The organism is bacterium, assembly GCA_026708055.1.
Classification (GTDB): Bacteria; Actinomycetota; Acidimicrobiia; order Acidimicrobiales; family CATQHL01; genus VXNF01.
In genome coordinates, this window is sequence record JAPOVS010000023.1 from 1 (window position 1) to 57,671 (window position 57,671).

The 57,671-nt window shown below is 70.1% G+C and carries 47 protein-coding genes and 1 pseudogene (1 of these 48 running past the window's edge); 17 read left to right on the forward strand and 31 right to left on the reverse strand.

Features of this window, described 5'->3' with window-relative positions:
* Positions 1 to 436 precede the first annotated feature (436 nt).
* The 3 genes from OXG55_03805 to OXG55_03815 all read right to left on the reverse strand — a co-directional run bounded on the left by OXG55_03805 (position 437) and on the right by OXG55_03815 (position 2,285).
* Positions 437 to 1,231: a fumarylacetoacetate hydrolase family protein gene (locus OXG55_03805; GenBank protein MCY4102379.1), complete on the reverse strand. Its 795-nt coding sequence runs from the start codon at positions 1,229 to 1,231 to the stop codon at positions 437 to 439.
* Positions 1,232 to 1,426: 195 nt separating this feature from the next.
* Positions 1,427 to 1,783: a clan AA aspartic protease gene (locus tag OXG55_03810; GenBank protein ID MCY4102380.1), complete on the reverse strand. Its 357-nt coding sequence runs from the start codon at positions 1,781 to 1,783 to the stop codon at positions 1,427 to 1,429.
* A 142-nt stretch (positions 1,784 to 1,925) separates the two neighbouring features.
* The gene (locus OXG55_03815; GenBank protein MCY4102381.1) at positions 1,926 to 2,285 is read right to left on the reverse strand and encodes a clan AA aspartic protease; all 360 of its coding nucleotides are present in this window, start codon (positions 2,283 to 2,285) and stop codon (positions 1,926 to 1,928) included.
* A gap of 222 nt (positions 2,286 to 2,507) precedes the next feature.
* Here OXG55_03815 and OXG55_03820 point away from each other — a divergent pair, with 222 nt between their 5' ends.
* The 7 genes from OXG55_03820 (at position 2,508) to OXG55_03850 (ending at position 14,366) form a co-directional block, all read left to right on the forward strand.
* Positions 2,508 to 8,114: a RecQ family ATP-dependent DNA helicase gene (locus OXG55_03820; GenBank protein ID MCY4102382.1), complete on the forward strand. Its 5,607-nt coding sequence runs from the start codon at positions 2,508 to 2,510 to the stop codon at positions 8,112 to 8,114.
* A gap of 132 nt (positions 8,115 to 8,246) precedes the next feature.
* Positions 8,247 to 9,965, forward strand: a complete 1,719-nt coding sequence (locus tag OXG55_03825) for an AAA family ATPase (GenBank protein ID MCY4102383.1) — start codon at positions 8,247 to 8,249, stop codon at positions 9,963 to 9,965.
* A gap of 276 nt (positions 9,966 to 10,241) precedes the next feature.
* Positions 10,242 to 10,454, forward strand: coding sequence for a hypothetical protein (locus tag OXG55_03830; protein ID MCY4102384.1), 213 nt, complete (start codon positions 10,242 to 10,244; stop codon positions 10,452 to 10,454).
* Complete coding sequence (locus OXG55_03835; protein ID MCY4102385.1) at positions 10,451 to 11,095, forward strand: thermonuclease family protein; 645 nt, start codon at positions 10,451 to 10,453, stop codon at positions 11,093 to 11,095. Before OXG55_03830 ends, OXG55_03835 begins: the two co-directional genes overlap by 4 nt.
* 183 nt (positions 11,096 to 11,278) lie before the next feature.
* Entirely contained in the window at positions 11,279 to 12,109 is an 831-nt protein-coding gene (locus OXG55_03840) for a ChbG/HpnK family deacetylase (protein ID MCY4102386.1), read from the forward strand.
* Positions 12,110 to 12,194: 85 nt separating this feature from the next.
* Entirely contained in the window at positions 12,195 to 12,956 is a 762-nt protein-coding gene (locus tag OXG55_03845; protein MCY4102387.1) for an aldolase/citrate lyase family protein, read from the forward strand.
* 201 nt (positions 12,957 to 13,157) lie between these two features.
* Positions 13,158 to 14,366: an acetyl-CoA C-acetyltransferase gene (locus tag OXG55_03850; GenBank protein ID MCY4102388.1), complete on the forward strand. Its 1,209-nt coding sequence runs from the start codon at positions 13,158 to 13,160 to the stop codon at positions 14,364 to 14,366.
* Between the two features lie 38 nt (positions 14,367 to 14,404).
* Here OXG55_03850 and OXG55_03855 read toward each other — a convergent pair whose 3' ends face one another.
* The 5 genes from OXG55_03855 to ilvD form a co-directional block, all read right to left on the reverse strand.
* On the reverse strand, positions 14,405 to 16,030 hold the full coding sequence (locus OXG55_03855; protein MCY4102389.1) for an ABC transporter substrate-binding protein: 1,626 nt from the start codon (positions 16,028 to 16,030) through the stop codon (positions 14,405 to 14,407).
* Between the two features lie 98 nt (positions 16,031 to 16,128).
* The gene (gene ilvC / locus OXG55_03860; GenBank protein MCY4102390.1) at positions 16,129 to 17,160 is read right to left on the reverse strand and encodes a ketol-acid reductoisomerase; all 1,032 of its coding nucleotides are present in this window, start codon (positions 17,158 to 17,160) and stop codon (positions 16,129 to 16,131) included.
* Between the two features lie 96 nt (positions 17,161 to 17,256).
* Complete coding sequence (gene ilvN / locus OXG55_03865; protein MCY4102391.1) at positions 17,257 to 17,775, reverse strand: acetolactate synthase small subunit; 519 nt, start codon at positions 17,773 to 17,775, stop codon at positions 17,257 to 17,259.
* Between the two features lie 27 nt (positions 17,776 to 17,802).
* On the reverse strand, positions 17,803 to 19,542 hold the full coding sequence (gene ilvB / locus OXG55_03870; protein ID MCY4102392.1) for a biosynthetic-type acetolactate synthase large subunit: 1,740 nt from the start codon (positions 19,540 to 19,542) through the stop codon (positions 17,803 to 17,805).
* 225 nt (positions 19,543 to 19,767) lie between these two features.
* Entirely contained in the window at positions 19,768 to 21,447 is a 1,680-nt protein-coding gene (gene ilvD / locus OXG55_03875; protein MCY4102393.1) for a dihydroxy-acid dehydratase, read from the reverse strand.
* A gap of 118 nt (positions 21,448 to 21,565) precedes the next feature.
* Here ilvD and OXG55_03880 point away from each other — a divergent pair.
* A pseudogene (locus OXG55_03880) lies at positions 21,566 to 21,781 on the forward strand (Rdx family protein).
* Between the two features lie 75 nt (positions 21,782 to 21,856).
* Here the strand turns inward: OXG55_03880 and OXG55_03885 are convergent.
* The 7 genes from OXG55_03885 to OXG55_03915 all read right to left on the reverse strand — a co-directional run bounded on the left by OXG55_03885 (position 21,857) and on the right by OXG55_03915 (position 31,707).
* Entirely contained in the window at positions 21,857 to 24,067 is a 2,211-nt protein-coding gene (locus OXG55_03885; GenBank protein ID MCY4102394.1) for a helix-turn-helix domain-containing protein, read from the reverse strand.
* A 67-nt stretch (positions 24,068 to 24,134) separates the two neighbouring features.
* Complete coding sequence (locus OXG55_03890; GenBank protein ID MCY4102395.1) at positions 24,135 to 26,714, reverse strand: pyruvate, phosphate dikinase; 2,580 nt, start codon at positions 26,712 to 26,714, stop codon at positions 24,135 to 24,137.
* Positions 26,715 to 26,735: 21 nt separating this feature from the next.
* A complete protein-coding gene (locus OXG55_03895; GenBank protein ID MCY4102396.1) occupies positions 26,736 to 27,323 on the reverse strand; it encodes a hypothetical protein in 588 nt (195 codons plus the stop codon).
* Between the two features lie 81 nt (positions 27,324 to 27,404).
* The gene (locus OXG55_03900) at positions 27,405 to 28,829 is read right to left on the reverse strand and encodes a hypothetical protein (protein ID MCY4102397.1); all 1,425 of its coding nucleotides are present in this window, start codon (positions 28,827 to 28,829) and stop codon (positions 27,405 to 27,407) included.
* Positions 28,830 to 28,956: 127 nt separating this feature from the next.
* Positions 28,957 to 29,376 carry a PEP-utilizing enzyme gene (locus tag OXG55_03905; protein MCY4102398.1) on the reverse strand — a complete coding sequence of 140 codons (420 nt, stop codon included), beginning with the start codon at positions 29,374 to 29,376 and terminating at the stop codon, positions 28,957 to 28,959.
* 291 nt (positions 29,377 to 29,667) lie between these two features.
* Positions 29,668 to 30,729 carry an HAD family hydrolase gene (locus OXG55_03910; protein MCY4102399.1) on the reverse strand — a complete coding sequence of 354 codons (1,062 nt, stop codon included), beginning with the start codon at positions 30,727 to 30,729 and terminating at the stop codon, positions 29,668 to 29,670.
* Between the two features lie 3 nt (positions 30,730 to 30,732).
* The gene (locus OXG55_03915; GenBank protein MCY4102400.1) at positions 30,733 to 31,707 is read right to left on the reverse strand and encodes a hypothetical protein; all 975 of its coding nucleotides are present in this window, start codon (positions 31,705 to 31,707) and stop codon (positions 30,733 to 30,735) included.
* 252 nt (positions 31,708 to 31,959) lie between these two features.
* On the opposite strand from OXG55_03915, the gene OXG55_03920 reads away from it, so the two are divergent.
* The 7 genes from OXG55_03920 (at position 31,960) to OXG55_03950 (ending at position 37,820) form a co-directional block, all read left to right on the forward strand.
* On the forward strand, positions 31,960 to 32,256 hold the full coding sequence (locus OXG55_03920) for a EutN/CcmL family microcompartment protein (protein MCY4102401.1): 297 nt from the start codon (positions 31,960 to 31,962) through the stop codon (positions 32,254 to 32,256).
* 98 nt (positions 32,257 to 32,354) lie between these two features.
* Positions 32,355 to 32,651 carry a BMC domain-containing protein gene (locus OXG55_03925; protein ID MCY4102402.1) on the forward strand — a complete coding sequence of 99 codons (297 nt, stop codon included), beginning with the start codon at positions 32,355 to 32,357 and terminating at the stop codon, positions 32,649 to 32,651.
* Between the two features lie 44 nt (positions 32,652 to 32,695).
* A complete protein-coding gene (locus OXG55_03930) occupies positions 32,696 to 34,090 on the forward strand; it encodes an aldehyde dehydrogenase family protein (GenBank protein MCY4102403.1) in 1,395 nt (464 codons plus the stop codon).
* The gene (gene eutJ, locus OXG55_03935; protein MCY4102404.1) at positions 34,087 to 34,911 is read left to right on the forward strand and encodes an ethanolamine utilization protein EutJ; all 825 of its coding nucleotides are present in this window, start codon (positions 34,087 to 34,089) and stop codon (positions 34,909 to 34,911) included. The genes OXG55_03930 and eutJ overlap by 4 nt, the downstream gene beginning before the upstream one ends.
* Positions 34,911 to 35,531: a hypothetical protein gene (locus OXG55_03940; protein MCY4102405.1), complete on the forward strand. Its 621-nt coding sequence runs from the start codon at positions 34,911 to 34,913 to the stop codon at positions 35,529 to 35,531. The genes eutJ and OXG55_03940 overlap by 1 nt, the downstream gene beginning before the upstream one ends.
* Positions 35,532 to 35,544: 13 nt before the next feature.
* Positions 35,545 to 36,786: a malate dehydrogenase gene (locus OXG55_03945; GenBank protein MCY4102406.1), complete on the forward strand. Its 1,242-nt coding sequence runs from the start codon at positions 35,545 to 35,547 to the stop codon at positions 36,784 to 36,786.
* A complete protein-coding gene (locus OXG55_03950; GenBank protein MCY4102407.1) occupies positions 36,786 to 37,820 on the forward strand; it encodes an alcohol dehydrogenase catalytic domain-containing protein in 1,035 nt (344 codons plus the stop codon). Before OXG55_03945 ends, OXG55_03950 begins: the two co-directional genes overlap by 1 nt.
* 140 nt (positions 37,821 to 37,960) lie before the next feature.
* Here the strand turns inward: OXG55_03950 and OXG55_03955 are convergent, their stop codons facing one another.
* The 15 genes from OXG55_03955 to OXG55_04025 form a co-directional block, all read right to left on the reverse strand.
* Positions 37,961 to 39,172, reverse strand: a complete 1,212-nt coding sequence (locus tag OXG55_03955; GenBank protein MCY4102408.1) for a hypothetical protein — start codon at positions 39,170 to 39,172, stop codon at positions 37,961 to 37,963.
* On the reverse strand, positions 39,169 to 39,789 hold the full coding sequence (locus OXG55_03960) for a hypothetical protein (protein ID MCY4102409.1): 621 nt from the start codon (positions 39,787 to 39,789) through the stop codon (positions 39,169 to 39,171). The genes OXG55_03955 and OXG55_03960 overlap by 4 nt, the downstream gene beginning before the upstream one ends.
* A gap of 119 nt (positions 39,790 to 39,908) precedes the next feature.
* Positions 39,909 to 40,928 (reverse strand): peptidyl-prolyl cis-trans isomerase, encoded by a 1,020-nt coding sequence (locus OXG55_03965; protein ID MCY4102410.1) that lies wholly within the window; start codon positions 40,926 to 40,928, stop codon positions 39,909 to 39,911.
* Positions 40,925 to 41,578 (reverse strand): hypothetical protein, encoded by a 654-nt coding sequence (locus OXG55_03970; GenBank protein ID MCY4102411.1) that lies wholly within the window; start codon positions 41,576 to 41,578, stop codon positions 40,925 to 40,927. Before OXG55_03970 ends, OXG55_03965 begins: the two co-directional genes overlap by 4 nt.
* Positions 41,575 to 43,614: a Gldg family protein gene (locus tag OXG55_03975; protein ID MCY4102412.1), complete on the reverse strand. Its 2,040-nt coding sequence runs from the start codon at positions 43,612 to 43,614 to the stop codon at positions 41,575 to 41,577. The genes OXG55_03970 and OXG55_03975 overlap by 4 nt, the downstream gene beginning before the upstream one ends.
* Positions 43,611 to 44,594 carry an ABC transporter ATP-binding protein gene (locus tag OXG55_03980; GenBank protein MCY4102413.1) on the reverse strand — a complete coding sequence of 328 codons (984 nt, stop codon included), beginning with the start codon at positions 44,592 to 44,594 and terminating at the stop codon, positions 43,611 to 43,613. Before OXG55_03980 ends, OXG55_03975 begins: the two co-directional genes overlap by 4 nt.
* A gap of 58 nt (positions 44,595 to 44,652) precedes the next feature.
* The gene (locus OXG55_03985) at positions 44,653 to 45,321 is read right to left on the reverse strand and encodes an ABC transporter ATP-binding protein (GenBank protein ID MCY4102414.1); all 669 of its coding nucleotides are present in this window, start codon (positions 45,319 to 45,321) and stop codon (positions 44,653 to 44,655) included.
* Positions 45,322 to 45,334: 13 nt separating this feature from the next.
* Positions 45,335 to 46,198: an ABC transporter ATP-binding protein gene (locus tag OXG55_03990; GenBank protein MCY4102415.1), complete on the reverse strand. Its 864-nt coding sequence runs from the start codon at positions 46,196 to 46,198 to the stop codon at positions 45,335 to 45,337.
* Positions 46,195 to 47,286 carry a branched-chain amino acid ABC transporter permease gene (locus OXG55_03995; protein ID MCY4102416.1) on the reverse strand — a complete coding sequence of 364 codons (1,092 nt, stop codon included), beginning with the start codon at positions 47,284 to 47,286 and terminating at the stop codon, positions 46,195 to 46,197. Before OXG55_03995 ends, OXG55_03990 begins: the two co-directional genes overlap by 4 nt.
* A gap of 4 nt (positions 47,287 to 47,290) precedes the next feature.
* Positions 47,291 to 48,232 carry a branched-chain amino acid ABC transporter permease gene (locus tag OXG55_04000; protein MCY4102417.1) on the reverse strand — a complete coding sequence of 314 codons (942 nt, stop codon included), beginning with the start codon at positions 48,230 to 48,232 and terminating at the stop codon, positions 47,291 to 47,293.
* A gap of 139 nt (positions 48,233 to 48,371) precedes the next feature.
* A complete protein-coding gene (locus OXG55_04005; GenBank protein ID MCY4102418.1) occupies positions 48,372 to 49,862 on the reverse strand; it encodes an ABC transporter substrate-binding protein in 1,491 nt (496 codons plus the stop codon).
* Between the two features lie 457 nt (positions 49,863 to 50,319).
* Positions 50,320 to 50,712: an SCP2 sterol-binding domain-containing protein gene (locus OXG55_04010; GenBank protein ID MCY4102419.1), complete on the reverse strand. Its 393-nt coding sequence runs from the start codon at positions 50,710 to 50,712 to the stop codon at positions 50,320 to 50,322.
* A 12-nt stretch (positions 50,713 to 50,724) separates the two neighbouring features.
* Positions 50,725 to 51,606 (reverse strand): mycothiol conjugate amidase Mca, encoded by an 882-nt coding sequence (gene mca, locus OXG55_04015; protein ID MCY4102420.1) that lies wholly within the window; start codon positions 51,604 to 51,606, stop codon positions 50,725 to 50,727.
* A gap of 182 nt (positions 51,607 to 51,788) precedes the next feature.
* Positions 51,789 to 53,033, reverse strand: a complete 1,245-nt coding sequence (locus tag OXG55_04020) for a potassium channel protein (protein ID MCY4102421.1) — start codon at positions 53,031 to 53,033, stop codon at positions 51,789 to 51,791.
* A 68-nt stretch (positions 53,034 to 53,101) separates the two neighbouring features.
* Complete coding sequence (locus OXG55_04025) at positions 53,102 to 54,361, reverse strand: magnesium transporter (GenBank protein MCY4102422.1); 1,260 nt, start codon at positions 54,359 to 54,361, stop codon at positions 53,102 to 53,104.
* Positions 54,362 to 54,474: 113 nt separating this feature from the next.
* Here OXG55_04025 and OXG55_04030 point away from each other — a divergent pair, with 113 nt between their 5' ends.
* Together OXG55_04030 and OXG55_04035 are read left to right on the forward strand one after the other, a co-directional pair.
* Positions 54,475 to 55,122: a hypothetical protein gene (locus tag OXG55_04030; GenBank protein ID MCY4102423.1), complete on the forward strand. Its 648-nt coding sequence runs from the start codon at positions 54,475 to 54,477 to the stop codon at positions 55,120 to 55,122.
* Positions 55,119 to 56,096 carry a hypothetical protein gene (locus OXG55_04035; protein MCY4102424.1) on the forward strand — a complete coding sequence of 326 codons (978 nt, stop codon included), beginning with the start codon at positions 55,119 to 55,121 and terminating at the stop codon, positions 56,094 to 56,096. Before OXG55_04030 ends, OXG55_04035 begins: the two co-directional genes overlap by 4 nt.
* A 15-nt stretch (positions 56,097 to 56,111) precedes the next feature.
* On the opposite strand, the gene OXG55_04040 is transcribed toward OXG55_04035, so the two are convergent.
* Positions 56,112 to 57,671, reverse strand: partial view of an acyl--CoA ligase family protein gene (locus OXG55_04040; GenBank protein ID MCY4102425.1) — the 3' portion only. It continues 33 nt past the right edge of the window; 1,560 of the gene's 1,593 nt are visible here — the last part of the coding sequence; its start codon lies beyond the right edge, outside the window; it ends in the stop codon at positions 56,112 to 56,114.

The window sequence follows — 57,671 nt, forward strand, 5'->3', positions numbered from 1 at the left end:
AGCACCCATCGCCCCCAAACTACCGGCCCCGGCCCCGACCACGCCACGGAACCGCTTGATGTGGCTGCGGGGCTCCATGAGGGGATGGTTCGTTGCCAGCGTCGTGGTCATAGCGGACGGGATACTTTCGAACTCGACGACCGGATCGTCGCCACCCCCACCTCGGCGCTCTGGGCCGCAAGGGTCGGGCCGACTCCCAGAACCCGAGCGACAGACCCCTCCTGGTCGGCCGTGCGCGACCACGGTCCGAGGAGGGCAGCAGGCACGACATGGAGTTAGAGCATTAGCGGATAGGCTCTGACCAGGCACTTTGCAGTCGACTACAGAGGCGCGAACCGTGTCGCCGGAGCCTAGATTCCGGCCTTCGCCGGAATGACGGGAGAAGTGCTCAGTCGGCGGTGGCCGCCTATCCGCTAATGCTCTCAGCCTTGCCCCCTCAGCCGTCCGTCGCCAGCCTCGTCGCAACCGCACCGACCTCTATCTCGTCGCCGGGCGAGAGCGGGACCATGGGACCGAGCGAACCGGTCATGACACACTCCCCCGCCGCCAGCGGCGTGCCGCGCTCGCACATCGAGTCGGCCAGCCAAACAAGGGCGTGCAACGGGTTGCCGCCGAGCGCCGCCAGCTCAGGCCCCTCAACGGGCCAAGCCGACTTCCCGTTCAGGCGCAAACCCATGTGCACCTCGCCCCTTTGGATCCTGAGGTCCGAGAGCGACATCGGCCGGCTGCCGACCACGTAGAACCAGGTGCAGGCGTTGTCGGCGACCATGTCCACGACGGTCAGGTCCCAGTCGACGATCCGGCTGTCGACGATCTCGATCGCCGGCAGAACATAGGAAATCGCACTCATGACGTCGACGACGGTGTGGGTGCCCTTGTCGAGGTCGTCGCCGAGCACGACGGCGAGTTCGGCCTCGGCCCGCGGCTGCATGAGGGTGCCCGCCGGGATGGCGATCCCGTCCGCGACGCACCGGTCGGCGAACAGGGTGCCGCTCACGGGCTGGGCGAAGCCGAGCTGCCGCTGCACCGCCTCGGAAGTGAGTCCGATCTTGTGGCCGGCGATCCGGCGACCCTCGGACACGGCCAAGTCCGTGTTCACCTGCTGGACGGCGTACGCGGCGCCCACATCGGAGTCGCTGCCGAGCAGGTGGCGCACAGGCTCGCACTGCCGACCCGACTCGGCGGCCTCGCGAAGCCGCTGGGCGGCTACGGCGATCGACGATTGCAGCATCCCGCGCCCTTCCTGGTCGGTCGAACCCGCCACAACGTAGCCGCGGCGACGCACCGTCCCGCCTCGGCGAACCGCCAAACGTGTATCTCGCTCATGCCCCCAGTGTGGCGAGGGGGTACGACAGTGCGCCGGGCCGAACGTCGGGGAACACCTCCAGCGGCCGAGTCGGGCCACCGGCCGGGAACGCCGCGGCGGCTACAGCCGCAATCGGCGGCGTTTCAGTTTGCCGTCAACGGGGTCGACGGTGTAGCCGCCCGACTCCAAGGCTGTGAGCCCCAGCAGCGGCTCGGCATCGTCCTCTCCGAAGATGACGGTGCTTCCCACGATCCTGCCCATGAACTCGACATCCGCCGTGGCCACCTCAGCGCTGAACTCTCGACCGTCGGCCAGGATGTAGACGCAACTGTCCAACGGGCGGAGGCCGATGGACACCAGATGCCGCCTGGGGACCTGACTGTCAGTGGCGCCCGTGTCCACCAGGAACCGTCCCTCCCAGCACCGATCCCGCTCAGCCGGGTTCCTGATCGTCACGTCTACGTGGGTTTCGCCCATGGATCTGTTCCTCTCCTTTGGCTTCTTTCGGTCGGCCGCCACAGCCTCGATCGGATCACCGCGCCTCGGCGAACCTCCAAACGTGTCTCTCTTTCACGCCTTCACTCTGGCCGGGGGGTATGACACTCCCCGCCGGCAGCAGCTAGCGGCGCAGGCGGCGGGTCTGTTTGAGTCGGCCGTCGACGGGGTCGACGTCGAAGCCGGTCGACTCCAAAGCCGTGAGCCCCAGCAGCGGCTCGGCTCCGTCCTCTCCGAAGATGACGGCCCCTCCGGTCACAGTGCCTTCGAACTCGAGCTGGGCAACCGCAACCTCGGCGCGGGACACCCGACCGTCGGCCAAGAGGTACTCTCGGCTGCCTACGGGACGCAGGCCGATGGCCTCCAGATGCCCCCTGGCGACCTGACTGTCGGTGGCGCCTGTGTCCACCAGGAACCGTCCTTCCCAGCACCGATTCGGCTCGGCCGGGTTCCTGATCGTCACGTCTACATGTGTCTCGCCCATTTGCCGGTGCCTTCCCCTCCGCTGCGGGAGACTTGACTCGAATCGCCGCGGCCGCCGCACGGCCCTGAGAGATCCGATCTCCAAGTATAGCGCGCAGCTAATGAATGTCAAGTATTTAAATTGATCGAAACTATATTATAAGTGACCGTCTGGATGCCGGGTGGCGCGAGACAGGAGGGGACCGCCCGGCGTTGGCGCATCGACCGCGTAGGGTCCGGCACCATGGCCGACTCAGCGACTCGCGCCGCACCGGCGGGGCCGGGCGCCCACAGCGGGTACGTGGCCTTCGACTTGGAGGCGAACGCCGACCGGGCCGATCCGCCGGCGCATGAGATCATCGAGATCGGGGCCGTGGCGGTGCTCGACGGCCGGGAGGTCGGTCGCTTCGAGACCCTCGTGCGCCCCACCCGCACCCTACGAGAGACCACCCGGCAGCTCACCGGCCTGGACGACGCAGCACTGGCGGGCGCGGCGAGTCCGGCCGCCGCGCTGGAGAGTTTCTGCGAGTTCGCCGCCGGTCGGCCGCTGGTGGCCCACAACGGCTTCGGCTACGACTACCCGCTGCTCGACGCCACCGCCGAGCGGACCGGAGTGCGCCTGCCAGCGGTCACCCGGCTGGACAGCCTGGAGTTGGCGCACCTGGTCTACCCGCGGGCCGCCAAGAGCGCCGGCACCGACATCGACGGACGCCGGCCTCCAAAGGGCCACAGCCTCGACGCCCTAGCCAAGTTCCTGCTGGGCACCCGACCCCGAACCACCCACCGGGCCCTGGGCGATGCGCTGCTGCTGCGAGAGGTGCTCACCCGCCTGCTTGCCGAAATGGGGCGCGACGAGCCCGTGCGACGGCTGCAGCGTTGGGCGCTGGGGGCGACCGGCCACCCGTGGGCCAGCCTGCTGGCCGAGGTGAGCAATCCCCCGCCGCTGGAGCATGTGATCCCGGCCCCGGCGCCGCCACCGGTGCGTCCGCCAGCCAGGGGAGCGCGCACTTTCGACCCGGTCGCGGTCGGGGCGGCCTTCGAACGGGGCGGGCGCCTCATGTCCAAGGCACGCGAGCCCCGCGAGGCGCAGATCCAGATGGCGAAGGCGGTTGCCGAGACCCTTCGCGACGGCGGCAGACGGCTCATCGAGGCCCCCACCGGCACCGGCAAGACCCTGGCCTACCTGGCGCCAGCCATCGAGTACGCGATCGCCGCCGGAGAGACGGTGATGATCGCCCCGCACTCCAAGGTGCTCCAAGATCAGATCATGACGACCCTGGAAGAACTGCAGGGCGAGATCGGTCCGTTCGTCTCAGCGGTGGTGAAGGGGGCCGCCAACTACATCAGCCTCGAAGCCCTGGCAGGCGAGCTCGACGCCCTGGCAGCGGCCCTCCCGCAGGAGTCGTCGAAGGGGGTCGAGTCGGCGGACCGCCCACTCGCCGGATCCGCCGGGGCGGGGTCGCCTCACGAGTCGGCGGGCGCGACCGACAACCCGGAATCGGCCGAGACGCCCGCCTTCGAGCCGGGACCGCCCCACCCACCGGCCCCTGCGACCGACGCCGACGACCACGCCCTCGGGCTGATGCTGGCGATCATCTGCGGCTGGGTCGCCAAGACGCCGACAGGCGACTGGGACGACCTCCGCAGCGGCTCGATCGAGTCAAACCGATCCGTGGCACCGCTCGGTTCCGGGCTCTGGACGCTCGACCCCAACGGACCCGCGACAACCACGAGTGGCAGTAGCGCCCCCGCACGCCCATCGGTCAATCCCAACCGGGCCGCCCGCCGGGCGCTGCAAGCCCGCCTGCGCACCACCGGCGAGGCCGACTCGTGGGCCGGCGACTTGGCGCGGCTGGACTTTCTCACACGAGCGCGGGACATGGTGTGCCCGACCCGCGACGGCCCCGCGCCTGCCCACGTCGTCGTCGGGAACCACGCTCTGATCGTCACCTGGGACGGCTGGCAGGACGGCGCCGAGCGGTTGATCCTGGACGAGGCCCACAACTTCGAGGACGCCGCCACTGACGCTCTCACCAGCGAGGCGGGCGTTTCCGACGTGGAGGAGTTGGCAAGGCTGGTCTGGAACGGGCGAGGCCGCAGCACCGTGCGCCGGTTGGCCGAGGCCGCCGGCTGGCGCCTTGCCGAGGAGCCGTTGTCGAGCCTGCGCGAGACCGCCGAGCAGGTGATCGAGACAACCTCGGCGCTCACCGCGCCGCTGGTGGGCTACGTGCGAGGCCGGACGGCCGCCTCCCCCAGCGACACTTACCCCGCGTCGCTGCGGATCCAGCCCGGGGGCGACACCGGACACCGGGACTATTCGCCGGTGGTGACGTCCGGCCGGAACCTGGTGGCGGCGTTGCGCCAACTTCGCGCTGCGTTCAACGAGGTCAATCTGCCCGGAGAGCTGAAGCCCCCCTACAAGCGGCGCCGCCTCGAGGACGAGATAGCGCGGATGGGCCAGGAGGCCAAGCGCCTAGCCGACGTCATCGACCGGGCGCTGTGGGCCGAGGACCCGACCCGCATGGTCTCGGCCTGCGAGATCGCCCACAGCAACGGCGCTTGGACATGGACGCTGAAGCAGATGCCGCTCTCGGTGGCCGGCAAGCTGCGGGATATCTGGGACAGCCTGAGCGCCCTGGTGGGCACCTCTGCCACCCTGGCGGTGGGCGGCGACTTCGGGCACATCATGAACTCGTTGGGGCTCGAGGCCACGAACCCTCCGCTGAGGCTGGCCAGCCCGTTCCCCTGGCTGAGCGAGAACCACCTGCTGCTGCGAACCGACTACCTGCCTGCGCCCCGGGCGCGCCTCATGGAGGAGTTCAAGGGTTCGGCGGCACGGGAGATCCCCCGGCTCCTGATCCTCACCGGCGGGCGCGGGCTGGTGCTGATGACCGCCCGAGCCCGATTGGAGTTCGTGCGCGACCACGCCCGGCCGATCCTGGAGGCCACCGAGGCCCCGGACGGCCCCAAAGCGGAGGGCATCCCGCTGCTAGCCCAGGGCGACGACTCGGCGGCGGCCCTCGTGGAGCGGATGCGCACCGAGAGGGCTGCCAGCCTGCTGGCATTGCGCTCGTTCTGGGAGGGAGTGGACGTGCCCGGCGAGGCGCTCAGCCTGCTGATCATTGAGAAGATCCCCTTCGACTCGCCCGCCGACCCGCTCACCGCCGCTCGAATGGACGCCTTGGAGTTGGCGGGCCGCGATCCGTTCTCCCGCTACCTGGTGCCGCGGGCGGCGCTGCGGTTCGCCCAAGGCGTGGGACGCCTGATACGCACCGAGTCCGATCGGGGAGTCACAGTCGTGCTCGACAGCCGGCTCTGTCGCCCCACCCCCTACCGCGAGACGATGCTGAAGACCCTGCCGGGGCCGCCGAGCCGCCACACGGCCCGCAGCGGCGACGAGGCCTACCGCGCCGTCGCCGCTCACCTCGGCGACGTGAGCTATGACGACGCCATGCGGGCCCGGCTGGAGGCCGTACCCGGCGCCGGCGCTTGGAGCGACCTGGCGTCACTGGCACTGACAGACGCCGAGGCCGCAGACGCCGCCCTGGTCGCCGAACGGCTGGACGAGGTGCGCCGCCGCTTCGGGTTCGACCGCTGGCGGCCGGGCCAGCTGGAGGTCATGCAGCGCTTCATCGCCGGCCGGGACACCCTGGCCGTGCTGCCGACCGGCTCGGGCAAGTCGATCACCTTCCAGATCCCGGCGTTGCTCTCCCCCGGTCTGACCCTGGTGATGTCGCCCCTGACGGCGCTCATGAACGACCAGGTTCAGAACCTGCGCTCCCGAGGGGTCACGCAGGTGCAGACCATCCACAGCGGGGTCGGCCAGTCCGAATGGCGCGACATCCTGCGGGCCGCCCGCAAGGGCCACTACAAGCTGATCTATGTGAGCCCCGAGCGGCTCTGGTCACAGGAGTTCGTCCGGACGCTGGCCGACCTGGACGTGCGCCGGGTGGCCATTGACGAGGCGCACTGCATCTCGCAGTGGGGGCACACCTTCCGCCCCGAGTACAAGGCCATCCCCAAGGCGCTGGAGTGGATCACCGCGGGCCGGCTGCCGACTCTGGCGGTCACGGCCACCGCCACACCAAAGGTGCGCAGCGAGATCCGCGACCTGCTGCGGTTGCAGGCGGATCCAGCCGACGACATCGCGCGGTCGCCGGACCGCCCCGAGATCCGCTACTACATCGAGCGCTGCTCCGACCGCGCCGACCGCGACCTGCGAGCAGTGCAGATCGTCGAGAGCCTCCGACGCCGAGCCGCCATCGTCTACGTGCCCACCCGCCGCGACACCACCCGCCTGGCCGCAACGCTGGCGGTCGCCGGCCACGTCGCCCAGCCCTACCACGGCGGCATGGAGCAACCCCGCCGCCAGTACATCGAGGACGCATTCCGCCACGGCGAGGTGGATGTCGTCGTGGCCACCAAGGCCTTCGGCATGGGCATCGACAAGCCCGACATCGAGCTGGTGGTACACCTCGAGATGCCGCCCACCATCGAGGAGTACGTGCAGGAGACCGGGCGGTTGGTGCGAGGCGCCATCGACGGCCACGAACCCGCCATCGGCCACGCTGTGCTGCTGAGCACCCCCCGGGACTGTTCGATCCACCGCCACGTCATCCGCAACGCGGCCCCCGATCGGGACGAGGTGCAACGAGTCTGGGAGCGACTCCGCCCCGGCAGCAAGGCCTACGACCCCGATGAACTGCTCGAGGGCGACCCGGAACTCGCCGGGGCCGACCGGGAAAGGGTGACCCTCGCCCTAGCGCTGCACTACCTGGCCGACGACGGCTGCGTGCGCCGCGGGCTCGACACCCCGTGGCGCGGCAGGGTGACGCTGCCCGGCTTCGAAAGCGCAGGGCACGCCAGCGCGCCGAACAGCGGCGCCGACGACGGCGACTCCGAGCGGAGCGTCGCCGGACACCCCGCCGCCCGGCGCACCGATGCCGCCTACCCTGCAGCAGGGGGCCGCGCCGCAGCGGACGGCGGTTCACGCCACGACGTTGCCGGACTCTCGCCGGAGGCCCGGCGGATACTGGCGTACGTGGAGGAGCGAATCGCCGCGAGCGACGCCGAGGGCGCCTCGATCACCTACGAGGCCGAGACGTGGAGCGGAGACCTGCACATGACTCCCCAGGTGTTGGCCGGCGAACTGTTCGAGTTGAGCCGCCGGGACATCTTGGGTGTCGCCGCCTGGCGGTACGCCTGGACGCTGGAGCGCCACCCGGACCGCCAGCCCAACTGGCAGGCCGTCTCCGAGCAGGCCGAGCAGCGCAGAGAGGTCGTCACGGAGCAGTCCGACCGGGCCAAGGCCTACGCGTCGCTCACGGCGAAGCGAACCCAGCCCCCGAACCGGACGAGATCAGCCAGCCCGCCGCCGAGCGCACGCTGTCGGCGCCAAGTACTGCTCGACCACTTGGAGGGCGCCGGTCGCCGGGACCCGGGAGAAGCACAGAACTGCGGTGCCTGCGACGGCTGTGTGGCCCTGGCCCGCCCGTGGGCCGACAGCCCGCTGGACCGCTCGAGCCTCATCGAGGCGCTGGGCGCCGAGGCAGTCATCCTCAGGCTGGTGGCCGACAACTCCAAGCTCTCCAAACCGTTCTCGCGCCGCAACCTCGTCCGCACCCTGGCCGGCACCGCCGGCACCGGGGAGCGCGCGCTGCGCAGGTGGCTCGCCGACCACCCCAGCTTCGGCCGCTTGCGCCTGCTCGACGAGGACGGTGTGAACGAGCGCGTCGATGCGGCCGTCGAGTCCGGCTACTGCAAAGCCGAACAAGCCGAGGGCCCTTCGGGGACCCACTACGTGTACCTCGAGATCACCGCGGCCGGAAGGGACGCTCTGGGGGCGCGCTGAGGAAGCCGAACACCCTGCCGTAGTGTTACGTGCTGATCATCTGACCGAGACGAAATCCCCTCCCGCACCATGGCGTTCCTGCATCCTGCGAACATTCCGAGCCGAAACGACGTCCCCGAGCGCCTCAGGAAGGTGGCCAGAGCCTTCCGCGACCTACTGGGCAACGAGGTGACCGTCTGGCTCGAACGCACCGGCGACGGGGAGGCGGCTGCCCTGCGCCGAGATCTGGACCCGGCGAGCGCCTCCGCCTCCGACGACTCCGAGCCGTACCTGGTGCTGCTCGCGCCCGGAACGGGCATTGCGGTCGTCGAGGTACCGGACGTCAGCAGGCGCAACCGCGGCCTGCTTCGCAACCGGAGAATCGAGAGGGATCGGCTGAACCGGTCAATATCCGAGAGGTCCGGCGAACTGCGCAGGCGCCTCGACGCGACGAATATCGAGCCCGACCGGGCCGTACACATCCTGGCCCTACCCGAGACCTCTCGTCACGAACTCCCCACGACCGGACTGCGGGCGCTCTGCCGTGAGGACTTCTTCCCCGAAGCACTGCCCGAGCAGCTACGGCGGCTCACGGGAGAGCGGCACCACCCGCTCAGCACGCAGCAGGTGACGGCGGCTCGGGTGGCGGTGAAACCGTCGATCCGCATAGGCAAGCCCGCCCAAGACGCCCTTCTGTTCCGACCGCCCGACGACGAGGCGCGCGTCCGGGCGTTGGACCGCACCCAAGAGCGCCTCGCCGAGCATCTCGGGGCGGGCTACCGGCTGATCCGCGGCGTGGCGGGCAGCGGCAAGACCCTCGTCCTCACCCACCGTGCGAAGCATCTGGCCAGGTTCTTCCCCGAATGGCGCATCCTGCTGTGCTGCTACAACAAGTCGCTGGCGACGGCGCTGGAGGACGAAGTCTCCTCGGCCAGCAACGTCTCGGCCATGACCGTCGACCGTCTGGCCGGCAGGCTCCTGAAAGCAGCGGGGCGCAACGCCGACTACAGCCCGAATCCCAGCGACGAGGACTTCCAGCGCATCCGCCGGGAGGCCGCCGCGGTTGCTCCGACACTCGCGGCCGAGCACCGCTTCGACGTCGTGCTGGTGGACGAGGCGCAGGACTTCGGCCCCTCGGGGCTCAATCTGGCGTGGGCCGCCCTGGCGGCAGGCAGGGACAACTTCGTCATCGCCCTCGACAGTGCCCAGAACGTCTACCGGCGGCGGATGGCCTGGAATCCGCCGGGGTTCACGGCGAGAGGGCGCTCCACCGTGTTGACCAGCAACTATCGCAACACCCGCGAGATTCTGGACACCGCCTTGGGCGCACTGGTGGGCATCGGAGACGCCGCGAGCAGGGACCCGGAGTCCGACGAACTCGACGTGCTGGTGCTGCCTTCGGACGCAATTCGGACCGGACCGCCGCCACAGCTGTGGACGTGCGCCGACATTGAGGCCGAGGCGGAAGCCGCAGCCAGAGCCGTCGGCGAGTTGCTGGAGGCGGGGAACGAGCCCGATCAGATCGTGGTGCTGTCGGGGTGGCCGGAACTGCGGAAGCTGGTCCTGGAGAGAGTTCCCGACAGCACCGATACCAAGAAGAATCCCGCCGGGGCGGTCCGCAAGCGCGGTGCGGTACGGGTCGCCACCCTGCAATGGGCCAAGGGTTTGGAGTTCCGCTACGTCATCGTGGGCGGCGCCAACCACGTCTGGGTCCCCGAGGAGGACGACGAGGCCGAGGCGCGGGAGGACCGGCGTCGGCGCCTGCTTTATATGGCCATGACCCGAGCCACCGGGACTCTCACCGTCACCTGTTCGGGCGACGGGGTGATGAGTTCGTTCCAACGGTTGCCGAGTTGGGATCCCGGACCTTGAAATGGGCATCGCCAGCCGGGCGACAGGCCCAGGGGTCGTTGCCCGGTTGACTTCGGGCGCACGCCCAGGGTATTCTAACTTTCACTGTTTGTCGTTGGATTTGATTCTCCACCCGGCGAGAGGGCGGCTTGGCCAACCGGAACGGCTGGCCGTGACGGAGCGATCCGGGTCCGGCACCTTGCGCCCGGCCCGATCGTCGTCGGCGGCGTCGGGGCACAGACGGACGGCACCGGGATGGCCAGTGGCACTGTCACACCCCCTGAACAGAATGGGAACATGAGTACACAGCTACTGCTCTTCAACGAACCGGCCGGCCGACAACCACCCGCCGACGGGCGGAGTCGCCCGGCTGCCGCCTGGGTGCTCGACGACGAGACCAGGGCCATTGGACGTCGCCACGTGGCCGAGGCCCGGGCGATCCTGCGGGCCCGGCGGGCTACCGCGGAACGAGGCAACCTGCATCGGCCCCGCGCGCAGCCGGCGGCGTGAATCCGCGGGCAGCCGGAGCATCGCCGCGGGCGACGACCGTCGCGGCGGTCGTCGCCGCGGTCGGGACACTTGTCGGATGCGCGGGCGGCACCGGTGAGGCGAGCGCGGGCACCGAAGGCTCCGCCGGGGTGGTCCTCGCCGGTATCGATGTCGAGGCGATCAGGTCGCGGCATCCGACTTCGCTCTTCGGCATTCCCCCGGCCGCGGCGCGTGCCGAGGTCGTGCGGGTGGTGGACGGCGACACCGTCGTGGTCGCCCTCGAGGGGGGCCGCACCGAGAACGTGCGGCTCATCGGCATCGACACGCCCGAGAAGCCCGGCGGCCACCTGCCGGCGGAGTGCTTCGGCGCCGAGGCAACCGCGTTCGCCTCTGTGCTGCTGCCTCCGGGTACCCCAGTTCTGCTGACCGGCGGCGCCGAGACCCGCGACGTCTACGACCGGCTGCTGGCGTACGTCCACCGCGCGACCGACGGTCTGCTCGTGAACATGGCACTGGCCCGCGAGGGATACGCCGCGGCCCTGTCGATCGCCCCGAACACCGACTACTCCGCACACTTCTCCCGCGCCGTCGAGGAGGCGCGCGCCGAGGACCTGGGGCTCTGGGCGGCCTGCGGCGGAGCCGACACCCCGCTTCCCGAATGAGAGGGGTCGTCGCTGAGGAGTAGGTGAGGGCTCGCCGCCCCGCGATCCAAAGAGCCCCCGCCGGCTGCGTGCGGTTGGCCCTGTGCGGCCAGCCTCACTGAGCGGGACGGGCAGCCCCCACCGGCTGCGTGCGGGTGCGCCGGGACAGGCCGCCGTAGGCGAGACGCGGGTAGGGTCGGACGCGTGGGCACCCTGGTCGAGCGGCTCGGCTATCCCTCCGAGACACGCCTGCTGATCATCACCTGCGAGAACCTTGGCTGCGCGCATGCCACCAACGTGGGCTCCTACGACGTGCTGCGCGCCGGTATCGGCACCAGCGCCTCGCTGATGGTGCCCTGCCCCTGGGCCCGCGAGGCGGCCGCCGCCTACCGGGGCGAGGACGTGGGGGTCAACCTCACGCTGAACGCACCGTTCGACAAGTACCGCTGGGGTCCCATCACGCTGGCCCCGTCGCTGCTGGACGGCGACGGCGGATTCCCCCGCACCGCCGGCGACCTCTGGGATCACGCCGACACCGAGGAGGTCCGCCGGGAGTGCCGGGCGCAGATCGAGCGGGCCATCCTCTGGGGGTTCGACGTCAACCACCTCGGCTCCCACCTCGACGCCCTCAACGCCCGACCCGAGTTCTTCGACGTGTACCTGGAACTGGCCACCGAGTTCAACCTTCCGCTCCGCCTGCAGAGCGGGGACAGCGAGTCCACCTACGGCTTCCCGTTCCGGCGGCGGGCGGAGGAGCACGGCGTGCTGAGCCCCGATCGGGTGCTGCGCCCCCGCACCGCCGAAGCCCTGGAGCAGGCGCTCGCCGAGATCGGACCGGGCGTGACCGAATTGGTCGTCAACCCCGGCATCGAGACGCCCGAGTTGCGGGCGGCGCACACCGGATGGAACGACTGGGTCGGCCAGCACGAGTTGCTCGTGGACACGGTGTCGATACCGAAACTGCTGGAGCGCACCGGCGTCACCAGGATCGGCTACGGCAGCCTGCGGGCGGCGCAGACGGCGAGAGGACTGTGAGACCGGGCGCACCCCGGAGCCCGGCACCGTCCCCGCCTCGCGCAACACGAGTCTTCGAGAATCAGCGACAAGAAGGTCCGAACCCATGAATCCCCTCCGAGCGAAGTGGCAGAACGACGAGTGCACCATCGGGGCGTGGCTGTCGATCCCCTCGCCGGTCACCGCCGAGATCATCGGGCGGGCCGGCTTCGACCACGCCACGGTGGATCTGCAGCACGGCATGGCGGACTACGCCGACGCCCTGGCCATGTTCCAGGCCATCGAACTCGGCAGCAGCGTCCCGTTCGCGCGGGTCACGTGGAACGAGCCGGGAATCATCGGCCGGATGCTGGACCTGGGCGCCGGTGGCGTGATCATCCCCATGGTGAACAATCCCGCCGACGCCACCGCCGCGGTCGCCTCCTGCAGGTACGCCCCCGTCGGGCGGCGCAGCGTCGGGCCCACCCGCGTCCGCATCGGGAAGCCCGACTACTTCGAGGGTGTCGACGACTGGGTGCTGTGCATCCCGATGATCGAGACCGTCGAGGCGGTCGCCAAGATCGACGACATCCTGGCGACCCCCGGCATCGACGCCGTCTACGTCGGCCCGTCGGACCTGGCCGTCTCGCTGGGCGTCGGGGGGCCGGGACTGCACCACGACCACCCGGCGTTCAGCGAGGCCCTGGCGACGGTCGTCGACTCGTGCCGGCGCCACGGCGTCGTCCCGGGCATCCACACCAACGTCGACCTCGTGGAGCGGCGCGTCGCCGAGGGCTTCCAGCTGATGACCGTCATCATCGACGTCCCGACCCTGCAGATGGCCGTCGGCGCCCAACTCGCCGAGGCCCGCGCCAAGACGTCCCGCTGAGCAACGCCGTCCCCCACGAGAAGCGTTCCCACACGCTGGAACGCGGCGACCGGCTGAGGCTCTCAACGCATCGAGGGCCCGCTTCTCCACCCGCGCAGCGCGGGGGGGGAGATGCACGAGAGAACGCCACCGTTAGCCTGACGGTCCGCCGGTCGGACTCACCGGAGGGGCCGCCCGGCGACGCGATCCGAGGAGGTCCCCATGCGCGACGCCGTCATTCTCGCCACCTCCCGCACGCCGATCGGGCGGGCCTTCAAGGGCTCACTGGTGGACGTGCGGCCCGACGACATGTCGGCGTTCATCATCGACGACGTGCTCTCGAAGGTGCCCGCCGTGGATCCCGACACCGTGGAGGACGTGATCTGGGGCGTCGGTCAGCCGGCCGGCGAGGCCGGCTACAACATCGCCCGCGTCGCCGGCATCCTCGCCGGGCTGCAGGCCCCGGGGGTCACGGTCAACCGCTACTGCTCCTCGTCGCTGCAGACCATACGGATGGCCGCCCACGCCATCGCCGCCGGCGAAGGGGACTGCTTCGTGGCCGGCGGCGTCGAGACCATCAGCCGGTACGGGGCGGGAATGGCCGACGACAAGGCAAGTACGCGCAACCCGCGGTTCGGCGAGGCCGAGGCCCGCAGCGCGGTCCGCGCCGGTGGCGGGGAGGGCGATTGGACGCCCCCGGCGGGATTCCCGGACATCTACATCGCCATGGGCCAGACCGCCGAGAACGTGGCCGAGATGAAGAGCGTGTCGCGCCAGCGGCAGGACGAGTTCGCCTGCCTGTCGCAGAACCGCGCCGAGGCGGCCCGTGACCGCGGCTTCTTCGAGCGAGAAATCACCCCCTACCCGCTGGACGACGGGAAGTTGCTGCAGAACGACGACGGCATCCGGGCCGGCACCACGATGGAGCGCCTCGCCGACCTGCTGCCGGCGTTCCGCCCGGACGGCACGGTGACGGCCGGCAACTGCTGCCCCCTGAACGACGGCGCCGCTGCGGTGCTCGTCACCAGCGCCGAGCGCGCCGCCGAACTGGGCGTCGCCCCGCTGGCACGCATCGTTTCCAGCGGTGTGTCCGCCCCTGACCCCGAGATCATGGGACTCGGTCCCGTCGGAGCCGTCCGCCAGGCACTGGCCCGCGCCGGGATGACGATCGATGACATCGATCACATCGAGATCAACGAGGCATTCGCAGCCCAGGTGATCGCCTCGGCGGACGAACTGGGGATCGACTGGGAGAAGCTGAACCCCAACGGCGGCGCCATCGCCCTGGGTCATCCCTTCGGCATGACCGGCAGCCGCATCATGGGCACGCTGCTGAACGGGCTGGAGGACGCCGACGGCGAGATCGGTCTGGAGACCATGTGCGTGGGCGGCGGCCAGGGCGTGGCGATGATCGTCCAGCGCCTCAGCTGAGCGGCGCCGATCCGCGGCGCGCGGCCGGATCGGCGCTCCTAAGGCTCCGAGGGCGCGTCGCGGGCGGCGGGCTCCGGCGGGGACTCGAGACCCAGTTGCGCGGTCGCCTGGAGGGCGAACAGGTTCTCCGGCGCGCAGTCGAACGTACCGGGCAGCACGGGATGGAACCGGAAGAGATTCCCGCCCGAGGCGCCCATCACCACGCCGCACGGCGAGGGATCACCGGTGCCCGGATTGCTGGGCCCGTGCAGGCCGTGGCCGTGCCAGTTCACGATCCCGGCCGCGGCCCTGGCGACGCCGGCGGGACTGAGCGTCTCGGGATCCTCCGCCGGGGTCCCCGCGCCGATCGCCCGCCGCACCGCCTCCTCGAACAGCCGTCCCGCGGCCCAGGCCGCCACGCCCTGCAGATCGGGGGCGGCGCCGGGCTCGACGACGGCCAGCCACTGCCGGTAGGCGGCCAGTTCGGGGCTGTAGGCCTCTTCCCGCATCGGTAGGAAGGGACTCCACATCAGCACGCCGTCGGCCGTCTCGCCGGCCGTCTCCAGGAACAGCGCGCTGTCACAGGCCGTGGCGCAGTTGATGCCGACGGTGAGATCGGCGGCGTCCAGCGACGCCAGCAGATCCAGGAGCCGGTGGGTGTCGCCGTCCCACAGCACGTGGTGCACGCCGGCGGCGGCCATGTCCTCCACATAGGGGTCGAGGCTCTCCCCGATCGCCACCGAGGGGTCGTAGATCAGTTCGAAGCCGACGTCGCGAGCCGCCTCGGCGGTCCGTTCGGCGGCGATGACCGTGACGGGGAGGTCCACGAAGAACGTGGCGGTGGAGCGGATCCGCACCGGCTGGCGCTCGGCGACCCACCGCAGGGCGCCCACGTTCACGGCCTCGTTGGAGACCGGCACAGCCTGGAACGTGCGCGGCGAGGCGGCCCGGCGGGGTGAATGCACCCGCGCCGGGAAGTCCACCAGGTCGCATGCGGGATCGGCCAGCAACTCGACCCCCTCGTCGTCGAGCAGCGCGTCGCCGCCCACCAGGGCGAAGAAGTCGCCGGCGCAGGCCTCCACCAGGACGGCCTCGTGGCCGAAAAGGCCAGCGTCCAGAGCCACGACCTCGACGTTGCGTCCCGCCAGGCCGCCGGCGGCGTTCACCGCCTCGGCCCATGCCCGCATCGCCGCATGCACCGAGCGCGACCGGCCGTCGGCCACACCTCCGGTCTCCACGTCGGCGATGGCGGCCACGCGGAGGGTCGTGGCGGTCAGCCCGGCGACCTCGGCGCCGGGCGCCGGGGGCGGCGGCTCGGACGGCTCCTGCCCGCTCGCCGCCGGATCCTCGACCGGGGCCGGCGGATCGGAGCCCCCGGCGGGCCGGGTGGGCGGAGCGGGGGCCGGAGGCGACTCCGCACCACCCGCCGGCGGCTCCTCCGGACCGGGCGGCTCGGCGGCCGGATCGGGAGCCGCCTCCGGTGGGGGGGCCGTCTCACCGCCGTCGTCGGGCACCGGCTCCGGCGTCTCGCTCGAATCGGGGGACTCGACCACCCCGGGTGGCGGCGCGGTCGTGGTGGTGTTCGGTACGCCGACGGTCAGGTCGGGTTCGGCACAGGCGGCGACCAGCGCCACCGCAGCGATGACGGCGAGAGCCGGCGCCAGTCGGCTCCCGGTGCGGGCCATCCTGCGAGCCTAGGCAGCGGATTCCGGCCGCCGCCGGAATGGCGAGGCGGCGGAGCCGGAACTGCGAGGCAGGAGAGTTGGAATGGCGCGGGAGGCGTTCAGCCCTGGCCGCCCGAGGCCTCCTGCACCGACTGCTTGCCGGCGCTGATCCACGGCATCATGGCCCGCAACTGCCTGCCCACCTGCTCGATCTGGTGCTCACGGCCGGCGGCCTCCAGCGCCCGGAAGCGTTCCCGCGTGCGGCTCTCGGCGATCCACTCGGTGGCGAAGGCGCCCGACTGCACCTCGGCCAGGATCTGGCGCATCGTGGCCCGCACATGGTCGTCCACCATCCGGGGGCCGCGGGTCAGGTCGCCGTACTCGGCGGTGTCCGAGACGGAATAGCGCATGCCGCCGATCCCCTCCTCGTACATGAGATCCACGATCAGCTTCAACTCGTGCAGGCACTCGAAGTAGGCCACCTCGGGCTGGTAGCCGGCCTCCACGAGGGTCTCGAAGGCGGCCTGGGTGAGGGCGGTCAACCCGCCGCACAGGACCACCTGCTCGCCGAACAGGTCGGTCTCGCACTCCTCGGTGAAGGTCGTCTCGATGACCCCCGCCTGCGCCCCGCCGATGGCGTCGGCGTACGCCAGGGCGGTCTCCCGGGCATGACCCGTCGCGTCCTGCTCCACGGCGATGAGGCACGGCACGCCGCCACCCTCCTCGAAGGTCCGGCGCACCAGATGCCCGGGGCCCTTGGGCGCGACCATGGCCACGTCGATCCCCGCCGGCGGCACGATGCAGTCGAAGCGGATGTTGAAGCCGTGCGCGAAGTAGAGCGCGTCGCCGGGATCCTGATTCGGCTCGACGTGCTCGGCATAGATCTCGGCCTGCAGCGTGTCGGGCAGCAGCATCATGACCAGGTCGGACTCGGCCACCGCATCGGCCATCGACAGCACGCGAACCCCGGCCTCGGCGGCCTTGGTGGCTGACGCCGATCCCTCACGCAGGCCCACCCGCACGTCGATGCCGGAGTCCTTCAGGTTCAGGGTGTGGGCATGGCCCTGCGAGCCGTAACCCAGCACCGCCACCTTGCGGTCGGCGATGAAGCTGCGGTCGGCGTCGGCGGAGTAGTACATCGTGGCGGCCATGGGGACCCCTCTCTCTTCGATCCTTTGCGTTCCGGGCTCTCTTCGATCCTCGCGTGCCGGGCTCTCTTCGATCCTTGCGTGCCGGGCGGGGGACCCTCAGAACTCTCCGACCTCCCCGCCGGCCTTGGCGAGCCGGGGCAGGGCCACCTTGCCGGTGCGCTGCAGCTCGACGATGCCGTAGGGGCGCAGCAGGCTCTCGAAGTCGTCCACCCGGTTCGGACCGCCCGACATCGACACCATCAGCTTGTCGGGGCCGACGTTCAACACCCGCCCGTCGAAGATGCGCACCAGATCCATGATCTGGCCGCGGGTGTCTCCGGTGGCGTTCACCGTCACCACGAGAAGCTCCCGCTCGACGGACTCCTCCGGTGCCAGCTCGCGGATGCTCACCACGTTGATGAGCTTGTCGAGCTGGTTGATGACCTGCTCGAGCGGGGCCGACTCGGCGTCCACCGCCAGGGTGATGCGGCTGAGGCGGGCGTCCTCGGTGGGCGCCACGGCCAGGGACTCGATGTTGAAGCCCCGCCGGGCGAACAGGCCCGCCACCCGGGCCAGCACGCCCGCCTTGTTCTCCACGAGCACCACGAGTGTGTGGTGGCGCTTGGTCCCGGCCATGATCGGTCTGCGCGCGCTGTCCCGCGGCTAGCGGGGCGGGGGTTGCTGGGACGGGTCCAGCACGATGTCGTCGTTGGAGGCGCCCGCCGGCACCATCGGGAACACCTTCTCCTGCGTGTCGATCCGGAAGTCGATGACCACGCTGCGATCGTCGATCTCGTTGGCCTTCTCGATGGCGGGGCGCACCTCGGCGGGGTTCTCGATGCGCATGGCCTCGCAGCCCATGGCCTCGGCCCAGCCCTTGTAGTCGGGCAGGTCCGGCGAGAGGTACACCTCGGAGTAGCGCTCCTCGTAGAACATCTCCTGCCACTGGCGCACCATGCCCAGGTAGGCGTTGTTCAGGATGGCCACCTTGATGGGGATGCGCTCGGTGTTGGCGGTGACCAACTCCTGGGCGGTCATCTGGAAGCAACCGTCGCCGTCCACCGCCCAGACCATGCGGTCGGGCCGCCCGGCCTTGGCGCCGATGGCCGCCGGCACCGCGTAGCCCATGGTGCCGAGACCCCCGGAGTTGATCCACGTGTAGGGGTGGTTGAAGCGCCAGTACTGGCTGGCCCACATCTGGTGCTGGCCCACGCCGGCGCACACGACGGTGTCGTCGGGGGTGGCGTCGCGCAGCTGCTCCAGCACGAACTGGGGCTTCAGCGCCCCACCCGAGTCGCCGGCCTCGTAGACCAGCGGGTAGCGCTCCTGCCAGTCGGCGATGGTGTCGTGCCACTGCCGGCGGTCCGCCTGAGCCTCGGCCCCGCCGAGGGCGGTCACCGCCTCGGTCAGCGCCTCGATGCCCGGGCGGCAGTCGGCGGCGATGGCCACGTCCGCCTGACGCACCTTGCCCAACTCGGCAGGGTCGATGTCCATGTGGATGACCTTGGCCTCGGGGGCGAAGGCGCCCACCTTGCCGGTGACGCGGTCGTCGAAGCGGGCGCCGAGGGTGATCAGCAGGTCGGCCCGCTGCATGGAGGTGACGGCGGTGTAGTTGCCGTGCATGCCGGGCATCCCCAGGCACAGCGGGTGGTCGTCGGGGAACCCGCCCCGGTTCATGAGGGTCGTGACCACGGGGATCCGGACCAACTCGGCGAAGCGCAGCAGGGCATCGGCGGCGCGAGACTTGAGGATCCCCCCGCCGGAGTAGATGACCGGCCGTTGCGCCGAGCAGATCAGCTCGGCGGCCGCGGCCACCGCAGCCGGGTCGGGTTCGGTGCGGGGCCGGTAGCCCGGCAGGTCGTGACCGTCGGGCTCGTACCACTCCAGGGCCGAGCGCGGGTTGCGCGGGTCCACGATGCACTTCGGGATGTCCACCAGCACCGGGCCGGGGCGCCCGCTGGTGGCGATGTGGAAGGCGTCGTGGATCACCTGCGGCAGGTCCTGCGCATCGGAGACCAGGAAGTTGTGCTTGGTGACCGACATGGTGATGCCGGTGGTGTCGCACTCCTGGAAGGCGTCGGTGCCGATGGCGGCGTAGGGCACCTGCCCGGTGATGACAACGAGCGGCACCGAGTCCATGTAGGCGTCGCACAGCGGCGTCACGATGTTGGTGGCACCGGGACCGCTGGTCACGATGGCCACGCCGGGCCGGCCGGTGGCCTGGGCGTAGCCCTGCGCCATATGGCCGGCACCCTGCTCGTGGCGCACCAGCACGTGGCGGATGGTGGAGTCGATGAGCGGGTCGTAGGCCGGCAGGATCGCCCCGCCGGGCAGCCCGAATACGATCTCGACCCCTTGGCGCTCGAGACTGCGCATGAGGGCCTGCCCGCCGTTCAGCTTCATGGTTCGCCTTCTCCCGGTCGATGCCCCCAATGCCCGCGGGGCCGCCGTACCGTCTGCAAAATGTCAACGACCTCCCGGGCGGGAGGTCGGGGGAGCGCGCAGCAGAGCCGCCCGCTCAGTGCGATACGAGAACCTGGTGTCGCCGCGTCACGCCGTCGAGTATAGCCCCGGGGCCGCTTCCCAACCCCCTCGGGCCCCCGTCAGGCCCCCCGGCAGGCCCCCATTTCAGGCTTCGGTGATGGCGCCCTTCTCGGCTCCCTGGGCGAGCCGGGCGTACTTCGCCAGGAAGCCCGACGTGTAGCGGGGTGCCGGGGCCTTCCAGTCGGCGCGCCGGGCGGCCAGCTCCTCCTCGGAAACCAGCAGGTCGATGCGGTGGCTGCGCACGTCGATGCGGATGCGGTCGCCTTCGGCCACCAGGCCGATGGGTCCGCCGTCGGAGCCCTCGGGCGCCACGTGGCCCACGCAGAACCCGTGGGTGCCGCCCGAGAAGCGGCCGTCGGTCACCAGGGCGGCATCGGCGCCCCTCCCGGCGCCCTTCATGGCGCCGGTGATGGCCAGCATCTCGCGCATGCCGGGACCGCCCTTGGGACCCTCGTAGCGGATCACGACGACGTCGCCGGGGTTGATGCGGCCCGACAGCACCATCTCCATGGCGGCGTCCTCGCCGTCGAAGACCCGCGCCGGCCCCTCGAAGCTGTCGGTGTCGATGCCGGCCACCTTCACCACCGCCCCCGAGGGCGCCAGGCTGCCGGTCAGCACGGCGATGCCGCCGATGTCGTGAATGGGGTCGTCGAAGCGGTGCACCACCTCGCCGTCGGCGCCGGGCGGATCCAGATCCGCCAGGTTCTCGGCCATCGTGCGCCCGGTGACGGTGACCTCGTCGCCGTGGAACAGACCCTCTTCCAGCAGCAGGCGCATCACCACCGGTATGCCGCCGATCCGGTCGATGTCGGCCATGTGGTAGCGGCCGTGCGGCTTGGTGTCGGCGAGATGCGGCACGCGCGCCGCCACCTTGTTGAAGTCGTCCAGCTCCAACTCCACCCGCGCCTCATAGGCGATGGCGAGCAGGTGCAGCACGGCATTGGTGGAGCCGCCGAGGGCCATCACCAGGGCGATGGCGTTCTCGAAGGCCCCCTTGGTCAGGATGTGGCGGGGCCGGATGCCGGCGCGCAGCAGACCGATGACCGCCTCTCCGCTGGCGCGGGCGATGTCGTCGCGGCGGCTGTCGGGCGCCGCCGGGGAGGCGCTGCCCGGCAGCGACATGCCGAGGCCCTCCCCCACCGCCGCCATGGTGTTGGCGGTGAACATGCCGGCGCAGGAACCCTCGCTGGGGCAGGCGTTGCGCTCGACGGTCGCCAGCTCGTCGGCGTCGATGGCGCCCACGGCGTGGGCGCCCACCGCCTCGAACACGCTGACGATGTCGATGGCACGGCCGCGGTGCGTGCCCGGCCGGATGGAGCCGCCATAGACGAAGACGCTGGGCAGGTTCAGCCTGGCGGCGGCCATGAGCATGCCCGGCAGCGACTTGTCGCAGCCGGCGAAGCTGACCAAGGCGTCGAGCCGCTCGGCGTGCATGACCGCCTCCACCGAGTCGGCGATGATCTCGCGGCTTACCAGCGAGGCCCGCATGCCCTCGTGACCCATGGAAATGGCGTCGCTGACGGCGATGGTGTTGAACTCGATCGGGAAGCCGCCGGCGGCGCGCACGCCCTCCTTGGAGGCACGGGCCAGGCGGGCCAGCGGCAGGTTGCAGGGCGTCACCTCGTTCCAGGACGAAGCCACCCCCACCTGCGGCTTGGACCAGTCGTCGTCGGTCATCCCGACCGCCCGGAGCATGGCCCGGGCGGGCGCCCGCTCCGCTCCGGAGGTCACCTCGTGGCTGCGGATCTTCAGGTCGTCGCTCATGCCGCAGAGCCTAGGCCCCGGTTAGCCTGACCCCAGAGTTGGCCGCAGGGAGACGAACCCGACCATGGCGCACACCATCACCATCACCTACTGCGTGGCTTGAGACTATTCCGACCGCGCCGTGAGCGCGGCCGCAGAAATGCTCGGCGCATACCAACACGTGATCGGCGAACTGCGGATCATCGGCGGCGGGGGCGGTGTCTTCGACATCACCGTCGACGGCCGGACGATCTTCTCCAAACACGCCTGCGCGGACCGCTTCCCCGAGCCGGGCGAGTTGGCGGGCACGCTGGCGCACCTCGTGGCGCCGGGCACCCGCCGCTACGGCACCTGACCGCCACCTGAGGCAGGGCTCCCGCTCGGCACCTGATCCCGATCGGCCTCCCGCCCGCCCGAGCGGCCACCGGTCTCAAACGCTCGCGGCCAGCACATTCATCACCGAATGGACTTTCAGGGCAAGGTCCAGATTGATTCGATCCTCGTGCCTGCTGAGATCCAGGCCGCTCAACTCCTCAATACGGGTCAGGCGGTACCGCACCGTCTTGTGGTGGATGAAGAGCTTGTCGGCCGCATCCTGCTGCGAGCAGTTCGCTTCGAAGTACACCCGCAGGGTCTCCAGCAGGCGCCCGTCCTTCCGCTCGTCGTACTCAATGATGTCGCCGAGCATCTGCCGCACGAACTCCCGAATGCTGTCGTCCCCCTGGGCGGCAACGAAAAGCCGCACCACCCCGAGCTCGTCATAGCTGGCGACCGTTCCCGCCTTCAGCTTCTCGGCGGCCCGCAACGCCGTCGACGCCTCGCGGCTGGCGCGATCCAGACTGAGCGGTCGCTCGCAGACGCCGCTCACACCCCACACCGGCTCGACGTCGGGAATGAAATCGCAAACGATCGCCGTGATGTCATCCACGATCCTGCGAACCTTCGGCAGGAGAGTGAACGGGACGATGGCAGCGAGTTCGTTGCCTCGCAACGCCACCAGTTCGCCTGCCCCCTCCGCCACCATGAAGTCCCTCAATCTCGCCAGGAGCCTGTGCCTCACCCGTCCTGACCGCACCAGCTCCCCCGTCGCGCCGGCCGGCTCCACCTCCGGATCCCACAGCCTCCCGCGGAGCAATCGCTGCGGTTGCGCCAGTTGCGGCCGCAGCCACCTGGAACGATCCACCGCCATCAGGCGGCTGGCGGTACTGCCCTCGATGAGGTCCCAGAGAATCTCCTCGCGCTCTGAGGAACGCACGTAGTCGGCCGTTCTCTCCATGACCTGACAGAGCGCGATGTGCAGGAACGCCTCGCCGATGGCGAGTTCGACGGCCATGTCCGGGGCATAGTCCATCGTCACGTACAGCCAGCCCAGCTGATCGTCGCCGGCCGAGATGCGCTGCAGCACCGCCCACTTCTCGCCCACCTTCCGGAAATTCAGTTCCGCCGGCTTCGGATCCTTCATCTTGACCAGCGCCGCCACCTCGTCTCTGACCTCATAGCCCTGTTCGATCGGCGGATACGCATCGATGACATCGAACTCATTCGACAGGACCACCGTCGTGGCCCCGAGTTCGGTGGATGCCAGCCGGATGATCGCTGCAAGTCCGGCGCCCTCGAGTAGCAACTGGCCGAGTGTCTGCTGGAAAGATCGGGCTCCCTGGATCGCGGAGAGTCGACCCTGCAGAGTGAACCTCGCCTCGCTCAACTCCCGGACGTCCTCCTGCTGCCGCTCGAACTCGCGGGCGTTGTTGATGGCGATGGAGACGAACTTCGCCACCTCGACGATGCGCCTCTCGTGGCTCTCGACGAACACCGAGCGGCGCCTCGCCCAGACCTCCAGAACGCCGATGATGTCGCCGCCGATCGCCAGGGGAGCGGCAAGTGCGGCGAACGCGCCCTCCTTCTCCGCAAGCGTGTCGAACTCGTGCGTGATGACCGCGCTGGCGAAGTAGTCGTCGATGGCGCAGGGCCGCCCGGTGGCGAGGACCTGACCGGCCAGCCCTTGGCCCTTGTGCATCCTCAGGTGGGCTGTCTGCGCAGTCCTGTGCCCGACGCAGCTCCGCATCACCAGCTCGCCCTCCTCGAGCAGGAAGACCCCGGCCATGTCCGCCTCGACGATCTGGAGAGCGGCGTTGACGCTGGAGAGCAGCAACTGGTCGATCTCCCGCATCGAGAGAATCTCGAGGGGGACGATAGGTCCGTCGGAGACCTCGTCGATCAGGAACCGCAGGTTCTCGATGCGCTCGGCGTCCCTCACGAGGATGTCGCACATCTCCGCCGCGATGCTGGTCGTGGTGGCGATCTCGGATCGGGGATCCAGGAGCTTGGGAACGATGGCGGCCAGCGCGCCGGCGCGGAGGGGCACGAACGTCATGCCCAGATCCGGGATCTCTCGACGCGTGTCCCATTCCCGCGACCCTGCCGGCAGCTTCTCGATCACGCCGGCCGCTTCGACCGGCAGGTCGTCCTTCAGGGCGTTCTGCCAGGAGTCCCCGACGTTCTCGACGATGACCGCGTAGTCGCTGCCGGAGAGCCGGCCCAACACGGCGGCGGCCGCGCGCAGGACGGCGTCGGTGCCGCGGAGCGTCGCCTCGCGCAGCAGGGCGAGATGTCTCTCGTCGGAGCTTCCCTCAATGGTCATGATTCAGTCATGGTCCGTCCCGGCGGACCTCCCGTTCCCCGACCGCATCGAGGTGCGGCAGAAGCCCTCAGCCACCCGGCGCACCGGCGAAGACCTCGACATCGGACGCCTGCCGGAGCGCCGCCTTGCCCAGCTCGACGATCGCGACCCGCAAGTCCTCCGGTTCCAGGATGAAGATGCGAGCACCGGCCCGAAAGTACGCACCGAGAAGCTCCGGTGACTGCGCGCGTCCCATGCGCACGCCGATCTGACAATCGGGAACGCCGATACGCACCGTCGTGAGTGCCGTGAAGATCCTCTGCTGCCAGCTGTCCTGACCCAGCCGCGGGTCCTCGGCGAGCCGCCCCTTTCGCATGTACTCGTCAAGGGGCTCGGCCGAGGTGAAAACGACCGCCGGGTAGCCCGAGGAGCTGACCATCAGGCGGTGCGCGTCGAGCCACAGGACTCGGGACCGCTGAGCCAGTTCCGCCGCCTTCTCGATGCCGAGCGGCGTGCTCACGAGCGCTCCGACCTCCAACTCGCCGCGACCCTCCTGTGACTGTTGCTGGGCGGCGAGTTCCTCGAGCATGGCCAGTTCCCGCGGGTCCGAGAGGTGGCGAACCACGAAGTAGGGAGTCGGCATGTCACCGGTCTCGCCGCAGGCCTGAGCCAGGGCTGCGACCTGGAGGCGGAGCAGTTCGCCGAGGCCCACCGGCAGGCCGACACCGGGATGGGCGACCAGCAACGACTCCAGATCCAGGAACTCGCCCGCATCGCCGTCGATGAGATCGATGGCGCGCACGACGATGGGAACGCGGCGGGCGGCTTCGAAGACCGGGACCAGCAGCTCGGCCAGAGTCGGTTCGAGGCGGCTGAGGTCCACCCGGTCGCGGTGACGCTGCGCGCTCAGCTCGTCGGCCAGCTGCTGGACCGCACCGCTGGCCACGAGCAGGTCGATCAGCCGGATGCCGATGCCGTCGGCGCCGCGCTCGAGCGTCTCGGTGACCTGACCGGGCGTGGTGCAGAGCCCCAGGATGCGGCAGCTGCCCGCCGCCTCGCGGGCCACCCGCAACACCTCGCCGAGCCCGGTGCTCGACGAGGCGGGCTGCGACAGCGGCACGATCCCCTCGAACACGTCACCGGCGGCGCCGTCCACCGAGAGACCGGTCCCCTCGGAGAACCGTCTCGACCCGACGCTGAACGTGCGGCCCTCGGGGTCGATGCCGAGGTCGGCGCAACCGACCACCGCCGGCCGGCCCAATGCCCGCGCCACGACCGCGGCGTGGCTCGTGGCGCCCCCGCGCGCCGTCACGATGCCCGTCGAGGCGATCATGCCGTGCAGGTCGAACGGGCTCGTCGTCTCCCGCAGGAGGATCACGTTCTCCCCGTCGGCGGCGATCGCCTCGGCGCGGTCGGGATCCAGTACCGCTGCCCCGTGCGCGTGGCCCACCGAGGCGGCTATCCCCTTCACCAGCAGCTTGCCGCTCGCCCGGGCGTCGGCGAGCGCGGCCGGCGCGAAACGGGGGCGCTCCACGTCGCGGATCTGGCCGGGCGTCACGCCGCTCAGAGCCTCCAGCGGGCTCACCGCGCCCTCGGCGAGGAGGTCCGCGGCGATGCGCACCGAGGCGTTCGGCGTCCGCTTGGCGCTGCGCACCTGCAACAGGTACAGCCTCCCCCGCTCGACGGTGAACTCCAGGTCCAGTACGTCCTTGCGCTGCTGCTCGAGTCTGAGCGCCATGCGCTCGAAGTCCTCGAAGAGTTCCGGGCGCCGGCGCGCCGCCTCGGCCAGCGGCTCGGGCGTCCTGGTGCCCGCCACGATCTCCTCGCCCTGGCCGCCTTCGAGGTACTCCCCGTAGAGGCCGGGCTCGCCGGTGGTGGGGTTGCGGGTGAACGCCACACCGCTGCCCGAGGGGGAACCGAGATTGCCGAAGACCATCGCCTGCACGACGACGGCGGTGCCGAGCGAGTCGGATATGCCGTTCACGCGGCGGTAGGCAATGGCTCGACGGGTGTTCCAGGACCGGAACACCGCGGCGATGGCGCCGCGCACCTGTTCCATGGGGTCCTCGGGAACCGCCACGCCCACGTCGTCCACCTCGGCGGCGGCCATCGCCGACCAGAGACCGTCGAACGGCACCGGTGCGGACCGGTCCGCGGCGACGCCGTCCAGGAACTCCGAGCCGCGCGCGGCGACCTCGTCGCCGTCGGCGTCCAGCACGATCTCCGCGTACATGCGGTGGAACCGGATCATGACCTCGGCCGCGAACTGCGCCGAGCCCGACGCCTCGGCCAGAGCGCGGGCCCGCCGCGGGTTGATCCCGAGGTTCAGGACCGTGTCCATCATCCCGGGCATCGAGACCGGCGCCCCCGAGCGGACCGACACCAGCAGGGGGCCGGCGCCGTCGGCAGGCTCCCCGACGCCCCGGAAGCTGGACGATGTCGCCTCCTCCAGCGCATCGATGTACCGCTCGAGTTGGCTGCCCAGCGCGGCCGGCAGGCTGCCGGCCTGCATGAACTCCCGGCATGCGGCCGTCGAGATGATGAAGCCGGGAGGAACCGGGTAGCCCCCCTCGACCAGGTGCGCCAGCCCGGCGCCCTTGCCCCCGAAGAGTGCCAGGTCCGATGGATCGGCTTCGTCAAAAGAGAAAACGAGCCTCGACGAGTCCACACGCGCCCCCGGTTGCTCGCCTCAGTCCTCCAGAGACTCTCGAGGCCGGCCCAGTACGGCCAGAAGGTCCTCGTGGAACTCGAACCAGGTGTTGTGGAGAGAGTCCACCATCGGGCTGCTCACGTAGTCGGACCGGCCCGAATCGATGTACTCCAGGCTGCGCTCGAAACGCGCCGCGTAGTGGCTGTAGCGGGGGATCCAGCTCGCCGCCGCGCCCAGCGCCTCGACGTGGCGCTCGACGACCCGCGCCAGGCGTGAGTAGGTCCGTTCCTTCGCCTCGTCCGCTTCGGTCTGCCAGGCGCTCATCAGGTTCAGGAACCGCGCGTTGTAGCCCTCGAAGCGCTCGTACCACTCGAGGAATTCCGGCTCGCTGCGCAAGCCGGCGTACTCGCGGTCGTAGTGCTCCAGGACGGCGCGCCGCCCCGGCTCGGTGAGGACGTGGTAGTCGCCCAGCTCGCGGACCAGCTCGCGTTCGACAGCCGATCGGAGGCAGGACTCGGCGTCGGCGCTGGAGAGGCCGGCGTTCTCCTCCATCGTGCCGCGGGTCGCCATCTTCGCCAGCCACACGGCGTTCAGCAGGAGGAACTGCCCCTCGGGGAGCGTCGTCATGCCACCGAAGCCCGCCGGCGGATCAGCCCCGCGACCGCACGCCGTCCGGAGACCGGCGGGCGGTCGCGTGCATCGAGCGGGCTAAGCCCAGAGGTACTTCGAGGCCCGCAGATCGGCCTCGTCGGAGAACGGCAGGTAACCCTCTCCGGAGAAGATCTTCTGCGGGACGACCACCTGCACGAAGTTCCGCTTGGTGATCTCGTAGTAGTAGTTCATGACCCGCTGGTCGATCTCCCAGAAGTCCTTCTTGGCGCAGATCTCGTCGTACATGCCCGCCTTGCGGAGATGCGGGAGGATCATCTCGATGTAGTAGCTGTAGATGCCGTTGAGGCACAGGGTGTGCCGGGACATCTTTGCGGTCTTCTTGTACATCCGGTAGGTGGAGTCGCGCAGCCTCTCCATGTGGGGCTCGAGCTCCGTCAGCGGCACCGCGTACACGTCGCTCATCGGCGTGTCCCACTTGTCGCGCACGAACACCGCCCCGCCGGTGATGTGGGGGACGTAGTTCTTCGGGATCGTGAAGCTCGTGGAGATGTCGTTGACCCGGATCTCCTGGAGTCCCATCAGGTCGGGATCCAGGACCACCGCCAGCGTGTAGCAGTGCGGGAGACCCTCGCAGACGTCGCTCCAGTGGAAGACCTCCTCGTTCACGAAGAGGTCCCGGACGATGAGAATCCGCCCGTCGGGAAGCGGGTACGGTCCCGTGTCCCCGAGGCCCAGACGGCAGTCGTAGTGGTCGAAGAACGCCAGCAGCTCGGCGGTCGCATTGAACTGCTCGAAGGTGTGCTGGTCCGGGGATCCCGGGTCGAAGTCCTGGACCTGCCCCATCAGCTGATCGATGAGCGCCGGCTCGTGGATCTTGCAGCGGTAGCGGTCCTGGGAGTTGAGGATGTAGCCGTCCTGCCGCTTGCCCCAGAGGACGCGCTGCATGAACTTGAGGATGATGTTGCTCTCCTCGACGTAGTCGTCGGCGCCGATCCACTCGCCGGCCAGCAGACCGCAGCGGCCCATGCCGAACGCCACCGCGCCGAGGCACCAGTCGTGCACGCAGTTGATCTTGGTGCCGATCTCCGAACGGGCGCTCTCGCCGATGTCGATCACGCCCTGGGCGCCGATCCGGTCGGTGACCATGCGCATGAACTCGGGGTACCGGTAGAACTCGTTCATGAACGCCAGGATCTCGTACTCCTGGCGGGGGATCATGCCCGAGACGCCCTCGGTGGCCCGCATCACGAGCACGTCCCAGATGTTCCACGCCAGGTAGTTGTTCAGATCGTTCAACTCGTCCAGGGTGAACTGGTCGTTCAGGACTTCCTCGTGCGTGACCTTCTCGAGCACGCCCGACTTGGCACGCGTCCGCATGATCTTGTCGCCGAGGATGCCGTCGGGTACCGGCTCCATGCCCTTGAAGTTCCCGACGTACTCCAGCGGCTGGAACCGCAGCCCGTCATCGTCCGGCTCGTAGCGCTTCGCGTACTCGGCGGTTGCCTGTTCGAGGATCGTCATCGCATTTCTCCTTCGGGGTATTCGGGTTCGGTCCTGCCAGTCGGCGACATTGCCGTCTCGGTAAGCAGCAGCCGGATGGTTCGGGGACGAGCAGCCGCGCGTTCGCCGGATTCGAGGGGCGCCCGGCTCAGTCGAGCAGAACGACCTTTCCGACGTCGTGGTCGGAGCAGTCGAGCTTGACGCTCTTGCCGTTCAGCGCCTCAACGATCTCCTCGAAGTGCGAGTCGTCCGTCTCGCCGGGCACATAGCGGGAGCCGCTGCCCTCGGTGAGATAGGCGGTCATCACGCAGGGCGTCTGGAACTCGCGGGAGAGGATGCCCAGGTGGGACTCCGGCGCCCCCGACATCGTGACGACGCCGATGGCTCCCATCGTGAGGGCGGGCGCCAGGAAGGTGGTGGTGCCGCCGCGAACGAGCAGGATGTGATCGCGCAGCTTGCCGCTGTCGATCAGGGAAATGACGTCCATGGGGCTCGCCAGGTAATGCACGGTTCCTGAAGGCTGCTTGTTTGTTTCGAAGACATTCATGCCTTCAGCAATGACAGTCACCTCGTCGTCCTCCTCGTGGTAGTCGCGAGCATCTGAACGCGCAGCGACGGCGCGTCAGTGGCCATCCGCATCAGCATCGCCCACCGGCTCCGGGCGCGGGGATATCCCGGAGGGACAAATTCCCCTTGGATCGCTATCTGGGGGAGCAGTGCGATTTATCGGCCCGGTCCGGCCAGCGGCGTGGTCATTCTCCGCGCGGACCCATCGCGGACCTCACATTGCGGACCTGTGCCCGCGGAGCGGCGGCAGCCCCGCGGCGGCGGGTTCCAGCCTGCTCCCCGGCACGACGGATCAGCTGCCGATGGCCGCCAGGACGCTGCGCAGCAACTCGTCGCGGACCTCCGGGGCGTTGCTCGGGACGGTGCCGGCCGGCGGCGCATCCGCCGCGGCCTGCGGATCGCAGCAGCCGCTCTCGGTGGTCGTCCCGCCGCAGTCGCAGGATGCCCCGCAGCAGGATGCCCCAGGGGTCGCGGCGGCGGGCGACTCCATCCCGCGAGCCGCAGCCGCCGAGGACGTACTGCGACCGGCCGTCGGCTTCGCTCTCCGGCCACGGCGGTGCGCCGCCGCGGCAGCCGCCGCGCTGCGGACGGCGTTGCCCGCCGCCGCGGCGGACCGGGACGGCGGCGGTCCCGCGGTACACGGGCCCCCCTCGGCACTGCGGCCGTCGCGGAGATACACCAGCAGCTCCTCGGGCCAGACGCACACGAACTCCGCGCCGGCCGCCTTCAGCCGATCCGCGCTGTGCATGCCCCAGGCCACGCCGCAGACCCGGATCCCGGCCTTGAGCGCCTCGGTGACGTCGCCCACCGTGTCGGTGATCAGCATGACCTCGTTGGATGCATGCTTGTGGGGAGTCACCGCCTCGTCGTAGTACGGCACGCATTGGCGCCCGCAGGCGTACGTGGGGTCCTCCAGGACGTGATCGATCGCATGCACCTTGCTGGGTGCGACCTCGCCGGAGAACACGTGCGCGAAGCAGTCCGCCAGACCGTTGTTCTCCAGAACCCGCCGCACCGACTCCATCGTGTTCGAGGAGACGATCATCAACGTGTACGACGAGGCCAGCTTGCGCACGATCGCCGCGATGCCGGGCACCACCTCCGGGAGATAGTCCGAACGCAGGTTGCGCTGGAAGTGCTCCTGCACGAGCGCCGGATCGACCACGCCCCGCTCCCGCGCCAGCGCCTCCAGCGCCTCGAAGAAGTTCTCCTCGAACAGCTGGAAGAACTCCGCCGCCGAACCGACTCCCAGCCCGAACTCCGAATCAGTCTCCTGGAAGATCTGCCAGGAACTGTTCCGCGTCTGGACGAGCGTGCCGTCGAGGTCGAACAGCAGTGCCCGAAGTTCGGACATCCATCAGCTTCCTTCGGCACCGAGGGCCGTGACGGTGGACAGTCCCAGGAAGTCCTGCGTCTCCCCCTTGCCGACGTTGCCGTCCTGGTCCTGCCAGTCCATCAAGGCGTTGAAGCCGATGACGCCGGGCCAGGCCTGCCACGGGAAGGTGGTCAATCCCGTGCCGGTGAACCGGTACCGGCGGCCGATGCGGTCCTCCACCTCAAGGTGCTTCTCGACGGGATAGAAGCCGTCCCTGACCGTCCGCCCGCTGCCGCCACGGAGGCCGTACACCTCCCCGTGATCCATGATGTAGCCGTGCGTCAACCGCAACCCCTCCAGTTCGTGGGGGTCGTAGTCGAAGATGGCGTGGAGGGCGTAGTCCTCCGAGAAGTGCGCGTGCAGCCAACTCATCGAATGGGCGTGGCGCTCGGCCCTGACTCCCCAACTGTGGTCCATCGTGGAGACGCACCGGAACGGGATCTTGGAGCCGCGTAGCACGATCTCTCCCTCGAAGAGGCCAGTCTCGTCGAAGTGGCCGCTGTAGGCCGTCCCCCACTGGAAGTCCGAGCCCGCCACCTTCGCCGCCAGCATCGGATCCTGCTCGGGATCGTTGATGTCGTACGGCGCCATGAGCGAGCGGTAGCTGAAGTGGATCTCGGTGCCCTCGCCGTCGTCGTAGTCGACCTCCCAGTCCATGTTGGGCTTGGTGCAGCGGACCGCCAGCCCGTTGGCGAGCCTGTAGTCCTGCAGGTCGAAATCGGGGCCCATCGGGAGGTGCATCTGCATGTCGCAGTACTCGGCCTCCCAGTGGGAGTAGGCGCGCCGCGAGCACATGTGGATCGTCGACAGCGCGACGCCCAGATTGGTGCGGCACAGCACATAGACGCCGCAATTGAGATTCAACTGCGGCACGTAGAACCCGAAGAAGTTCGTCTCCGCCCAGTGCGGGTCGTCCGAGGTCGGAACGTGGAGTGCCGCATCGCTGTCCAGAATCATGCTCGCCTCCCTGGAAGTCTCCGCTGTATCCCTGTATCCCCGTCCGTCCCCACAACGGCGTACGACAACTTTGTTCTAGTTGTCCCCAGGCATCGCGGTACCCGATTCTCGGGATATCAACCGGCACCCAGAGTTATCCACAGGGGAGTAGTCCGGCCGAGTTTGGCGGGCGTATTTTGCTGTCATGGCGTATCGGCGGCTGTTCTCCAAGGCTGGTTCGGCGCGCCGCGACCGCCCCGAGGCGTGGGTGTCATGCAGCTAGCCAGAGTCATCGGCCAAGTCGTTGCGACGGTCAAGGAGCCGGGTCTGGACACCTTCAAGATCCTGATCGTGCAGAACATCGATCCGTCCGCGCCGGACGGCGAGGCGAGCGCGCCTCCCTATGTCGCCGTCGACCTCGTCGGCGCCGGCGAGGGAGAGCTGGTCACCGTGGCACAAGGGAGCGCGGCTCGGGTGCCGAGAGCCACGGCGAACACCCCGACCGACAGCGCGGTCGTGGCGATAGTCGACACGTTGAACGTTGACGGAGCGGTCACCTTCGAGAAGTGACCCCTCGCTCGGCGCTCTGACACCGCGCGCTCCGAAACCGAAGAACCACAAGCACACACTGATGGAGGTACGACCAAATGGCGACCAGAGGATCAGGCATCTCCCTAACGGCTCTCGGCCTCATCGAGACTCGCGGGCTCGTCGGTGCGATAGAAGCCGCTGACGCAATGGTGAAGGCAGCCAACGTGCAACTGGTCTCACGCGAGCAGATCGGGGGTGGTCTCGTGACTGTGATGGTTCGGGGCGACGTCGGCGCCGTCAAGGCCGCCACGGACGCCGGATCGGTCGCCGCGGGCAAGGTGGGCGAAGTCATCGCCGTTCACGTCATCCCGCGGCCTCACGACGAGGTCGAGATGATCCTCGGTGATGCCGCCGCTGGAGCTGCGACGACCTGACCACTGCCGCCTGAGCAGACCACCAATCACAGCTCGGCAGCGTCATGACCACCGCCGTTGACACTGACCTGGCCGCACTGGCCGAGGCCCGCACCAAGGCGCGGGAGGCAAGAGCCGCGTTCGAGGAGTTCGTCGGCACGAGCCAGGAACGCCTCGACGCCATCCTCCGGCAGATGGCACGTGCGGGAACGGCCGCGGCCGAGGAACTGGCGCGCCTGGCCGTCGAGGAGACCGGCTACGGCGTCTACGAGCACAAGATCCTCAAGAACCGCTACAACACGACCTTCGTCGCCAAGCACATGCTCCGCCAGAGGGCGGTCGGCGTGCTCTGGGTGGACGAGGCGAGCAGGATGACCGCCGTCGGGTGCCCGATGGGAGTGATCGCCGGACTCATTCCGCGCACCAATCCCACCTCCACCGTGCTCTTCAAGGCCCTCGCCGCGATCAAATCGGGCAACGGGATCGTCTTCTCACCTCACCCCCGCGCCGTCGAGTGCTGCCGACGGACGACCGAGGTCGTGGCCGAGGCGGCGGTGAAGGCCGGGGCGCCGCGCGGGCTGATCTCCTGCCTGGAGACTCCCACGCTCGCGAGCACGCAGGAGTTGATGAGCCACCCGGCGGTGTCCCTGGTGCTCGCCACGGGAAGCGGCGAGATGGTCCGGGTGTGCTACTCCTCCGGCAAGCCGACGATCGCCGTGGGGGCGGGCAACGTCCCGGTCTACATCCACCGCAGCGTGCCCGACGTCACCGAGGCCGCGCTCATGGTCGTCGAATCGAAGGCCTTCGACAACGGCACGGCGTGCGTCGCCGAGCAGGCCGTCATCCTGGACGAGCCGATCGCGGATGAGTTCCTCGACGCCCTGCGCGGGGCCGGTATGGCCATGCTGGAGCGGTCCCAGCACGAATCATTGCGGCGGCTGGTCTTCGATGAGCGCGGCGGGCTCAGGCCGGATCCGGTGGGGCAATCCGCAGTAACCCTCGGAAACCTCTGCGGCATACCGGTCGCTCCCGGGACGCGGGTGCTCGGTGTCCAACTCGACACCGTGGGACCGCACGAGATGCTGTCCGCGGAGATCCTGGGGCCCGTTCTGAAGCTCTACCGGGAGCCCACGCCGGCGGCCGCATTCGACAGGTGCCTGGAGGTGCTCCACTTCGGAGGCGAGGGCCACACTCTGGGTCTGCACGCCACGGACGTGGACGTCATCGAGCGTTTCTCCTCCCTGCCCGCGTCGCGCTTCCCGGTGAACACGCCGACCCTCTTCGGCGGGATGGGTTACAGCGCCGACATCGACCCCTCGTTCATGCTCGGCACCGGGACCTGGAGCGGGTCGATCAGCTCGGACAACATCACGGCGCTGCACCTCATCAACATCAAGCGGATCGCGCACGAGGTGCGTCCCTGGCGCCAGCTCGTCGGCGACACGGCACTCCCGCCATGACCCTCGCCGCGGTGCGACCTGCTCATCCAGCCGAGTTCTACCTCGACCGGGTGGCGCGCTGCCTCGAGGCGGCGCCCGTCCCCCTGAGCGGTGAGCTGCACGCCGGCATCGACCTGGGGACCTCCACGGTCGTCCTGACCGTCACCGACGGCGACGGGCTGCCGGCGTTCGTCGCAACCGAACCCTGCGAGGCGCTGCGCGACGGCGTCGTGGTGGACTTCGGTGGGGCGGTCGAGGCGGTCACGAGGCTCGTCGAGACCGCCGCCGCCGACACCGGCCACCGGATCGACGCGGCGTCCGCCGGTTACCCGCCGGGCATCGGGCCGACCGAGAGCCGGGCATGCCGCTTCGTCCTGGAGCGTGCCGGCCTGGATTGCACGACACTCACCGACGAGGTGAGCGCGGCCAACTCGGTCCTGGGGATCAGCGACGGCGTTCTGGTGGACGTCGGCGCCGGCTCCACCGGGGTGGGGATCTTCCGCGACGGTGAACTCGTCGAGGTGGGTGACGTGCCGGGCGGCGGCCATCATCTGAACCTGATCCTGGCCGGGGCACTCGGAACCTCCGTCGAGGAGGCGGAGCGGCGCAAGCGGACCGACGGCGCCGACCACCTGCCGATCCTGCGTCCCGGACTCGAACGCATCGCCGTCTCCATCGAGCGCCTCTCCAGCGGCCACGGATCGCTGCCGGTGCACCTGGCCGGCGGCGGGTTGATGCTGCCCGGCGCCGCCGGGGTCGTCTCGCAATACCTGGAACGGGCGGTCATCGAGTACCCGCACGCCCTCTACATCACACCCCTCGGCTTGGCCTGGAGTTCGTAATGGCAGACGTGACCCTCCGGACCTACGCCTTCATCGACCGGCTGCAGCCGCAGTGCGCCGCGCACATCGCCGCCACCTGCCAGGGCGACGTGCCCGTGGCGGGAATGGCGGAACTCTTCGTGGAGATGTCGCCGGGCAACGAGGTCTTCCACGTTGCCGACGTCGCCCTCAAGGCGGCCAGCGTCCGACCGGCCCTGCAGATCATCGAGCGCGAGTTCGGGCTCCTGGAACTCCACTCCGAGAGCCAGGCCGAGGTGCTGGCTTCGGGAGCGGCGATCCTGTCGGAGCTGAACCTGCAGGAATCGGACCGCCTCAAGCCGACGATCGCCTCGACGCAGTTCATCACCAACATCCACCCCTACCAGGCGCAACTACTGAACAAGTTCCGCAAGGGCGCGCTGCTCATTCCTGGCGAGAGCCTCTTCGTCCTTGAGGTCGCGCCGGCCGCCTACGCCGGTCTGGCCGCCAACGAGGCGGAGAAGGCCGCCACGATCAAGGTCGTCGAGATCCGGGCGGTGGGACGGTTCGGCCGCACGTTCCTGGCGGGCAGCGAGAGTGAGGTCGCCACCGCACGGGACGCCGCCGTCGGGGTGCTGTCGAGTCTCGAAGGCCGCACATGAGGGCCACCCGGACATGAGGGTCGTCGGCGTCAGGGACGTCGAGCAGAACGCAGGGGGAGAACTCCGCGTCACCGTCGGCGACGTCGTCACCCCGCTGGCACGGGACCGCGCCCGCGAGTTGAACGTCCGCTTCATCGTCACACCCAATTCAGGGGCCAGCCCGGACTACATCGGCACCCCCGGCGCCGCCTTCGAGGAGCCCGCTCCGAACGGCAGGCAGGCGACCAACGACCCGCCTGCCGGAGCCCTCTACCGGCGAGGCGCCCCGGTCGTGAACGCCGATCAGGACCCCCGGTCGGTCGTCTCGGGGGCGCACCGGGGCCCCGGCGGGCGCCTGACCGTCGTGGGCGCCGGACACGTGGGCGTCACGACCGCCATGCGCCTCGCCGAGTCCGACCTGTTCGGCGAGATCGTGATGGTCGACACCGTGCCGGGACTGGCTGAGGGCCTGGCACTGGACCTCACCCACAGCGCCGGCCTGCAACGCTTCGGGACGACGCTGCGGGGGACCAACGACCCGGCGGACGCCGCCGGTGCCGACTACGTGGTCGTGACCGCGGGTCGACCCCGGCAACCCGGCATGTCCCGCAGCGACCTGATCCGGGTGAACGCCGAGATCATCAGCGCGGTCTCCACCGACATCGGGCGGCACTCGCCCGACGCCGCGGTGCTGGTCGTCACCAATCCGTTGGACGAGATGACCGCCCTGGCCCAGCGGGAGACCGGCTTCGGTCCCGAGCGCGTTCTGGGCATGGCCGGAGTGCTGGACGCCGCCCGCTTCTGCGCGCTCGTCGCCCTCGCCACGGGCGGGCGTGCCGAGGAGGTCTCGGCACTGGCCCTCGGCAGCCACGGCAACGAGATGGTGATACCCCTCAGCCAGGCCCGCGTCGGTGGCCGGCGGATCGCCTCGGTCCTCGACGAGGCAACCCTTGAGCGGATCGTTGAGCGCACCCGAGACTCGGGCGCCGAGGTGGTCGGGCTGCTGAAGACGGGCAGCGCCTACTACGCCCCCGCGGCCTCGGTGGCCCGGATGATCGGCGCCATGGTCCAGGGCAGCGACGAGGTGCTCGGTGCCTGCGTCCAGGCGGACGGAACCTTCGGCATCAGCGGCACCTACCTCGGCCTTCCGGTCCGCCTGGACTCCGGCGGGGTCGCCGAGATCGTGAGCCTCGACCTCAGCGCCGCCGAACTCTCCGAGCTCCGCGTGGCCGCGCAAAGGATCGAAGAACGGTTCAGTGAACTGGCAGGCGCCTGATGCGCGCCGTCGTCTTCGATTCCCCCGGCAGGGTCGCCCTCGCCGACGTCCCGGAGCCTCGCATCGAGAACCACACCGATGCCCTCGTGGACATCAGGGTCAGCGCCATCTGCGGAACCGACCTGCATGCGCTGCATGGGCTTCCCGGCATCCCGCCCGGCACGGTGCTGGGTCACGAGTTCGTCGGCGAGATCGTCGCCGTCGGCTCGGCGGTGCAGGACCGCAAGGTCGGGGAGCTGGTCAACGCCAGTGACTTCACGGCCTGCGGCCGCTGCTGGTGGTGCCGCCAGGGCGATCACTGGGAGTGCGAGGAGCGCAGCTTCTTCGGCTTCGGGTCGGTCTTCGGCGCGCCCCTGCCGGGGGCGCAGTCGGAGATCATCCGCGTGCCCCACGCCGACTCGGTGCTCTGCCCGGTGCCCGAGCACTGCACCGCTGAGGCCGCCGTGTTCGTGGGCGACACGCTGGCCTGCGGTTTCGCAGCCGCTGAGCGCGGCGGGCTGGTGCCGGGCGAGACCGTGGCCATCGTGGGCGGGGGCACCGTCGGGCAGATGGCCAGCCTGGCCTGCCAGATCATCGGCGCGGCGACCGTCGTCGTCACCGACCGGCTCCCGGCGCGCCTGCAGGTGGCGGTCGACAACGGAGCGATCCCCGCCTCGCCCGAAGAGGCCGAGGGGATCATCGCCGAACTGACCGACGGGCGCGGCGCGGACGTGGCCATCGACGCCGTCGGCGGCCCGGCGCCGCTGGAAGCCGCCTGCGACCTCGTGCGGCGTCGCGGCAGGATCGTCTCGGTGGGCGCCCACTTCGATGCGACGTTCCCCTACCCGATCGCCAGGGCGTTCGCCGACGAGCTGACGCTCACCTGCGCCATCGGGGACTCCATCAGGCTGCGCGACCGGATCTTCCCGCTGCTGTCGGCCGGGGTGCTCGACCCGACCGCCATCGTGACGGGCACGGTCTCCCTGGCCGGGGTGCCCGAGGCGTATCAGCGCATGGCCGCCCACGAGGAGCTGAAGGTGCTGATCCGCCCCTGAGGGCACCCTTCTCGGCGAGCCGGCGAGCCACCGGAGTTTGCCGAGTAGTCGCTCCACGGCGCTGGCCAACCCGCTGGACAGTGGATTCCGGCTTCCGCCGGAATGACGATCGTGGCCGAGCGCAGCGTCGCGGGCGGGCGCTACGGGGTGAGGCTGCCGATCGACTCGCTCAAGACGTGCGCGTACTTCAGGATCGTCACGCACACGACGATCAGGACGCCGCCCACGCCGATCGTGACGAGGCTGACCCGCGGCACCGTCAGCAGCCGGGCGCGTCCGGCGGCCTGCCGAGGCTGCTCAGGCGCCGCCGCGGCGCCGCGCCTGCCGCGCACGGCGGCCCATCTGTCATGGCTCTTGGCACGACCCACAGTCCCGCCGGCCGACCGGCGGGCGGCGCGGCTGAGCGGTATGAGCAGCAGCGTCATGACCGAGTACATGGCGATCTTGAGGTACAGGGCGATGGTGTAGGGCTGCGCGTACGGGAGCGTGAACAGGGCGCGCGCCTGGTCGGCCGACAGGGGCGGCGGGTACGCCACCGAGAAGTTGAGGTTCAGGATGCCGGTCAGCCACATGGCGAAGGTCACCGCGATCGCCGCCCGCACCAGCCGGTTCACGTTCCGCTCCAGGAAGTCGTTGGCGCGCACGGAGAACCACTTCGCCCGGTTCGGGGAGCTGATGCACACCAGCGCCAACGCCACGGCGAACCACAGCACGCCGAAGATCGAGTGAACCGTCAGCAGGATCACCTCGCCCGGATTCGCCGACGGAAGCTCGCTGACCTCGCCGAACTCGGCCGCACTCAGCAGGGTCTGCACATCGGTCACGTTCATGACCAGTTCGGCGTGGCCGAGAGCTGTCGGCACCTCACTGGTGGCTTCGTCGATGGGATCGAAGGCGTTCACGACGACGGTCCAACGACCCGGCGCGGGAACGATCACGGTGCCCTTGTAGACGCCGGCCGGCTCGGCGTCCGGGTAGTTGAGATACGGGTAGCTGAACGAGTAGACGGCCGTGCCCCGACGGCCGGTGCTGTCGGCCAGGCCGGCGAGAACGACGTAATCCAGAACGACCGGTTCGTTCGTGTCGGGGTCGAGCAGGCGCACGATCATCGGCAGGAAGTTCGGCGACAGCGCCTCGTAGCCCACGGGATCCTCTTCCACCACGACCGTGACCGGACCGCGCGGTTCGTAGTAGAGGTCGATACGACCATCGACGTCATTGTCGTCGGACTGGGCTGCGACACTGCCGGAGACGCCGGCGGCGAGCAGGATCAGCAGCACCGAACCGGCGAGGAGCCGGAGCCTCCTGCGGACCGCCTTGGGGGTGCGCGTCCCGTCGATCAACGACCTCATCGGCTGTCCCGATCTCCCGCCGGATCGCCGCCGGTTGTCGGCGCGCCCGCATCGTCGCTGGCCGGGACGTCCTCGGCCTCCACCTCGTCGTCCAGTGCGAGCCGGCGGCGGCGCAGCACGACGAGCAGGGCGACGACCGCCGCGCAGATCGGCAGGACGGTCGCCAGGATGGTCGTCGCCGCCGATCCCCCGCCCGCCGACGCCACGACCCGGCCGGCTGCGTCGATCTCCAGCGTCTTGCGGTGCGACGACTCGATTGCCGGGAGCGAGGAGGCGCCCTGGTGGGTGGTCACCAGGATCTCCCAGCGTCCGGGGCCCAACGGGAGCGTGGCCGAGTAGACGGCGAACTCCGACTCCTGCAACTCGACGGGTCCCACCCGGTCGCCGCCCCCGGTGGCCGTGACCCGCGCACCGAAGCCGGACACCGACTCGCCGGATTCCCGCTCGATGAGCCGCACCGTCACCAGGACGCCGCCCGGTGAGTCCTGGAAGTCCACCGTCGACGCCCACAACTGGACCTCGCCGGTGAAGTGGTGCGCCAAGACCGTCGGGGCGAGCAGGGCGGACGACGCCAGCAGCCCACCGACCAGCGCCATGAAGCTGGCGAAGCGGACCACCCGGGGGGCCCAGCGTCGGGGCCGCCGGCACCGCTGCAGCCTGGATTCCGGCCTACGCCGGAATGACGAGAAGGAACCGCGCTGCATGAGGGAGCCGCCCCGCACCATCCAGCCTCCGGCTAGGCCGGCACCCGGTCCGGACCGTCGTCCTGGTCCCGGTCGTCCCTGTCATCGCCCCCCTGCCTCGATGAGCGCACAGTTCCCGACTGCGCGTTCCAGCGTCCGTAGAACTCATCGACCTCGACGTCCGCCTCCGTCACCCGCTGCTGGAACCAGTCGTCGAAGAGCCGCTGCCGCTCCTGGTCGGCCAGGACCGCCAGGATCTCGAGCCTCGCCACGTCGTAGGGCGTCTCGCCGATCGCCTCCCGTGTCTCCACGAAGAACAGCAACCAGCCGATGGAGGCCTGGATCGCCTCGCTGACCTCTCCGGGAGCCAGCGAGCCGATCGCCTCCAGGATGTCGGGCGGCAGCGGGCTGGTGGAGGTGACGACGCCCATGCTGCCCGACTCGAGCGCGCCGAGCGTCTCTGCGGTCCCGAGGAACGACGCTCCCTGCTGAGTGGCGCTCCGCAGTTGTTCGGCGGCGGCGAGCGAACCGAGGAACGCGGTGTGCACCGTCGCCGACCAGCCGGACTCGTAGCGGTACGACTCCTGCTCGTATATCCGCCGCACCTCGTCCTCCGCGACGGCGACCTCCGGGAAGAGCGCCACGGCGACACGCCGGGAGATGTCCCCCGCTCGCTCGGCCACGCGCAGGTCGTCGGCGGTCACGTTGGAACGGGCGAAGTCCTCCGGCGAGACGGACTCGAGGGCCATCTCGAGCTCGGGATCGATCTCCACCTCGAGATCGAACTCCCCTGCGACGACCTCCAGCATCGTGAGCCGGATCAGATAGTTGAGGACGAACCGCAGCGCCACCGGCCGCTCGAGCGGCGGGATCGTCGAGCCCGTCCGCCCACTGGTGGCGGGCGCCGCCAGGTAGCGATCGGTCAGGGCGTCGACCTCGACCGCCAGTATCTCCCGCCCGTCGACGACCGCGGCGACCTCCGGCGGAGCGGTCTGCTCCTCTCCGCCGCAGGAGGCGGCCGGCAGCGCCAGCGCGACGACCGTCGCCAGGAGAAGGCACAGCACGCGCCTCATCGGCCTTCGTGCTCCAGCACCTGAGCGAGCCACGGGTTGAGCTCACCCTCCTCCATGGTCACGAGCTGCAGCTCGTTGAGCGCCGCCGCGAAACGCGGGTCGATGCCGCGGTCGATCTTCTCACCGAGCGCGACCGACTCCAGGCTGTCCAGCACCTTCGGAATGACGACATAGACGTGCGGATCACCGTCGAGCCGCGCATAGTGACCGCCGCCACTGAACGTCTCGGCGCCGAAGCTGACCCGCCAGCGGTCCCCGGCCGGCGTGTGCACGCTGACCCCGAGCACCGAGTCGCGCAGCCCGAACGCCGGGTCATCGCCGTCGACCGACAGCCGGCGGTAGGCGAGCAGCGGGAAGAGCACTCGCTCCACGTCGAACATCAGCGACTGGATGACCGGATCGGCATCAGCCGTGGCCCAGCGCCCCGGGCCGGCCCGGGTCACCTCCACGGTGCGACCCTCGAACTCGACGGCGACGCTGTCGACCTGCTCGGACCTGAGCGGCACGACCTCCCAGACCGTCTGGGACTCCTCCGAGAGCTGTGCCTGGAGTTCCCGGTACTCGGCGGCCCGGTCCACGTCGGCACAGCTGATCGCTGCCAGTGCCAGCGCGGGCGCCGCGATGCACAGCCGCCGGACCCTGCGACTCATCCTGTGCGCGACCTCCGCAGCGTGAGCAGCAGCAGGGCGAATGCCGCCACCGCCGGGAACACGATCGCGTTCCGGATGTACCGCCCGCGGTCGTCCTCGGTCAGGACCAAGCGCGGCACACCCCGTACTGGGCGCATGGCGCTGATGAGGTCGTCCTGCCGGGCGACCCACGAGACGAGTCGAGCGGAGAACTCGCCGTTGCCGAGCCGGTCGAAGTAGCCGTTGGCGGCGACCTCGACGGTGCCGACCACCCCGATGCGGGTCCGGGCGATCTCGCGATCGCCGACCTCCCCCTCGACACTGCTCCAGTCGGTGATGAGGCCGAGCACGAACGGGCCCTGGGTCCCGTCATCCAGCGAACTCCAGGAACTCGATGTCACGAGCGGCGAGATCCACGCCTGATCCTCGAACGCCAACCCGACGAGCGCGGACTCGACCGGCTGCGCGGCCACGAGCAGCAGCGGAATGTTGTCGCGTGTCAGCGAGACCGTCACCGGGCTGGCGCTGGGATACCGGTACGCGACGATCGACCCCGGGTCGTCCTTGAGCGAACTCCGGTCCGACACGGTCCCCTGGCGGACCGCCACCCCCCACGGGCGGAGCAGTTCGTTGAGCTGAGCGGTGGCGCGTGCGCCGGCGGAGTCGGCGAAGACGACGAGGCGCCCGTTGGCATCGGCGTGGCGCCGGAGCAGCTCGACCTCCTCGGGCAGGAACTCCACGCGAGCGCCGCCGATCACCACCACCGTGCAGGTCGCGAGCCGCTCGACCCCCCCGACAGCTCCCAGCGCCAGCGGCTCCACCGTGAACCCCAACTGGCGGAGTTCCTCGGCGAACTGCAGGAATCCTCCCGGCAGGATGTCCTTGATGTCACGCTCGCCGTGGCCGACGGTGAAGCAGGCCACCGGCGGGTCGATCCGGGCGAGCCGCTGCAGCGCGCTCGTCACCTCGATCTCCAGGATGTCGTCCACGAGCTCCCGCCGCCCGTCCATCTCCACCATCATCTGCCCGTAGGTCCTGGCCCCGACCGCCTTGGTGAGGGCGGGTTGGGCGTCGGGGTCGATGAACTCCAGCCTGATGTTGTCGTTCTCCAGCTGGTAGCGCCGGATCAGGGAACGCATCTCGACCTGCTGCGCCGAGCCCGGCTCCACGAACCCGTAGATGGTCGTGGGCGCGGTGACCGCGTTCAGCACGAAGCGCGAGTGGTCGGTGAGGGTGAACCGCTTCTCCGGGGTCAGGTCCACCTGTCCCTTGGCCACGATCGAGGCACCACCGACGCCGGCGGTCACGATCAGACCCAGCAGAACCCCCGCGAAGCGACCGCGGACCGCGCCCTCGAAGGACCGCGGGCGCGGCTCGGCCAGCCACAGCACGGCAAGGCTCAACCCGAGGCACATGCCGGCCACGAAGTAGAGCCCGTCGCCGAGATCCAGCAGGCCGCGCCCGCTGTTGGCGATGTGGTTGGTCGGCGCCAGAAAGGAGATGACGCTGTCGAACCGTCCGCCCAGCCAGCCGGGCACGAAGTCCAGCACCCAGAGGGCGATCAGGACGCCGAACCCCACGAACGCGGCCGTCGCCGGCGACCGGGAGCGGGCCGAGACGGCCAGGGCTATGGCGTTGAACATCAGCAGGATCATCAGGAGGCCGATGTACCCCGCCCCGCTCTTGCCGATCTCGACGTCGACCTCCCTGTTCAAGAGCCAGACGTAGAGCCAGACGATGCTGACGATCAGCCAGGTCAGGAGCGTGTTGGCGACGAACTTCGAGATCACCAGCCACCAGCGGGACGTGGGCCAGGACAGGGTGATGTCCAGGGCGCCGGTGCGGCGCTCCTCCGCGAAGGAGCGCATCGCCACGATCGGCGCGAGGACCACGAGGGTCGTCTCGATGTTGGAGTAGTAGCCCTCGAGGTCGGCGATCCCGCGACTGAAGAGGAGGACGACGAAGAAGATCCCCGAGAAGACGATGTAGCCGGTCACCATCGCCCAGGTGACCGGCGAGACGAGGAGTGCTCTCAGCTCATTGCGCAGGCTCGTCATCCCGGGACCACCGCGACCTGGGGCGCGTCGGAGGGGCTGAGTCCGGCCCGCTCGAATGCGGCGCCGATGAGATCGGTCAGAGGCTCGAGGTGCGCCACGGACCATCCCTCGGTGATCGCGGCCTGCACGAGGTCACTCACCGATCGGGGATCCTCGGCATCGATCACCAGGTTGTTGCTGGTTCCACTCCCGGCCTGATAGACGATCGACGCCCCGACGGAGGCGACTTGGCGGCTGAGTTCGTCCAGGGTCGGTCCCAGCACGCCGATCCGCCAGCGCCGCGCCACCCGGCCGCTCAGTTCGGCGCCGATCAGGGAGCCGTCGTAGACGAGCAGGCCCTCGGAGACCACCAGCACGCGGTCGCAGAGGACCCGAGCCTCGGGAATCATGTGGGTGGAGAGCAGGATGGTGTGCGCGGAGGCGTACGCCGCCAGGACGTCGCGGAAGTCCCAGATGTGCAGCGGATCGATGCCGGCCAAAGGCTCGTCGAGGACCAGCACCGGCGGCTTGCCGACCAGAGCCTGCGCCAGACCCACCCTCTGGCGGTAGCCCTTGGAGAGGTTCCCGACCAGCCGCTTGGCGACCGGCTTGAGATCCAGCTGGTCCAGCGCCAGCTCCACGGCGTCGGCACGGTCGGCCCGCGGCACCTTCTTCATGTGCGCCGCGTACTCCAGATAGGCCGTCACGCGGAGCTCGTTGGGGAATGCGGCCCGCTCGGGGAGGTAGCCGATCTTCGACCGGGCGAGTTGCGGGTCGAGGCGGCAATTCACCCCGCCGACGGCGATGTCCCCCTCGTTCCAGTCGATGAGACCGCTGATGCAGCGGATGATCGTCGACTTGCCCGCCCCGTTCGGGCCCAGTAGGGCCGTGATGCCCTTGCCGAGTTGGAACGAGACGTTCCGGACGGCGGGTCTATTGCCGTACAGCTTGGTCAGGTTGCTGACCGTGACATCGGACCCGTTGGCCGCCGGCACCTCCACGATCGTTCACCGCGCGCCGCTGGCGTCGGTCTGCGGCGCCGGTCCGACCGTGCGAGCGCTAGGCATCACCGCTCGTGGACACCGTGAGCGAGACGATCCGACCCTTTTCGATGACGCAGACCCGGTCAGCGGCGGAGGTGGCCTCCTCAGACCGTTCGTCGACCACGACGATGCCGATCCCCTCGGTGGCCAACGCGTGCAGCACCCGGTACAGCTCGGCCACGATGAGCGGGGCCAGACCCATGGAGGGCTCATCGATGAGGAGCATCTTGGGTGCGGAGATCAGAGCCCGGCCGATGGCGAGCATCTGCTGCTCGCCGCCGCTGAGCGATCCGGCCTCCTGGGCGGTGCGCTCCCGCAGGATCGGGAACAGCGCATAGATCCTCTCCAGCTGCTGCTCGACGACCTCGGGCGGGGTCCGGGCCGCGCCGGCCAGGAGATTCTCCCGCACGCTCAGGCCGGCGAAGATCCGGCGACCCTCGGGCGCCAGGGCCATGCCCCGCTCGACGCGCAGGTGCGGCGGCTCGTGAGTGACCCGGGCGCCGTCGAAGACGACCCTTCCCGCAGTCGGGGAAACGACGCCGATGATGGACTTCAGCAGCGTCGACTTGCCCGCGCCGTTGGGGCCCACGATCGCCAGCACCTCGCCCTGCTCGACGGACAGGTCGATGTCGAACAGCACCGGCAGGCGCCCGTAGCCCGCCCGCAGGCTCTCGATCTCGAGCATCGCCGGTGACTCCCTACTGCTCGCCCAGATAGTGCTCTTGCGCCGCCTTGGAGTTCCGCACCTCTTCGGGCGTGCCCTCGGCGATCACCTGGCCCTCGGCGAGGGCGTAGACGATCCCGCAGTGATCGAAGACGATCCGCACGAAGTGCTCGATGAGGCAGACGGCGAACCCGAGGTCGGACTGCAGGCGCGTCACCAGGCGGAGCAGATCGCTCGCCTCGTTCGAGTCCATCCCGGCGCTGGGTTCGTCCAGCAGGAGCAGCCGCGGCCGGCTCATGATGCTCCGGCCGATCTCGGCGCGCCGCTGCCCGCCGAAGGAGAGCACGCCGGCGCGGACGTCCAGAACCTTCTCAAGATCGATCAACCGGGCGACGGCCCGGGTCAACTCGGCGGCCTGGCGCTGATCGCGGCGCGGCTTGGGCAACTGGAAGACCGACGCGAAGACGCCGCCGCCGATGCTCAGGAAGGCGCCGGTGATGAGGTTCTCGAAGACGGTGAGATTGGGGTCGATGTGATTGGCCTGGAACGTCCGGCACATCCCCAGCCGCGCCCGATTCCACGGGTTCAGGTCGGTGATGTCCTGGCCGAACGCCCGCACCCGTCCCGAGTCCGGGACGGTGAACCCGTTGATGACGTCGAAGAGCGTCGACTTGCCCGATCCGTTCGGCCCGATCAGCCCGACGATGGTCCCGGCGGGGATCCGCAGCGACGCACCCTGCAGGGCCCGGACGCCGCCGAAGGAGACATGGATGTCCTCAGCCTCCAGGACCATGCCCTCGGTGACCGGCGGCGGCAGGGCCGCCTCGACCACCTCGAGGGCGGCCAGTTGCCCCTCTTCCCAGGACTCCTGGCCGTTGTGGGCAGGGTTGGCAGTCATGCCGGCTCCTCGGACTCCGCCGGCTCGAGCGGCGCTGCGGGCTCCTCCTCGGTGCCCGCGGCCTTGCGCAAGCGAGCCACGTCACGGCGCTGCTGGAGCATGTCGAGCAGCGTGCCGGCCATACCGCGCGGTCCGAGCAGGGTTCCACCGATCAGCCCGGCGCCGCCCAGCAGGTACACCGACAGCCGGTGGCTCTCCAGGGCCGCGGGCAGGATCTGGAAGGCGACCGCCACGCTGGCCAACCCGACGATCGTCTGCGTGCCGGCAACGACCGGGATCGCCAGCAGGAACAGCGACTGGAAGAGGATGTACTGGGTCAGCGCGGGAGGCGATTCGAGGAAGGGCGCCGTGAAGGCCCCGGCGACCCCGATCAGGAACCCGCCGAAGGCGAATGCGATCACGCGGTAGCGCCACGGTGAGATCCCCACGGCGGCCGCGGCCTGCCTGTCGGTCCGCACGAGATGGATGGCGCGCCCGTGCCGGGAGCGCCGGAGAGCATGCAGCAACAGTCCCGAGACGACCATCACGCCGAATGCGAGGTAGAAGTACCGCATGTCGGTGTTGAAATGGAACCCGAACACCTTCGGGCGAGGGACGCGCACGTCCGCGCCGGCCCCGCCGGTGACCCACGTATAGGTGAACAGCGTGCGTTCCAAGGTGACCTGCAGGCCCATGGTCAGCACCATGACGTAGATCCCCGAGAACCGGGCCGTGGGAATCGCCACCAGCGCCGACAGCACGGTGGCGCAGGCCACCCCGCCGATCATCGCCGGGATGAACGGCCAGGGCGCCGAGCCCGCCAAGCCCTCCCGCAGCAGGTACCCCGTCATGTAGACGGAGGTTCCCAGGAGCGCCGCACCGGCGAGGGTGACCTGACCCGCCCAGCCGATGATGACGGCGAGGCCCATGACGGTGATCGCCATCAGGAAGCCGGCGGTGGAGAGGAAGACCCAGTACTCCCTGACGAAATGCGGGACGATCCCGATGGCGAGCGCCAGCACCAGCACGCCCGCGAGTTGGGGCGAGGGTTGGAAGCCGGACAGCGAGCCCGGAAGCCGCGGCGGTGTCCTGACGGAATTCAGCGACACGGACTCACGTCTCCGCAAGCCGGAACTGCGAGCGCTTCCTCCGCACCACGATCATGACGCCCAGGAAGAGCACCGCCATGAGGATGACCTCGCGCCATCCGGAACTGATCTTGCCGAACGTCCCACCGGCTGTGTGCGCCTCGACCTGGCCGAAGAGCATCGCCCCGAGCAGGGCCAGAGGCAGGCTCCTGAAGCCGCCCAGGACCGCGCCCGCAAGCGACCTGATCAGCACGAACAGGATGACGCTGGCCCCGAGCCTGGTCATGGGCGTCAGCAGGACGCCGCCGAGGCCGGCCAGGGCCCCCGTCAGGCACCAAACGCCCATGGAGACCTTCCGCACGGGTATGCCGACGATCTCGGCGGCTTCGGTGTCGTCGGAGATGGCGCGCATCTGCACGCCGACCTTCGTCCTCGTCACGACGAAGTGCAGCACGATCACCAGGAAGACGAGTATCGCGATCGTGGCGATCTGATGGTGCGACACGTTCGCGCCCCAGATGGTCACGCGACCCCTCCCGAACGGGCTCGGCACGATCTCGAAGGCGCCGGGCCAGATCTCCTGGGTGATGCCCGTGAAGATCAGCATCCCGCCCAAGGCGAAGGTGGTCACGGTGACCCGGGGCCAGCGCGCCATACGCCCCGTCGCCACCCAGGCGAACAGGGCCGCCAAGCCGGCACCCAGTAGGACGGCCAGGATGACCGCCGGGGCCTTGGGCCATTCCTTGGTGGCATAGGCCAGATTGGTGCCGTGGCCGGAGGTGCGTGCCGGGTCGGCCGTCAGGTACCAGTAGAGGAACGCCGAGCAGAGCGCGATGCCCCCGTGCACGAACGCCACGATCCGGCTCATGCGGAAAGAGAGGACGAGGCCGACGGCGAGAATGCCGTAGAGCGCACCGAGGGCGACACCGGTGACGAGTGCTGCCTTGACTATGAACGGCTCAAACACCGCGGCCCCCCAACCCTCCGATCAGTGAGCGCTCGGGGCGCCGTGCCAGACCCCAGCCTGGCGGGGCGCCCCGATGCGTCTCGTGACCCTCGACCGGTCAATGCGTGACTCTCGACCGGTCAGAGCCAGCCGGCTTCACTCAGCTGTCATACGTGGCACAGGCCTCGTAGCCCTCGGGGGCCGGGATCCACACCAGGAAGTCGGTCGAAGCGGCGGACTGGTTGTACTTGAACTGGTACTCACAGCGCAGCGTGTCGTGCGCCGCCGTCTCGGCGATGCCGTTCTCACGCTCATAACTGGCGTCGCCCCAGGTGAAGGTGATGCCCATTCCCGGACCGGCGTCCCATGGCTGCGACTCCCAAGCCTCCATCATGTTCTCCCGGGTGATGTCCGGGCCCACCTGCTTGGCGGTCTCGATGAAGATTCGAGCACCGGCATAGCCGGACTGGGTGATGTGGTGGATCTTGAGGAGCTGGTCGGGGTTGTACTTCTCGAGTGCGGCAAGGTACTCGGTGTTGTCGTTCCAGATCTTGAACGTGGTGATCGTCCACATGCCCTTCAGCGGCCAGTCGCCCACGAACTCGCCCAGAGCCTCCGCCGCGAAGTGGTTGCCGCTGACACCCAGAGGCGGCCAGTAGCCCTGCTGCTCGGCGGCGATCATCCAGCCCGCCATGGGCGCCGCCCAAGCGAAGTGAATGACGTGGTCCGGGTTGGCGGCCTGCATCTCGATGACGGCAGGCGTGTGGTCGGGCGTCTCGATCTCGATCGGCTGCTCGAGGACGACCTCGATGCCCGCAGGATCGTAGACGGCGCGCATGGAGTCCGCCGCGAGGCGATCCTCGGGAATGTTGAGGTAGATGATGCCGACCGACTCCGGCTGCAGGATGTCCCGCACCCAGATGGAGTTGGCGGTCGCCTCGTGGATGGTGGCCATGTGCGTCGGGAACATCCAGGGGTCGCGCCACTCGCTGGTGAAGAAGCCCCAGGAGCCGAACCACGGGACCTGGTCGCGGGCCAGATCCTGGTGCAGCTCGCCGGTGCCCCAGGTGATGCTGGTGATGAAGCCGAAGACCTGGTCCTCGTCCACCAGCTTCCTGAAGCAGGCGCGGGCGCGGGCGACGTCGCCGGCGGCGTCGCAGTTCGTGACGCTGATCGTGCGCCCGTGCACGCCGCCTTCGTCGTTGACCGCGTCGAACATGGCGATGGCCGAGGCCACGACCGGGATCGTCACGATCTCCGGAAGCGGCAGACCGTCGTCGCTTATCGCCCCGAGCTTGATCTCTGTCGCGCTGACGCCGGGCGCCGGACTGTCGCCCGCTGCTGCGGGCTCCGGCTCATCGGCGGGTGGCGGCTCGGCAGCCGGCGGGGGCTCCGCCGCGGGTGGCGGCTCGGCAGCCGGCGGGGGCTCCGCCGCGGGTGGCGGCTCGGCAGCCGGCGGGGGCTCCGCCGCGGGTGGCGGCTCGGCAGCCGGCGGGGGCTCCGCCGCGGGTGGCGGCTCGGCAGCCGGCGGGGGCTCGGGCGGCGGAGGCGCAGTAACCGTACCCCCATCGTCCCCGTCCCCGCCGCAAGCGGCGGCGATGAGGAGAACCGCAACCGCAACGGTCACGATCCTGGATATCAACTTGCCCATCAAGAAGCCTCCTCCCGCTGCTCATTCGAGCCGGCTCTCGGAATGTGTCAGTCGGCTACGCGTCGCTGTGCACCCAGCCGACTCCTCAGAAAGTAGGTTTCGCTTTCGGACGGTTGTATGGCCGGGTGAGACAAGGAGACGGAATCGGCTTATCTACTGCTGACAAGACGTCGCCATTGTCCTCGCCGCAGGGTGAGAGCCACGACCTCGGCGGCGGTATCGACGACCACGGTCTGGGTGACCATGTAGGGGAAACCACAGATCCAACGGGAACCGCAGTGCCTACGCCCCCCGCCAACCTTCCGATTCGCGGCACGGGACCGAGGAATCGGACCGGCTACGTCACGGCGAGCGGCGATGAAGGACGAGACCACCATCACCCACTGCGTGGCCTGAGACGATTCCAACCGCGTCGTGAGCGCGGCCGGCCTGACGCGCGGCGCCCTCCGGCGCCTGCTCAGCCGCCTGCGGTCAGGGCGCGCACCCGCTCGGCGAAGGCGGCGAAGGCCGCCGAACCGAGGGCGGGACGCAGGCCGAAGAGCACCCGCTCGTAGGACCCGTCGACCTTGAGGCGCCCCTGCATGTAGGCAACCGCAGGGTCCAGCTCGCCGCGGAGGATCCCCCCGGCGTCGGCGGCGTTGCACGACACCGTGCAGTCGGGGTCGCTGAGGCGCCCGGGGCTCAACTCCACCAGCCGGCCGTCGCTGATGACCACTCCGAGCCGGCAGGGACCGCCGGGGCCACCGGCGATCTCCAGGCGGGCGCGTACGCTGCAGCCCGGGACCGCCGGGAGCGCCTCGGCGGCGGCACGCACGCCGGCCAGCCAGCCCTCGCTCCCGAAGTCCTCCACGTCCGGGGCTCCTCAGCCGCCCGGACCCCGCAGCCCGGCGAACAGGTCGTCCTCGGGCAGTTCGGTCGCCACGTCGGAGCGCGCCAGGATGTAGTCCTCGCAGGGGTAGGCCTCGGCTGCCACCTCCCGCGGCAGCCCGAACCAGAACGGCGAGTCGGGATCCACCTGCGTCTCATGGGCCAGCAGTGCGTCGCAGCGCCGGTCGTACCACTTCGCCACCTCGATCCGGGTGGTGATGCGGTGATCCTGCCAGGGCCGCTCGAACCACCACTCCTCGTAGGGGGACTGCAAGCCCAGCTCGCCGAACGCTTCGTGTATCGCCAGCATCCGGGCCTTGGACCACAGCGAGTAGTAGAGCTTGGGCGGGTGCCAGGGCGGGCCCGCGGCAGGGAACGCCAGAGGGTCGCCGGCCGCCTCGTAGGCCGCCAGACCCACGTCGTGCACCCGCAGGTGGTCGGGGTGGCGGTAGCCCTGCTGGTCGTCGGGATAGATGACGACCACGTGAGGGCGCCGGGCACGCAGGATCGCCACGAGGCGTTCCGTGGCCTCCTCCAGCGGCGCCGCCCCGAACGAGCCGGCCGGGAGTTCCGGTGGCCCGGCGGGCTCCTCGTGGACGTCGGGCGCCTCGGGATAGCCCGAGTCGCGGTAGCCCAGCCACAGCACCTCGTGGTAGCCGATGATCGCCGCGGCGCGCTCGAGCTCGGCGCGCCGCACCTCGGCCAGCCGCTCGCGCACCCCCGGCAGGTCGGCGGCGGGGTTCAGGATGTCGCCCTCCTCGCCGCCGGTGCAGCACACCAGCACGGTGCGCACCCCCTCGTCGCTGTAGCGGGCCACCGTGGCCGCCCCCTTGGAGGACTCGTCGTCGGGATGCGCGTGCACGGTCAGCAGACGCAATTCCGAGCCCGCGACCTCGCCCCCGTTCCGGCGGGCATCACCACCCCCGCGGGCATCGTTCCGGCGGGCATCACCACCCCCGCGGGCATCGTTCCGGCGGACATCGTCACCCCGGCGAACATCGTCATTCCGGCGAAGGCCGGAATCCAGACTCAAGGACGCCCCATCCGCGGCCGGGGACTTCAGGCCCGCACCCCGAGCACTCCCGCCCGGGGCGACAACTGATCGGTGCCCGTCTCCGGGTCTCGCTCGAGGTTCCAGCCCAGCAGGGCGGCGAACGCGCCGCGTCCCTCGTCGGGACCCGAGGCGATCACCTCATCTCCCGCCTGCAGCACGGTCGGCCCCCGCGGCCGGTACAGGTACCGCTGACCCCGCAGGATGGTCAGCACGGTGAAGCCGGGTTCGATGTTCAAGCCCAACTCGGCCAGGGAACAGCCGTCGACCGGGGATCCCGCGGCAACCGGGTAGTCCACGACGACCTCGTCGGAGTCGCCCAGGGCGATCTCCAGGATGGGGTGCACGTCCTCGCCCTTCTCCACGAGCCACACCATCTGGCAGGCCTGGTCGCCCAGGTCCTCGGCCGCCTTGGAGATGTGCAGCAGGCCGCGCAGCGGCGCAGGGTCGGCGTGATCGGCGGCCGCCCGCAGAACCCACACCTCCAACTCGTCGTGGCCGTCGTCGAGCCGGGACTCCAACTGGCGCACCTGCGCCGCCAGACCCGGATCGCCCAGCACCAGGGCGGAATACGCCAGATCCACCGACACCTCGGAGAGGTTCTTCATCTCCACGAGCAGGTCGGCGGCACGGTCGAGGTCGCTGATGGAGGACTCCGCGGGCGCCTCGGGCGGAACCCACGCCTCGTCTCCGGCGAGTTCGCGGATCCGGGGGATGCCGTCGGACGAGCCGCGCATGAACAGGGCGTCACCGGGCATCAGCACGTCCTCGCCGCCCACGCCGGTGATCCACTGCCGGCCCCGGCGGATGGCCATGATGCGCGTGCCGGTCGCCACCGGCAACTCGAGGGCGCCGACGGGTCGGTGGGCCATGGCGGAGCCCTCGGCGACCTGCGCCCGGTGCGAGACCTCTTCGGCGGCCGACAGCGAGACCACCAACTCGGCGGGGATCCCCAACTGGTGGGTGACGACCCGGGCGATGTCCACAGCGGCGTTGGCGATGCGCTCGATCGCACTCACCACCTGCAGCACCGAGGACATGCCGCCGGCATCCCGGGGGCGGCGCGCGGCCTTCACGCAGACGGCGCGCATGTCGTGCACCAGGTCGCTCATCTGCTCCTCGAGGGCGCGCACCTCGGTGGCCAACTCGGGGTGACCGAAGCAGACCGAGGCATACGCCAAGTCGACCATCAACTCGCTGAGGTCCTTGGCCTCGGCGAGCATCGAGCGCAGATTCCGGGGGCGTTCGTCCATCGGTGTCTTCGCGAGACTATCGCGCCGCCGGCGCGGCACCCTCAGCGCGTCGTCGGAACCGGTGCCCATCACAGGATCGCCAGCGCCGCCAGCGCCGCCACCAGGGTGAGGGCGCCAACCAGGTCCATCACCGAGGTGACCAGCGGGATGCCGTAGGTGTCGGGGTCCAGACCGAAACGCTCTGCCAGGATCGTGCCGTAGTACGCTACGAGAGCGGCCGCCGCCACCGCAACCAGGCCGCCGAGCAGCGCCACGCCGATCATGTCCGCCGGCCCGGGACCGGCCAGACCGGCGATCCTGGCGGCGCCGTAGGCGAGCGCTCCCGTTCCGGCGAGGGCGGGAAGTCCCATCACAAAGGTGTTGCGCACCTCCCGGCGAGCCTCGCGGCCCGGAACCGCCGACGGTTCGATGAGACCCAGGTGCAGCTTGGATGCCAGCCGGCTCGAGAGGATGCCACCGAGCGCGCCCCCGACCGCCAGGTACCCCGGCAGCAACACCAGCAGGCTCGGGAGCCGTCCGAGGAACACCTCCTGCTGCTCGACGATCACCCCGGCGCCGAGGTCCAGCAGCAGCGCGATCACCAGCACGCCGAAGGACTCCCGCAGGATGGCGCGCAGCGAAGTGCCGCCGGTCTGCCAGACGCTCACAGCGGTGACCAAGGCGGCCGCGCCGCAGACGATGGCCACCGCGCCCACCACCGCCTCGGACTCGGCCAGCGGAACCACCAGCAGCAACACCGGCAGCGTGATCACGTCGGCCGCGGCGGTCACCAGCGGGGCCGTCACGTTGTCGGGGTCCCAGCCGAGGCGCACCGAGCCGGCTGTCATCCCCAGCGCCACCACCAGCACGAACAGCGACGAGATCACGCCCCCGAGCGTGCTGATGACCACGAAGGCCGCCAGGCTCATCGGCACGGGGATGTTGAAGAGCTCCGCCGCCGCCTTGGCCAGCATCGCCAGTATCGCCGAGGACACGATGCTGAGCGCCAGGCCGGCCAGGATGTTCTCCCCCACGACGGTTGCGGGGCGCAGGCTCAGGCGGAAGGTGCCGGCGTGAATGGCGGTGCCCAGGCGCGACCCGAGAGCCCCGAAGATCTTCCCCTGCAGCGCGATGGCGGCCGGCACCATCAGCAGCAGCCCGCCGAGCTGCCCCAGGCGGTCGGCGCTGGCACCGAGCAGGATCCCCACCACGACGCTGACGGTGGCCAGCAGCCCCAGAGCCACGAGGCTCTGCATGCCCGCCCAGTGGGGCACACCGGGAACGCCTCGCCCCTGCGGGGGTGCGCGCCGCAGACGGAACCTCGCCAGCAGCGGGAAGGTTCGGTCCATGCCACGCTCCCCGGGGCCGAGTAGTGACCAAGTCTCCCCCAGCGTGCAGGAACCCGGCGGAATTTGCGACCGGAATGCTCGTGGCGGCGGGATGCGCTTCCTACGCTGGCGCCATGGGACGTCACCGATCCCGAACGGCCGTGGGTGGCTCCGGCCGGCGCCACCGGCACACCGGCAGCCGCCGAGTTGGCGGCCGCGCCCTGATCCTGGTGGCAGTCGCCGCACTCGTCGCAACCGGATGCGGCTCATCGGGGCGGGAGTTGCGCGCCCCGCCCAACTTCGCCGCCTCCCAGGCCCGCTTCGTACCGGTCAACCAGAGCCAGGGACCCGGCGGCATGCTCATCGAGGGCACCGACTTCGCACCAGGCGGCGAGCTGCCCCCGGGACTGCTGGAGACGGGCGAACCGCCGACTCTGGTGTGGTGGAACATCCCGCCCCTGACCACGGAGTTGGTGGTGCTCGTCAGCGCCTTCGATCCGCAGGAGCCACCGGTGCTGTGGGCCGTCGCCGGGCTCGGTCCCTCCAGCGCCGGGCTCTTCGGCGGGCCGCTGCCCCCGGGCGTGCGGTCGCTGCCGCGGGCCGGCGGCGAGCTGGACTGGCCGGGCTACCCACCGGCAGGCACTCGCGTCGTGTTCAGCCTCTGCGCCCTGACGGCCCCGCTGTCCCCCGACGCCGCTGCCTCCGACGCCTGGAACCTCTGCTACTCCGACTCGCTCGGCCTCGCCACCGTCAGCGGGCTGGTCCCGGCGGCGCAGACATGAGTCAGAGCGTCATGAGGCCGAGCGATCAGAGGTACCGGGTCTGGATCGACGGGCCGGTGCCGGACATCGAGATGCCCGCCGACGTGGACCTCGTCGGCAGCCGGGCGGGCGCCGAGGCGGCGATCGTGGGGGCGAGCGAGCCGTGGGGCGACGCCGCCTGCCGGCGATTGCCCGACCTGAAGGTCGTGGTTCGACGTGGCATCGGTTTCGACAACGTGGACGTTGCGGCCTGCGCCGCCCACGGCGTCGCCGTCTGCAACGCTCCCGACGCGCCCACGATCTCGACCGCTGAACACGCCCTGATGCTGCTGCTGGCCGTCAGCAAGCGCCTCAAGCCCGCCGAGCGCCGCCTCCGCGACGGCGACGGGCTGGTTGGGACCCCGGCCTCTGTCGGCGGTCTCGAACTCGACGGCCGCACTCTCGGTCTCATCGGCTGCGGTCGCATCGGGAGGCGCCTGGGCGCCTACGCCGAGGCGCTGGGCATGCAGGTGCTGGCACACGATCCCCACCTCGATGTCGCGCCCGTGGGCAGGCTGGTCGAACTCACCGAGATCTGGTCCGCCGCCGACGTCGTGTCGCTGCACGCCCCCGCCACGACCGCGACACGCCACCTCGTCGACGCCACCTCACTGGCGGCGATGCGTCCTGGCGTGGTGATCATCAACTGCGCCCGCGGCGCCCTCGTGGATCACGACGCCCTCCTCGCCGCCGTGGAGTCCGGCCAGGTCGCCGGCGCCGGACTGGACGTGACCGATCCCGAGCCGCTGCCCGCCGACCACCCTCTGCTGCACCGGGACGACGTTGTGGTCACGCCCCACGTTGCCTCGGCAACGACGGCCGGCACGGACCGGCTCGTGACCCAGGCGCTGGCACAGGCGCTCGAGTGGCTGCGGGGCGGCAGCCCCGAATACCTGCTGGATCCCGCAGCCGCCGACCCGGCGGTCGACCGCCGGCTGCGAGCCCGGATCGATTGAGGGGCCCGGCGGCGCTCAGTGCCGGAGCCGCTCCCGCAACGCGAACTTCTGGATCTTGCCGGTGCTGGTCCTGGGGAGATCGCCGAAGATCACCCGTCTGGGCGCCTTGAAGCGGGCGATGGAGTTGCGGACGAACTCGATCAGCTCCTCCTCGGTCACCGAGGATCCCGGGCGCGGCACGACGAACGCCACCGGCACCTCGCCCCAGGTCTCGTCGGGCGCACCCACCACGGCCGCCTCGAGCACCCCGGGATGGCGGGCCAGGGTCTGCTCCACTTCGATCGAGGCGATGTTCTCCCCGCCGCTGATGATCACGTCCTTGGCCCGGTCGCGCACCTCCATGTAGCCGTCGGGGTGCACCACACCCACGTCGCCGGTGCGGAACCAGGCGCCGTCGGGACGCTGCAGGGTCGCCGCGGCCGTAGCTCCGGGGTCGCGGTAGTAGCCGAGCATCACGACGTTGCCCCGCAGGACCACCTCGCCGGCCGTGGCGCCGTCGGGGGGCACGTCGCGGCCCTCGGCGTCCACGACCCGCAGCGGCGAGCAGGCGACGTTGGCCACACCTTGGCGCGCCTTGCGCCGGGCCTGCTCGGCGGGCCCGAGGGTGCCCCATTCGGGACGCCAGTCGCAGATCACCGCCGGGCCGTAACTCTCGGTCAACCCGTAGAGGTGCGTGACGTGCAGGTTCAGGTCGGCGAGGCGGGCCAGCAGGCTGGGCGACGGCGGCGCCCCGCCCACGGCCACGTGCACCGGGGAGGCCGCCGGGGTGGCGCCGGGGTGGGCGGCCAGCATCGTCAGCACGGTGGGGGCGGCGTTGAGGTGGGTGATGCCCCGCCGGTGGATCTCCGACCAGACCGCCTCGGCATCGACACGGCGCAGCGCCACGTGCACGCCGCCGGCCGCGGTGACCGCCCACGGATAGCACCAGCCGTTGCAGTGGAACATCGGCAGGGTCCAAAGGAACACGCCGGCGGCGTCGAGGCCTCCCTGGGCGACCATGGCCAGCGCCTGCAGGTAGGCGCCGCGGTGGGAGTACATCACGCCCTTGGGGCGCCCGGTGGTGCCCGAGGTGTAGTTGAGGCTCAGCATCGCCCACTCGTCGTCGACGTCGCGGCGCAGGGGCGCGGCGGCGGCGAGCCGCTGCTCGTAGTCGTCTTCCGGCTCGCCGCAGAGGATCAGCTGCACCGGGTGGTCGGCCCCCGCCACGATCGCCTCGCCGACCTCCGCCAGGGAGTGGTCACAGACGAGCACCCGGGACCCGGCATGGTCGGCGATCCAGGTCAGCTCGCCGGGCGACAGGCGCGTGTTCAGTGCGTTCAGAACGGCCCCGGCCCAGGCCACGCCGAAGTGCGACTCCAGCGCCGCGTGCGTGTTCGGAACCAGCGTCGAGACCCGGTCGCCGGGCCTCACCCCCGCCTCGGCCAGCGCCCCCGCCAGCCGCATGCAGCGCTCCCGCAGCTCCCGGTAGGTGAAGCGGCGCTCCCCGTCGATCAACGCCGTCCGGTCGCCGAAGACGAGCGCGCTGCGGTCCAGGAACAGCGTCGGCGCCAGCGGTTCGGGGCCGAAAGCCGGACC

Excerpts from the sequence above, each read along its gene's own strand:
- OXG55_03950 (MCY4102407.1), top strand. The coding sequence starts at position 36,786 with ATGCGCGCCGTCGTCTTCGATTCCCCCGGCAGGGTCGCCCTCGCCGAC.
- OXG55_03915 (MCY4102400.1), bottom strand. The coding sequence starts at position 31,707 with ATGATTCTGGACAGCGATGCGGCACTCCACGTTCCGACCTCGGACGAC.
- ilvN (MCY4102391.1), bottom strand. The coding sequence starts at position 17,775 with ATGGCCGGGACCAAGCGCCACCACACACTCGTGGTGCTCGTGGAGAAC.
- OXG55_03900 (MCY4102397.1), bottom strand. The coding sequence starts at position 28,829 with ATGACGATCCTCGAACAGGCAACCGCCGAGTACGCGAAGCGCTACGAG.
- OXG55_04030 (MCY4102423.1), top strand. The coding sequence starts at position 54,475 with ATGGGACGTCACCGATCCCGAACGGCCGTGGGTGGCTCCGGCCGGCGC.
- OXG55_03855 (MCY4102389.1), bottom strand. The coding sequence starts at position 16,030 with ATGGCCCGCACCGGGAGCCGACTGGCGCCGGCTCTCGCCGTCATCGCT.
- ilvB (MCY4102392.1), bottom strand. The coding sequence starts at position 19,542 with ATGAAGCTGAACGGCGGGCAGGCCCTCATGCGCAGTCTCGAGCGCCAA.
- OXG55_03830 (MCY4102384.1), top strand. The coding sequence starts at position 10,242 with ATGAGTACACAGCTACTGCTCTTCAACGAACCGGCCGGCCGACAACCA.
- OXG55_03850 (MCY4102388.1), top strand. The coding sequence starts at position 13,158 with ATGCGCGACGCCGTCATTCTCGCCACCTCCCGCACGCCGATCGGGCGG.
- OXG55_04035 (MCY4102424.1), top strand. The coding sequence starts at position 55,119 with ATGAGTCAGAGCGTCATGAGGCCGAGCGATCAGAGGTACCGGGTCTGG.
- OXG55_04025 (MCY4102422.1), bottom strand. The coding sequence starts at position 54,361 with ATGGACCGAACCTTCCCGCTGCTGGCGAGGTTCCGTCTGCGGCGCGCA.
- OXG55_03885 (MCY4102394.1), bottom strand. The coding sequence starts at position 24,067 with ATGACCATTGAGGGAAGCTCCGACGAGAGACATCTCGCCCTGCTGCGC.
- ilvD (MCY4102393.1), bottom strand. The coding sequence starts at position 21,447 with ATGAGCGACGACCTGAAGATCCGCAGCCACGAGGTGACCTCCGGAGCG.
- ilvC (MCY4102390.1), bottom strand. The coding sequence starts at position 17,160 with ATGGCCGCCACGATGTACTACTCCGCCGACGCCGACCGCAGCTTCATC.
- OXG55_03970 (MCY4102411.1), bottom strand. The coding sequence starts at position 41,578 with ATGAGTCGCAGGGTCCGGCGGCTGTGCATCGCGGCGCCCGCGCTGGCA.
- OXG55_03815 (MCY4102381.1), bottom strand. The coding sequence starts at position 2,285 with ATGGGCGAGACACATGTAGACGTGACGATCAGGAACCCGGCCGAGCCG.
- OXG55_03895 (MCY4102396.1), bottom strand. The coding sequence starts at position 27,323 with ATGACGACGCTCCCCGAGGGGCAGTTCCTCCTGCTGAACGCCGTGTGG.
- OXG55_03805 (MCY4102379.1), bottom strand. The coding sequence starts at position 1,231 with ATGCTGCAATCGTCGATCGCCGTAGCCGCCCAGCGGCTTCGCGAGGCC.
- OXG55_03940 (MCY4102405.1), top strand. The coding sequence starts at position 34,911 with ATGGCAGACGTGACCCTCCGGACCTACGCCTTCATCGACCGGCTGCAG.
- OXG55_03845 (MCY4102387.1), top strand. The coding sequence starts at position 12,195 with ATGAATCCCCTCCGAGCGAAGTGGCAGAACGACGAGTGCACCATCGGG.
- OXG55_03975 (MCY4102412.1), bottom strand. The coding sequence starts at position 43,614 with ATGACGAGCCTGCGCAATGAGCTGAGAGCACTCCTCGTCTCGCCGGTC.
- OXG55_03920 (MCY4102401.1), top strand. The coding sequence starts at position 31,960 with ATGCAGCTAGCCAGAGTCATCGGCCAAGTCGTTGCGACGGTCAAGGAG.
- OXG55_03810 (MCY4102380.1), bottom strand. The coding sequence starts at position 1,783 with ATGGGCGAAACCCACGTAGACGTGACGATCAGGAACCCGGCTGAGCGG.
- OXG55_03910 (MCY4102399.1), bottom strand. The coding sequence starts at position 30,729 with ATGTCCGAACTTCGGGCACTGCTGTTCGACCTCGACGGCACGCTCGTC.
- OXG55_03820 (MCY4102382.1), top strand. The coding sequence starts at position 2,508 with ATGGCCGACTCAGCGACTCGCGCCGCACCGGCGGGGCCGGGCGCCCAC.
- OXG55_03930 (MCY4102403.1), top strand. The coding sequence starts at position 32,696 with ATGACCACCGCCGTTGACACTGACCTGGCCGCACTGGCCGAGGCCCGC.
- OXG55_03990 (MCY4102415.1), bottom strand. The coding sequence starts at position 46,198 with ATGACTGCCAACCCTGCCCACAACGGCCAGGAGTCCTGGGAAGAGGGG.
- eutJ (MCY4102404.1), top strand. The coding sequence starts at position 34,087 with ATGACCCTCGCCGCGGTGCGACCTGCTCATCCAGCCGAGTTCTACCTC.
- OXG55_03945 (MCY4102406.1), top strand. The coding sequence starts at position 35,545 with ATGAGGGTCGTCGGCGTCAGGGACGTCGAGCAGAACGCAGGGGGAGAA.
- OXG55_03965 (MCY4102410.1), bottom strand. The coding sequence starts at position 40,928 with ATGAGGCGCGTGCTGTGCCTTCTCCTGGCGACGGTCGTCGCGCTGGCG.
- OXG55_03955 (MCY4102408.1), bottom strand. The coding sequence starts at position 39,172 with ATGAGGTCGTTGATCGACGGGACGCGCACCCCCAAGGCGGTCCGCAGG.
- OXG55_03985 (MCY4102414.1), bottom strand. The coding sequence starts at position 45,321 with ATGCTCGAGATCGAGAGCCTGCGGGCGGGCTACGGGCGCCTGCCGGTG.
- OXG55_04005 (MCY4102418.1), bottom strand. The coding sequence starts at position 49,862 with ATGGGCAAGTTGATATCCAGGATCGTGACCGTTGCGGTTGCGGTTCTC.
- OXG55_04020 (MCY4102421.1), bottom strand. The coding sequence starts at position 53,033 with ATGGACGAACGCCCCCGGAATCTGCGCTCGATGCTCGCCGAGGCCAAG.